General features: G+C 42.5%; 47 protein-coding genes and 1 pseudogene. 26 read left to right on the forward strand and 22 right to left on the reverse strand.

Annotation, left to right across the window (positions count from 1 at the left end; translation table 11 throughout):
- The first annotated feature begins 675 nt into the window (after window positions 1-675).
- The 5 genes from BP549_RS01475 to BP549_RS01495 all read left to right on the forward strand — a co-directional run bounded on the left by BP549_RS01475 (window position 676) and on the right by BP549_RS01495 (window position 8,487).
- A complete protein-coding gene (locus BP549_RS01475; protein ID WP_292377779.1) occupies window positions 676-1,788 on the forward strand; it encodes a DUF1646 family protein in 1,113 nt (370 codons plus the stop codon).
- 465 nt (window positions 1,789-2,253) lie between these two features.
- The gene (rbcL, locus tag BP549_RS01480; RefSeq protein ID WP_292377567.1) at window positions 2,254-3,540 is read left to right on the forward strand and encodes a type III ribulose-bisphosphate carboxylase; all 1,287 of its coding nucleotides are present in this window, start codon (window positions 2,254-2,256) and stop codon (window positions 3,538-3,540) included.
- A 64-nt stretch (window positions 3,541-3,604) separates the two neighbouring features.
- Window positions 3,605-4,708: an L-threonylcarbamoyladenylate synthase gene (locus BP549_RS01485; RefSeq protein WP_292376965.1), complete on the forward strand. Its 1,104-nt coding sequence runs from the start codon at window positions 3,605-3,607 to the stop codon at window positions 4,706-4,708.
- Between the two features lie 67 nt (window positions 4,709-4,775).
- Complete coding sequence (locus tag BP549_RS01490; RefSeq protein WP_292376964.1) at window positions 4,776-5,015, forward strand: hypothetical protein; 240 nt, start codon at window positions 4,776-4,778, stop codon at window positions 5,013-5,015.
- 31 nt (window positions 5,016-5,046) lie between these two features.
- Window positions 5,047-8,487, forward strand: coding sequence for a DNA polymerase II large subunit (locus tag BP549_RS01495; RefSeq protein WP_292377569.1), 3,441 nt, complete (start codon window positions 5,047-5,049; stop codon window positions 8,485-8,487).
- Between the two features lie 372 nt (window positions 8,488-8,859).
- Here BP549_RS01495 and mmp10 read toward each other — a convergent pair whose 3' ends face one another.
- Entirely contained in the window at window positions 8,860-10,095 is a 1,236-nt protein-coding gene (gene mmp10 / locus BP549_RS01500) for a methyl coenzyme M reductase-arginine methyltransferase Mmp10 (RefSeq protein WP_292377571.1), read from the reverse strand.
- A 419-nt stretch (window positions 10,096-10,514) separates the two neighbouring features.
- Between mmp10 and mcrB the strand changes: the two genes are divergently transcribed.
- From mcrB to mcrA, 5 genes are read left to right on the forward strand one after another with little or no spacing between them, the layout of a single operon-like run.
- On the forward strand, window positions 10,515-11,819 hold the full coding sequence (gene mcrB / locus BP549_RS01505) for a coenzyme-B sulfoethylthiotransferase subunit beta (RefSeq protein WP_292376960.1): 1,305 nt from the start codon (window positions 10,515-10,517) through the stop codon (window positions 11,817-11,819).
- Window positions 11,820-11,843: 24 nt separating this feature from the next.
- Window positions 11,844-12,359 (forward strand): methyl-coenzyme M reductase operon protein D, encoded by a 516-nt coding sequence (mcrD, locus tag BP549_RS01510; protein ID WP_292377572.1) that lies wholly within the window; start codon window positions 11,844-11,846, stop codon window positions 12,357-12,359.
- A gap of 6 nt (window positions 12,360-12,365) precedes the next feature.
- Window positions 12,366-12,986 carry a methyl-coenzyme M reductase I operon protein C gene (mcrC, locus tag BP549_RS01515; RefSeq protein ID WP_292377574.1) on the forward strand — a complete coding sequence of 207 codons (621 nt, stop codon included), beginning with the start codon at window positions 12,366-12,368 and terminating at the stop codon, window positions 12,984-12,986.
- Between the two features lies 1 nt (window position 12,987).
- On the forward strand, window positions 12,988-13,740 hold the full coding sequence (gene mcrG, locus BP549_RS01520; protein WP_292377024.1) for a coenzyme-B sulfoethylthiotransferase subunit gamma: 753 nt from the start codon (window positions 12,988-12,990) through the stop codon (window positions 13,738-13,740).
- 5 nt (window positions 13,741-13,745) lie between these two features.
- The gene (gene mcrA / locus BP549_RS01525; RefSeq protein ID WP_292376957.1) at window positions 13,746-15,458 is read left to right on the forward strand and encodes a coenzyme-B sulfoethylthiotransferase subunit alpha; all 1,713 of its coding nucleotides are present in this window, start codon (window positions 13,746-13,748) and stop codon (window positions 15,456-15,458) included.
- A 201-nt stretch (window positions 15,459-15,659) separates the two neighbouring features.
- On the opposite strand, the gene BP549_RS01530 is transcribed toward mcrA, so the two are convergent.
- The 8 genes and pseudogenes from BP549_RS01530 to BP549_RS01565 all read right to left on the reverse strand — a co-directional run bounded on the left by BP549_RS01530 (window position 15,660) and on the right by BP549_RS01565 (window position 27,206).
- Window positions 15,660-16,946, reverse strand: coding sequence for a nitrogenase component 1 (locus BP549_RS01530; RefSeq protein ID WP_292377576.1), 1,287 nt, complete (start codon window positions 16,944-16,946; stop codon window positions 15,660-15,662).
- Window positions 16,946-19,207: a nitrogenase component 1 gene (locus tag BP549_RS01535; RefSeq protein ID WP_292377578.1), complete on the reverse strand. Its 2,262-nt coding sequence runs from the start codon at window positions 19,205-19,207 to the stop codon at window positions 16,946-16,948. Before BP549_RS01535 ends, BP549_RS01530 begins: the two co-directional genes overlap by 1 nt.
- Window positions 19,208-20,017: 810 nt before the next feature.
- Window positions 20,018-20,825, reverse strand: a pseudogene (locus BP549_RS01540) (IS1634 family transposase); the annotation flags it as partial.
- Between the two features lie 657 nt (window positions 20,826-21,482).
- The gene (locus BP549_RS01545) at window positions 21,483-22,469 is read right to left on the reverse strand and encodes a 50S ribosomal protein L11 methyltransferase (RefSeq protein ID WP_292377580.1); all 987 of its coding nucleotides are present in this window, start codon (window positions 22,467-22,469) and stop codon (window positions 21,483-21,485) included.
- Window positions 22,470-22,700: 231 nt separating this feature from the next.
- Window positions 22,701-23,993, reverse strand: coding sequence for a 3-phosphoshikimate 1-carboxyvinyltransferase (aroA, locus tag BP549_RS01550; RefSeq protein ID WP_292376953.1), 1,293 nt, complete (start codon window positions 23,991-23,993; stop codon window positions 22,701-22,703).
- Window positions 23,994-24,166: 173 nt separating this feature from the next.
- The gene (locus tag BP549_RS01555) at window positions 24,167-24,820 is read right to left on the reverse strand and encodes a thymidylate synthase (protein ID WP_292376952.1); all 654 of its coding nucleotides are present in this window, start codon (window positions 24,818-24,820) and stop codon (window positions 24,167-24,169) included.
- Between the two features lie 468 nt (window positions 24,821-25,288).
- Entirely contained in the window at window positions 25,289-26,152 is an 864-nt protein-coding gene (htpX, locus tag BP549_RS01560; RefSeq protein ID WP_292376951.1) for a zinc metalloprotease HtpX, read from the reverse strand.
- A gap of 499 nt (window positions 26,153-26,651) precedes the next feature.
- Window positions 26,652-27,206: a dihydrofolate reductase family protein gene (locus tag BP549_RS01565; protein WP_292376950.1), complete on the reverse strand. Its 555-nt coding sequence runs from the start codon at window positions 27,204-27,206 to the stop codon at window positions 26,652-26,654.
- A 338-nt stretch (window positions 27,207-27,544) separates the two neighbouring features.
- Here BP549_RS01565 and BP549_RS01570 point away from each other — a divergent pair, with 338 nt between their 5' ends.
- From BP549_RS01570 to BP549_RS01610, 9 genes are all read left to right on the forward strand, one after another.
- Entirely contained in the window at window positions 27,545-28,531 is a 987-nt protein-coding gene (locus BP549_RS01570) for a hypothetical protein (protein WP_292377581.1), read from the forward strand.
- Between the two features lie 341 nt (window positions 28,532-28,872).
- Entirely contained in the window at window positions 28,873-29,985 is a 1,113-nt protein-coding gene (locus BP549_RS01575) for an iron ABC transporter substrate-binding protein (RefSeq protein ID WP_292377582.1), read from the forward strand.
- A 2-nt stretch (window positions 29,986-29,987) separates the two neighbouring features.
- Window positions 29,988-30,611 (forward strand): class I SAM-dependent methyltransferase, encoded by a 624-nt coding sequence (locus BP549_RS01580; RefSeq protein ID WP_292376947.1) that lies wholly within the window; start codon window positions 29,988-29,990, stop codon window positions 30,609-30,611.
- A gap of 3 nt (window positions 30,612-30,614) precedes the next feature.
- Window positions 30,615-32,381, forward strand: a complete 1,767-nt coding sequence (locus tag BP549_RS01585; RefSeq protein ID WP_292377583.1) for a radical SAM protein — start codon at window positions 30,615-30,617, stop codon at window positions 32,379-32,381.
- The gene (locus tag BP549_RS01590) at window positions 32,374-33,393 is read left to right on the forward strand and encodes a FecCD family ABC transporter permease (protein WP_292377585.1); all 1,020 of its coding nucleotides are present in this window, start codon (window positions 32,374-32,376) and stop codon (window positions 33,391-33,393) included. Before BP549_RS01585 ends, BP549_RS01590 begins: the two co-directional genes overlap by 8 nt.
- Window positions 33,384-34,166 carry an ABC transporter ATP-binding protein gene (locus BP549_RS01595; RefSeq protein WP_292377586.1) on the forward strand — a complete coding sequence of 261 codons (783 nt, stop codon included), beginning with the start codon at window positions 33,384-33,386 and terminating at the stop codon, window positions 34,164-34,166. Before BP549_RS01590 ends, BP549_RS01595 begins: the two co-directional genes overlap by 10 nt.
- A gap of 114 nt (window positions 34,167-34,280) precedes the next feature.
- Window positions 34,281-35,549, forward strand: coding sequence for an S-layer protein domain-containing protein (locus tag BP549_RS01600; protein ID WP_292377587.1), 1,269 nt, complete (start codon window positions 34,281-34,283; stop codon window positions 35,547-35,549).
- A 325-nt stretch (window positions 35,550-35,874) separates the two neighbouring features.
- Entirely contained in the window at window positions 35,875-36,024 is a 150-nt protein-coding gene (locus tag BP549_RS01605; protein WP_292377588.1) for a hypothetical protein, read from the forward strand.
- Window positions 36,025-36,506: 482 nt separating this feature from the next.
- Window positions 36,507-37,307, forward strand: coding sequence for a carbon-nitrogen hydrolase family protein (locus BP549_RS01610; RefSeq protein WP_292377781.1), 801 nt, complete (start codon window positions 36,507-36,509; stop codon window positions 37,305-37,307).
- A gap of 179 nt (window positions 37,308-37,486) precedes the next feature.
- Here BP549_RS01610 and gatB read toward each other — a convergent pair whose 3' ends face one another.
- The 8 genes from gatB to BP549_RS01650 all read right to left on the reverse strand — a co-directional run bounded on the left by gatB (window position 37,487) and on the right by BP549_RS01650 (window position 45,144).
- The gene (gene gatB, locus BP549_RS01615; protein ID WP_292377590.1) at window positions 37,487-38,974 is read right to left on the reverse strand and encodes an Asp-tRNA(Asn)/Glu-tRNA(Gln) amidotransferase subunit GatB; all 1,488 of its coding nucleotides are present in this window, start codon (window positions 38,972-38,974) and stop codon (window positions 37,487-37,489) included.
- Window positions 38,975-40,402 (reverse strand): Asp-tRNA(Asn)/Glu-tRNA(Gln) amidotransferase subunit GatA, encoded by a 1,428-nt coding sequence (gene gatA / locus BP549_RS01620; RefSeq protein WP_292377591.1) that lies wholly within the window; start codon window positions 40,400-40,402, stop codon window positions 38,975-38,977. It abuts the gene before it with no gap.
- A gap of 12 nt (window positions 40,403-40,414) precedes the next feature.
- Entirely contained in the window at window positions 40,415-40,696 is a 282-nt protein-coding gene (gene gatC, locus BP549_RS01625; RefSeq protein ID WP_292377592.1) for an Asp-tRNA(Asn)/Glu-tRNA(Gln) amidotransferase subunit GatC, read from the reverse strand.
- 232 nt (window positions 40,697-40,928) lie between these two features.
- Complete coding sequence (locus tag BP549_RS01630; RefSeq protein ID WP_292377594.1) at window positions 40,929-42,092, reverse strand: Coenzyme F420 hydrogenase/dehydrogenase, beta subunit C-terminal domain; 1,164 nt, start codon at window positions 42,090-42,092, stop codon at window positions 40,929-40,931.
- A 187-nt stretch (window positions 42,093-42,279) separates the two neighbouring features.
- Window positions 42,280-43,452, reverse strand: a complete 1,173-nt coding sequence (priL, locus tag BP549_RS01635) for a DNA primase regulatory subunit PriL (RefSeq protein ID WP_394339055.1) — start codon at window positions 43,450-43,452, stop codon at window positions 42,280-42,282.
- Window positions 43,403-44,140: a DNA polymerase sliding clamp gene (locus tag BP549_RS01640; RefSeq protein ID WP_292377596.1), complete on the reverse strand. Its 738-nt coding sequence runs from the start codon at window positions 44,138-44,140 to the stop codon at window positions 43,403-43,405. Before BP549_RS01640 ends, priL begins: the two co-directional genes overlap by 50 nt.
- 295 nt (window positions 44,141-44,435) lie before the next feature.
- Entirely contained in the window at window positions 44,436-44,750 is a 315-nt protein-coding gene (locus tag BP549_RS01645; protein WP_292376936.1) for a transcription factor S, read from the reverse strand.
- Window positions 44,728-45,144, reverse strand: coding sequence for an NUDIX hydrolase (locus tag BP549_RS01650; protein ID WP_292376935.1), 417 nt, complete (start codon window positions 45,142-45,144; stop codon window positions 44,728-44,730). The genes BP549_RS01645 and BP549_RS01650 overlap by 23 nt, the downstream gene beginning before the upstream one ends.
- A 613-nt stretch (window positions 45,145-45,757) precedes the next feature.
- Between BP549_RS01650 and artA the strand changes: the two genes are divergently transcribed.
- Genes artA through BP549_RS01670 form a run of 4 tightly spaced genes read left to right on the forward strand, consistent with a single transcriptional unit; the run spans window position 45,758 to window position 48,467 of the window.
- Window positions 45,758-46,624: an archaeosortase A gene (gene artA / locus BP549_RS01655; RefSeq protein ID WP_292376934.1), complete on the forward strand. Its 867-nt coding sequence runs from the start codon at window positions 45,758-45,760 to the stop codon at window positions 46,622-46,624.
- A 5-nt stretch (window positions 46,625-46,629) separates the two neighbouring features.
- Entirely contained in the window at window positions 46,630-47,253 is a 624-nt protein-coding gene (locus tag BP549_RS01660) for a phosphatidylserine decarboxylase (RefSeq protein ID WP_292376933.1), read from the forward strand.
- Between the two features lie 2 nt (window positions 47,254-47,255).
- Window positions 47,256-48,044, forward strand: a complete 789-nt coding sequence (locus tag BP549_RS01665; RefSeq protein WP_292376932.1) for an archaetidylserine synthase — start codon at window positions 47,256-47,258, stop codon at window positions 48,042-48,044.
- A 54-nt stretch (window positions 48,045-48,098) separates the two neighbouring features.
- A complete protein-coding gene (locus BP549_RS01670) occupies window positions 48,099-48,467 on the forward strand; it encodes a dihydroneopterin aldolase family protein (protein WP_292376931.1) in 369 nt (122 codons plus the stop codon).
- A gap of 204 nt (window positions 48,468-48,671) precedes the next feature.
- Here BP549_RS01670 and hisC read toward each other — a convergent pair whose 3' ends face one another.
- The 4 genes from hisC to BP549_RS01690 form a co-directional block, all read right to left on the reverse strand.
- Window positions 48,672-49,772 (reverse strand): histidinol-phosphate transaminase, encoded by a 1,101-nt coding sequence (hisC, locus tag BP549_RS01675; protein WP_292377598.1) that lies wholly within the window; start codon window positions 49,770-49,772, stop codon window positions 48,672-48,674.
- Window positions 49,753-50,964, reverse strand: coding sequence for an acetylornithine transaminase (locus BP549_RS01680; RefSeq protein WP_292377600.1), 1,212 nt, complete (start codon window positions 50,962-50,964; stop codon window positions 49,753-49,755). The genes hisC and BP549_RS01680 overlap by 20 nt, the downstream gene beginning before the upstream one ends.
- A 462-nt stretch (window positions 50,965-51,426) precedes the next feature.
- Entirely contained in the window at window positions 51,427-52,590 is a 1,164-nt protein-coding gene (locus BP549_RS01685) for a hypothetical protein (RefSeq protein ID WP_292377602.1), read from the reverse strand.
- 328 nt (window positions 52,591-52,918) lie between these two features.
- Window positions 52,919-53,401: a PUA domain-containing protein gene (locus BP549_RS01690; protein WP_292377603.1), complete on the reverse strand. Its 483-nt coding sequence runs from the start codon at window positions 53,399-53,401 to the stop codon at window positions 52,919-52,921.
- A 510-nt stretch (window positions 53,402-53,911) separates the two neighbouring features.
- On the opposite strand from BP549_RS01690, the gene BP549_RS01695 reads away from it, so the two are divergent.
- The 3 genes from BP549_RS01695 to BP549_RS01705 all read left to right on the forward strand — a co-directional run bounded on the left by BP549_RS01695 (window position 53,912) and on the right by BP549_RS01705 (window position 57,054).
- Complete coding sequence (locus BP549_RS01695) at window positions 53,912-54,964, forward strand: hypothetical protein (RefSeq protein WP_292377605.1); 1,053 nt, start codon at window positions 53,912-53,914, stop codon at window positions 54,962-54,964.
- Between the two features lie 344 nt (window positions 54,965-55,308).
- Window positions 55,309-56,403, forward strand: coding sequence for a hypothetical protein (locus BP549_RS01700; RefSeq protein ID WP_292376925.1), 1,095 nt, complete (start codon window positions 55,309-55,311; stop codon window positions 56,401-56,403).
- 84 nt (window positions 56,404-56,487) lie between these two features.
- Window positions 56,488-57,054, forward strand: coding sequence for a hypothetical protein (locus BP549_RS01705; RefSeq protein ID WP_292377606.1), 567 nt, complete (start codon window positions 56,488-56,490; stop codon window positions 57,052-57,054).
- Window positions 57,055-57,141: 87 nt separating this feature from the next.
- On the opposite strand, the gene BP549_RS01710 is transcribed toward BP549_RS01705, so the two are convergent.
- The gene (locus tag BP549_RS01710; protein WP_292376923.1) at window positions 57,142-57,444 is read right to left on the reverse strand and encodes a DUF1894 domain-containing protein; all 303 of its coding nucleotides are present in this window, start codon (window positions 57,442-57,444) and stop codon (window positions 57,142-57,144) included.
- Window positions 57,445-57,671 lie beyond the last annotated feature (227 nt).

Here is a 57,671-nt window from a genome sequence, read left to right on the forward strand (position 1 = left end):
CTGTCAAACTAAGGTTATAATAAGGTGCTCAACATTTAAGCTTTAATTATAAAGTTGTAAATCCCCTACATCCATCCCTAAGTTTATTACGCCTTTTCTATAATCGTTACTCTGATTTCTAATGCTCTGCTTTTAAGTCTCGCATAGTCTCGAACAAGGAAAAGGCTGAAACCCTTTTGGTTGAATTGACAATTGAGTGATTCTCCAGAATCTGGTTATTATCTTCCAATCCTTTATACAGACTGAGAAAACTAGTTTACTTGAATCTGACAAATGCATAGACAGAACCAGCCTGCTCCAGATCAAGCGCCATACGTTCTGCGTGAAAAGTGCTGTTAGGATATTAATTGAAATGGTTCTGGAAAGCTTGCTTGTATTGTATATATGTAAAGTTTGCAATGTCGATCTAAATAATAAAAGTAGTTTCTGCAAGCTCTAGTAACAGATTTTCTTTTAACCCCCCAGTGTAAATTAAATTTAAGCTCTTTTTGGACAACCAGGACATTAAATTGAATATAAACGGAATTAATATATTATTAGATCCTATATTGTAGGCTAATATATGACAAAGTAGGTCATCTTAATGACCAGATACTTGAGACTTTGTAGTATTCATCAGTATATAAGTCTCCCCAGGCAATCTATAATCCAGAAATTACCAGAGGAGGAAAAATGATGGCTCTTGATCTAGGAGTTTTAATAGGATTTCTTGTGATATTCCTGGCCGTGTTGCTAGGACCTTTTAAAATACATGTTATTGAAGAGAATCTGGAAGTATTCCTTTTCATATGCGGAGTGCTTGCAATGACTCTTTCAGGTTTTGCGAAGATTCCAGGCGTAGATACGGGTTGGAGTTTGGAGATAATCAAAGAATCACTAACTGCACCACTACATGTTGGAGATATAGCCGGCATACCAATAGGTATATTTCAGATTGTGTTAGTTGTCGGCTTGATTATCTATAAATGGCATGCTCCGATTCATAAAGCAATCAGAAAATTGACTGATATGCTTTCAGTCAGGGTTCTGGCTTTTGTTCTCATTGTTGTCCTTGGCTTATCTTCAAGCGTGATGTCGGCTATTCTTGCGGCAATTATTCTTGTTGAGGTGGTTAATGCGATGCCTCTCTCAAGAAAAGCCAAGGTAGACCTGACAATCATTGCATGTTTCTCAATCGGGCTTGGCGCTGCTCTTACCCCTCTTGGCGAACCTCTTTCGACAATCGCTATCTCAAAACTTTCAGGTGCGCCTTACCATGCTGATTTCATGTTCTTATTTAATATGCTTGGTAAATATATTCTTCCAGGCATCCTTGCTTATGGTATTATTGGAATATTCTTCCTTGGAAAAGCCGATGCAAGTGAGCATGAAATGGAAGCTGCAGACTATAACGAGACTGTAAAAGACGTCATAATGAGGGCTGTCAAGGTCTATGTGTTTATTGCAGCACTCGTATTGCTTGGGGAAGGATTCAAGCCTATTATCTTCGAGTATTTTATTCAGGTCCCGTCTATGGCTCTTTACTGGATTAACATGGTCTCAGCCGTTCTTGATAACGCTACTTTAGCAGCTGCTGAGATCGGGCCTATCCTCAGCGAATTCCAGATAAAAAGCATACTAATGGGACTTCTAATATCAGGTGGAATGCTGATCCCAGGAAATATCCCGAATATTATCTCTGCAAGCAAATTGGGTATAACCAGTAAAGAGTGGGCAAGGCTTGGATTACCTCTTGGACTTGTCTCGATGACCGTATATTTCGTTATACTGTTTGTATTCAATATCTGACACTTAAAATGTGCCCCTTTAATTTAGTACAACAGTTAAACCAAGTAATAGTTTCGAGTGAATGAGAAAAAGCCTAAGAGACATGGAAAGTTTATGTATTAGCTAAATTCGAAAAATAAACTCAAAATACCACTACATCCCCAAAGTGAAGAGTAAAAATTTACCTTAAATTTGAAGGAAAATATCTTTTGCTCTTCACTATTTTAAGTGGATAACTCAAAATCTTAAATTTACTTTTTATTATATTTTTGAGATTTGTTATCCACAACCTTTTTTATATTTAAGGAAATGCTTTATTTTTATTTTCTTCGTGCATTTTTCTGTTTTTCAATCCAGATTCGCTCCTTCAAGTAAATAAGTTTTTATTTACGTTCAGCTACTTCCTTCAATCAGGAATATAATTCTGTTTAGCATATTTCAATGTATTTTATTTGGAGATTAACCTATTCAGTTAGGAGGAAGACAATGCGAAGGGACTATATAGATACGGGTTATGGCCCAAAGGATACCGATCTGATATGTGAATTCCATATCGAACCGACAGCAGGAGTTAATTTTGAGGAGGCTGCAACCCATATGGCAGGGGAAAGCTCTATAGATTCCTGGACTGAAATTGCCACACTCAGTCCCGAACTTGCAGCCAAGCTAAAACCTCATGTTTTTTATGTAGACGAGGACACACAGACTGTAAAGGTAGCTTATTCGGAAGATCTCTTTGAACTTGGTTCGGTCCCGCAGGTGCTCAGTGCGATCGCAGGAAATATCCTGAGCATGAAAGTTGTTGACAATCTAAGGCTGCAGGATATTGCTTTTCCTAAGTCGATGATCCGTGAGTTTAGAGGTCCTGAATTCGGGTTGCCGGGAATCAGGGAACTTACAGGTGTGCAGGACAGGCCTCTAATAGGAACTATTGTCAAGCCGAAAGTTGGATTGACTTCTGAAAAGCATGCTGAAGTGGCTTATAATTCCTTTGTAGGCGGCTGCGACCTTGTTAAAGATGATGAGAATCTCACGGATCAGAAATTTAACCGCTTTGAAAAAAGAGCCGAACTCACCCTGAAGCTTGCAGAAAAGGCAGAATCTGAAACCGGAGAGCGTAAAATGTATCTCTGCAACGTTACTGCCCCCACCTGTAAGGAAATGATCCGCCGTATGAACTTCCTCAAAGACCTTGGTGCCAGCTATGCAATGATAGATATCGTACCTGCAGGCTGGACTGCACTTCAGACCCTTAGGGAAGAAGCCGGAGATGTGGGAATTGCTCTCCATGCCCACCGATGCATGCATTCGGCCTATACCCGTAACCCACGCCACGGGATAAGCATGCTTGTCGTTGCCAAGCTCTGTAGACTGATAGGGCTTGACCAGCTTCACATAGGTACAGTTGTCGGGAAGATGCACGGAGAAAAACACGAAGTTCTATCTCTCAGGGATGAGTGTGTGCTCGACAGTGTGCCTGCAGATGAAAGCCAGCACGTCCTTGCCCAGGATTGGGGAGGGTTGAAGCCCATGTTCCCGGTTGCATCAGGAGGGCTTGCCCCTACTATGATTCCTGACCTGTACACTATCTTCGGAAGGGATGTTATTATGCAGTTCGGCGGTGGAATTCATGCACATCCTATGGGTACGGCAGCCGGAGCCACTGCCTGCAGGCAGGCACTTGAAGCAGCCCTTGAGGGTGTTACCCTGCAGGAATATGCGAAAAATCACAAGGAACTCGAGGTTGCTCTTGATAAGTGGCTGAAGAAGTAATCCGGCAAACGAATAGCAGGAATAGTTATCACAGGAATAACAATTGAAAAGGAGTTTATCCCCTGTGCAAGCAGAAAACGGAAATAAAGTAAAGACCCTGGTTTTTCGGGTTTCCGAAGAAAATTTTGATGCCGTCCTTGACAGGGCGGCAGTGATCATCAAAAATGGCGGGACTGTAGCCTTTCCCACGGAAACGGTTTACGGGCTTGGAGCTGACGGCCTTAATCCAGAAGCAGTCCTGAAGATTTTTGAGGCAAAAAAGCGCCCTCCTGCAAATCCCCTTAGCTTGCTTGTTCACTCAAGGGAAGATGTTGAAAGGGTGGCAAGAAACATTCCGAAAAGTGCTTTCAGGCTAATGGATGATTTCTGGCCTGGTCCTCTTACGATTATCCTGGAAAAAAACGAGATTGTTCCCGATATTACCTCCGGAAAACTAAAATCAATAGGAGTACGCATGCCTGATCATAGAATTCCTCTGGAACTCATACAGAGAGCAGGTACTCCTCTTGCGGCTCCTAGTGCCAATCTGTCAGGAAAGCCAAGTCCCAGCCTTGCAGCCCATGTCATATCGGATCTTACAGGCAGGATTGATGTGATTCTTGATGGAGGAGAAGCTTCCATAGGGCTTGAATCAACTGTAATTGATATGACTGTCGAGCCGCCTGTTGTGCTCAGGCCTGGAGCCATAAGTGTTGATGAGCTTGAAAGCGTTATAGGAAAAGTGAGGTCTGGATACAAAAGCGGCGAAGCTGGTGACGAATCTAATCTGCCGGAAAAGAAGGCAGGTCGGAAATACGGGCATTACACTCCTGATACAGAGGTCGTGCTTGTGGAAGGAGAAGGAAAATCTGTTTCAGAAAAGCTTATCAAATTACTTGATAGTTACAGAAACGAAAGTCAGAAAGTAGGGCTCCTTCTCAGTGAGGAAACCAGTGAAGAAATCGCAGTTTTCCTTGCTTCGGAAAATCTGGGTTCAGCTGAGTGCTTTTTACTGGGATCGAGAAAAGAGCCGGAAGTGGCTGCCAAGAAACTCTTTGAAGGGCTCAGAAAGCTTGATAAGAAAGGGCTTGATGTAATCGTAGCCGATGGGTCTTTCAGCCGTTCTGGGCTTGGGGAAGCTCTCATCAACCGACTGAGGGAAGCGTCCTCCATAAAGATTATTGTTTAAGCTCAATTGTGATGCAGAAATGCAGAATTAATGCAGAATTGCAGATTTAATTAAATGTTTGAGAGGGATGGTTTTGAAAGCAGAAAAAAAGGAAAATCTGGTGAAATTGCGGGCTTACAAAAAAGTCGTAGATCAGAACAAAAAAATAAATAAGATTAACCTGGTAGTGCTGGCTGCAGGCCTGCTTTTAACAGTTCTGGGCATGGAGAAGGTAGGAAATTATATTATCTGGGTAGGCATTTTTGTCCTTTTTGTAACCTCAATTTCAAGCATTCTTGCATCCGGATCTCTTCGCAGGCCGAGATAATACCAATTTTTCTTTTTAAAGGGGCTTTTAAATGGGCGAAACAATTGCAAGTAAGGAAATGCATGAATACTTCGACGAACTTGAAGTAAGGCTCAAAGAAGCGATCAAGATCGCGAATACAGCTCGAGCTCGTGGAGGAGACCCAAAGCCCATTGTGGAAATTCCCCTTGCCAAAGATCTTGCGGATAGGGTTGAGAACCTTATAGGGGTAGAAGGAGTCGCTGTAAAGATCCGAGAACTTGAAGAAAAAATGTCAAGGGAAGAATCTGCTCTCGAAATCGGGCGTCAGGTAGCAGAAGGAGAAGTGGGGAACTTTGCAACAAAAAAGGATGCAGTTGAAGCTGCGATCCGGGTTTCCATGGCTGTCATCACAGAAGGAGTGGTTGCAGCCCCGATTGAAGGGATTAATAAGGTAGAACTGGGAAAGAATGACGATGGTTCCGAGTATATCCGGATTTTTTATTCCGGGCCTATCCGGAGTGCAGGCGGGACAGCCCAGGCCCTTTCCGTGCTCGTTGGTGATTACGTAAGGCGTGGGATAGGAATTGACCGCTACAAGCCAAGGCCTGAGGAAGTAGAGCGTTATGTAGAAGAGATCGTTCTTTACAAGAGAGTCGCAAGCCTGCAATACATGCCTTCGGAAGACGAGATCCGCCTGATAGTCGAGAATTGCCCTGTCTGTATTGACGGAGACCCAACCGAAGAAGCTGAGGTTGAAGGGCACAGAGATCTTGAGAGAATAGGGACAAACCGCATCAGAGGGGGAATGTGCCTTGTGCTTGCCGAAGGGCTCGCCCTTAAGGCCCCCAAAGTCAAGAAACACGTTAACAAGTTGAACATGGACGGATGGGACTGGCTGGATGTCCTCATAGGGGGTGCAAAAACCGGAGGCAATGAAGAAGATGAGCAGAAAAACAAGATCAAGCCGAAGGATAAGTACATAAGAGACCTTATTGCAGGCAGGCCGGTTTTTTCCCATCCTTCAAGGCCAGGAGGGTTCAGGCTCCGCTACGGACGTTCCAGAAACACTTCTTTTGCAGCTGCAGGAATTAATCCATCTAGTATGGTTCTGCTTGACGATTTTGTTACTAACGGAACTCAGCTCAAGGTTGAAAGGCCTGGAAAAGCTGCAGCCATGTCTGCCGTAGACTCGATAGAAGGGCCAACTGTGCGCCTTCGTTCCGGAGACCTTGTCCGGGTAGACGATATAAAAGAAGCTTATGAGCTTCGCTCACAGGTTGAGGTAATAGTAGATATCGGGGAGATCCTGATTAATTACGGGGACTTCCTGGAAAACAATCATCCTCTCATGCCTTCACCTTACGTTTTCGAATGGTGGCATTACGACTATGAAGCAGCCTGCCATGAAACAATACCTGAAGCCGAACTGAAAGACCCCTCAGCAGCTCTGGTTCTCAGGCTTGCAGAGGAATATGATGTCCCTCTCCATCCGAAGTTTACGTACCTCTGGCACGATATAAACCGAAGTGAATTTGAAGTTTTAAGGAAGTTTGTGGCCGAAAATGGAGACCTTTCAGTTGAAAATGGCATTCTCAGGCTGCCCCTGAAAACCTGCGTGGAAACAGGTATCAAACTCGTACTTGAAAAGCTCCTTGTACTTCACAGGGTAAAAGCTGACACAATCATGATCGAAGAAGCTCTTCCTTTTATTTTCTGCCTTGGGCTTGACTGCGACCTGAAAGAGAAAGCCCAGATGCCTGATACCGACAATATGGTGGATGCTGCAGCTCTTTTAAGCGGGTTTAAAGTTTTCCCTAGAGCTCCTTCGAGAATAGGGGCAAGGATGGGAAGACCGGAAAAATCCGACCTGCGAAAGATGTCTCCTGCAGCTCAGGTTCTCTTTCCCATAGGTAACGCCGGAGGAATTACTCGAAATCTCGTATCTGCTTCAGCTTATTCGGCTTCCATGAATGGAAAAATTGGCGAAATTGAAGTAGAAATGGGAATCAGGGAATGTCCTGCTTGTGGCAAAGAGACTTATTTCTGGCGCTGTGACTGCGGAGAATATACTAATCCCAAGTTCTCCTGCCCGCGTTGTAAAATTGATGTTAGGGGAGCTGAAACCTGTCCAAAATGTGGTAGAAAGCTAACTTCCGTTGCAAATGTTAAACTGGATTTTCGTTCAATTTATAAGCAGGCCTTTGAGAATGTAGGAGAAAGGGAAAAAATGGACCTCATCAAAGGCGTAAAACGGCTTATGAACGGGCAGATGACCCCTGAACCTTTGGAAAAGGGAATTTTGCGGGCAAAACATGATGTCTATATTTTTAAAGACGGAACTGTCCGTTATGATATGTCGGATATTCCACTTACACATATCAGGGCTGACGAAATCGGGATAACAGCAGCTAGGCTACGGGAACTCGGTTATCTTGAGGATATTTACGGAAATCCCCTTGAAAGAGATGATCAGGTTGTCTGCCTGAAGGTCCAGGATCTTGTTATCTCTTATGACGGGGGCAAGTATATGCTGCGTACCGCACAATACGTGGATGACCTACTTGTGAAATACTATGGGGTTGAACCCTATTACAATGCCGAAACAATCCAGGATCTTGTAGGCGTACTACTTATCGGGCTTGCTCCGCACACCTCTGCAGGCGTGCTAGGGCGTTTAATAGGATTTACGAAAGCTTCAGTCGGTTATGCTCATCCTTTCTTTCATGCTTCAAAACGTAGGAACTGTGATGGGGATGAAGATTGCGTAATGCTTCTCATGGATGGGATACTTAACTTCTCAAGATCTTATCTTCCTGATAAAAGGGGTGGGAAAATGGATGCTCCTCTTGTACTTACTACCAGAATCGATCCCAAAGAAGTAGACAAAGAGGCGCATAATATAGATGTGATTGCAAGATATCCTCTAGAGTTCTACAAGGCTACTCAGGAAATCAAAAATCCCACAGAACTTGAAGGTATTATGGACTTGGTGAGTGGTCGACTTGGAACCCCAGAGCAATACGAGCATTTAATGTTTACACATGATACTACGGATATTGCTGCAGGCCCGCTTAATTCTTCGTATAAGACTCTTGGAAGTATGATTGAAAAAATGGAGGCTCAACTTTCTCTTGCTAATAAAATAAGGGCAGTGGATGCTCCCGATGTGGCTGAAAGAGTACTCAAATCTCATTTTCTTCCCGATCTTCTCGGAAATCTCCGTTCTTTTTCTAGGCAGCGGATGCGCTGTATAAAATGCGGAGAGAAGTTCAGGCGCCCTCCGCTAACCGGGGCCTGCCCTAAATGCGGAGGTAATGTAGTGCTGACCGTACACGAAGGAGCTGTTCGTAAATATCTGGAGATCTCAAAAGAAATTGGGGAGCGATATGGAGTTTCCAGTTACACCCGACAGAGAATTGAACTTCTGGATAAAGACATATGTTCTCTTTTCGAGAATCATAGGGTTAAACAACTAGGGCTTTTGGATTTCATGTCCGGGTCTGCGCGCTGAGAATGAAATAAAAGAATTATAAATAATTATAAAAAATTAAAAAAATTAATCTGCTGAATTGAAAGGAGGCAGGGCAGTTTAAGAGCCCAAAAGTACAGTAGTATTTACTGATTAGTTCTCTAATTTTACTGTCCACATTACTGTTCTTCTTCTGGGAGTGATTCTTTTCAGGTTTCGATTGCACCCTTATAGGAAAAAATCCACTCTCCCAAACTTGAAAACTTTTCCTATCTACTTTTTGTGTAATTATATAATTACAGCGCTATTTATATAGTATCTGTTTGATTATCTGTATCTTTGACGGAATTTATTTTTTTATACTTTTCACTCTCTTTTCTCAGATTCGGACTGGGATTTTAATTATAGCCTTATTCATGCCACAGGTAACCCAAGGGAATTAATTTGCCCTATAAGCTCATTAAAGCTTTTAATTTCCAATTCCAGAACTTCTTCTCTTTTCATTCCTATTGACATTTCGCCGTCTACAGAAAGAAGCTCCGGTCCCCTGCGAACAAGCCTATCAACACCGTCTCTTTTAAAGGCCTCTTTAACTTCCATATCATGAGCAAAAGCCCTTCCTGGGATAAAAACAGTCTCGCTTACTTCTGAGAGATCCATATTTTTGAGATCCTCAATAGTTATGAGGCATCCGATGTCTTTTTTTGGGGAAACAACATTCACTGAGCCTCCAAGAGCTTCAAAGATTTCCCTCAGCCTTGGAGCTGCTATCTGGCCTGTAATGACAGTGGCTCTTCTTGTAATTCTCGGAAGTTTTTCTAGGGCTTCGGGAACATTTCGGATAGCAAAAGGAGAACCAATTAAGGGATCTTCAAGAGGGGTTCCTGTAATCCTCATGGAAGGGTGCTTTGCTGCAGAATTCCGTACCAATTCTGTGAATTCGTGGATACCGTGTGGGATTATACCCGGAATGATAGGGGCGTTATTCAGGATAAGCCCATTTTCCGGAAAATTTGCAAACCTCATTAGAATAGCTCCTTTTGCACCCATAGCTTCAAGGTCACTGAGGGTCTTATCAAGGATCTCTCCATCGTTTACTCCCGGAATGAGTACAATAGCCCCATATACGTCACAATGAGCACAGAAATCTCTAAGAACTTGTATAGAAGCTTCAGGCTCCGGGTCTTTCATGTACTCAGCTCTTAGAGCCGGATCGGTCGCAAAGACTGTAAAACTTACCTCTGTGACCCCGTGGTCTATGTAGAAAAGAGCGTCTTCAGGCTTGTTGAAGCCTTTTCCGCTTGTGTATCCCAGGTGTATGGGAGTCTTGAATTGAGACAGGAAAGAAACAAGATTCTTCAGTTCGGGGTAACAGCTTAAATCCCCTCCTCCACTGATACTGAATTTTTTTATCTCTCCACTTGCGAAATAGAGTTTTCTTGCAGTTTCTTCCAGTACCATCTGAAGGGGTTTGAAACCCGAATATGATTCTTTTACACTACGTGTGCAATAGTCACACCCTTTCTTGAAAGGAAGACAATACTTGCAGCCCAAGGGCTGAACGTCTTTGACCTTTTTAAAATAACAATACTTACAGAAGCCTCTACAGTCTACCCCTGGATTTCCGCCTACATCGACAACTACTTCCATATTAAACTTTCGTATTACTAGGTATTACTAAATCTTTTTGGTATGACTCTCTGGAAGCAAAATAACATATGAAATAATTTAGTGCAAATTCTCAATCAATTAAGAAAAAAAATTCATTAAGTATCTTGACATATTCTCTTCGGTCTTTAAGTATTATTAAAACATAATTTTTCCGTTGATATCGTTTTCTTATATATTTTCACAAAAATAGATTCTATATTAATAAAATATATTTTAAAAAAATGGATGAATTCATTCATCGGAGAACACAAAAGATTTAAGTACCTTCTAAACGAATGAGCTTTCATTGGGAAAGTGGACACTTAAAAACAGAGCGGTACTTGATTTATTGAGTGCAAAAGCACTCGAGTAGGTGACCAGTCCCAAAATGATTTTAATAAATTAAGGAGGAAATTAAAGTGTCTGACACAGTAGACATCTACGACGACAGAGGAAAACTGCTCGAGAGCAATGTCGACATTATGAGCCTTGCTCCAACAAGAAACGCAGCAATTAAAAAGATCATCATGGACACCAAGAGGTCCGTTGCAGTCAACCTCGCAGGTATCCAGGGTGCACTTGCCAGCGGCAAGATGGGCGGAAAGGGCCGTCAGATCTTAGGCCGTGGACTTAACTATGACCTTGTAGGCAATGCTGATGCAATTGCAGAAAATGTTAAAAAATTCGTCCAGGTTGATGAAGGCGACGACACCAACATCATCAAAGTCAAGGGTGGAAAGAGCCTTCTGATCCAGTCTCCACAGTCCAGGATGATTGCAGGTGCCGACTTCATGTCCGCAACCACAGTTGGTGCAGCAGCTGTCACCCAGACTATTCTGGACATGTTTGGAACCGACCCATATGATGCTCCTATCGTAAAGGCTGCCGTCTGGGGAAGCTACCCACAGACAATGGATCTCATGGGAGGACAGGTTCAGGGTATTCTCAGTATCCCCCAGAACAACGAAGGTCTTGGCTTCTCCCTCAGAAATATCATGGCCAACCACGTTGCAGCAATTTCCAACAGGAATGCAATGAACGCATCAGCTCTCTCTTCAATCTACGAGCAGGCTGGTATCTTCGAGATGGGCGGAGCAGTAGGCATGTTCGAGAGACATCAGCTCCTCGGTCTTGCATACCAGGGTCTTAACGGTAACAACCTCTTATATGACATTGTAAAGGAAAACGGTAAAGACGGTACCATTGGAACCGTTATCGAGTCCGTTGTTCGCAGGGCACTTGAAGACGGTATTATCTCTGTTGACAAGACTGCTCCTTCTGGATACAACTTCTACAAAGCAAACGACGTTCCAATGTGGAATGCCTGTGCAGCAGTCGGTACTCTTGCAGCTACTCTCGTGAACTGTGGTGCAGGCCGTGCAGCTCAGAACGTTTCCTCAACACTTCTCTACTTCAACGATATCCTTGAAAAGGAAACCGGTCTTCCAGGATGCGACTACGGTAAAGTAGAGGGTACCGCAGTAGGGTTCTCATTCTTCAGCCACTCCATTTATGGTGGCGGTGGGCCTGGTGTCTTCAACGGTAACCACGTCGTTACTAGGCACTCCAGAGGATTCGCAATCCCCTGTGTATGCGCAGCAGTAGCACTGGATGCAGGCACTCAGATGTTCACAATCGAATCAACATCCGGCCTGATTGGTGACGTGTTTGGTTCAATACCAGAATTCCGCGAGCCGATTAAGGCAGTTGCAGGAGCGCTCTAAGCATATAGTTCAAAAGGTCTAACGATGTCAGACTCTGCTTCAAATATAGAAGATTCTATTCAAATCGAAATCTTTCCCAGTAGAATCCTATCCCCTGAGACAGCTCAGAAGATTATAGCTGAGATTTACAAAGTGGATGGGGTGATCCGCGTTATGGTGCAAGGCAACAGACTGCCTGATAAGGTGTCTGCTGGCCCCGGCACCGGGGAAAAAGTGGAACATCCACTGAGAAAGCCCATTCAGATTGGAGATCAGGTTATTGAATTGAAGATCTGTGTGGGCAGGATCAGAGTTGAACTTTCAAACGCCGAAGCTAAAGAACAGATCAGGGAAGTATGCGAAAAATTGCTCCCATTCCCCTTTGAATTCAGGGAAGGACATTTCCTCAGGAAAAAGCCTACTGTAACTGACTATGCTAAACTTGGTCCTGAAGCAGACCCCAGGTTGCTTGGTATGGTAGATCCTAAAGCCAAGACAGACCAGCTCATCTTTATTGAGAAACAAGAGAAGCAAGAAGAGAAAAAAAACAAAGATGAGTGAAAAAGTATGATGATCGATCGGGAAACACAGGTAGTCGATTGCCGATGCGGCGCAGGACTTGGTAAAGGAGGAGGGCTTGCTCAGCGAGGTACTCTCTCAGAAGCCGGCCGTGCTGAGGTAGTAGCTATTGCTATGAGTCCCGGCCAGAGACATATCACAAAACCGGTATGTGAGATCACATATGGAATGAGGAAAGAAAACATTCAGGTAAGTGTGTTGGTACTCTACTCAGGTTCCGGAATTCCTGAATCAGGTATGAGAACAGGATCTTTTGTACTGAGTCCGGTAGAAGTCGCACAGATTGAAATGCACAAACTGGCTGTTATTCACCTCGGAAATATCAAGGACCATGTGATTAGAAAGGCAAGGGAAATCCTGAGCCAGGCTAATATTCCGGCGATTGTAGTCAGCCAGATCCCAGTAGATTTTGAGGATTTTGCAGAGGCAGGAGTAAAGACAAGATTAGTGATGCCAAGGGATGAAAATATTCGTACAAAGGGAATTGTGATGGATATGGTGAGCGGAGTTACACGTGGTGATTCCTGTCCCAGGGACAAGCTAAATCTGATCATTAAATACGTCAAGACTACATTAGACCAGTTAGAAGATCATAAAGGAGTTGCATGAGATGGCTTACGAAAGACAATTTTATCCAGGCGCAACATCAGTTGCCGCTAACAGAAGAAAACACATGTCTGGAAAACTTGAGAAACTCAGAGAAATTTCAGACGAAGATTTAACTGCAGTTCTCGGACACCGTGCCCCAGGGAGCGACTACCCAAGCACCCACCCACCACTTGCAGAAATGGGAGAGCCTGCCTGCTCGACCCGCGAGAATGTTGATGCTACCCCCGGTGCAAAGGCCGGTGACAGAGTCAGGTACGTCCAGTTTTCTGACTCAATGTACAACGCGCCTGCAACCCCATACTTCAGATCATACTTCGCAGCAATCAACTTCAGAGGTGTAGACCCAGGTACTCTTTCCGGCCGTCAGATTGTTGAAGCCCGTGAAAGAGATATGGAACAGTGCGCAAAGGTTCAGATGGAAACCGAAATTACTGACCATGCACTCGCAGGTATGCGTGGTGCAACTGTGCACGGTCACTCTGTCCGTCTCCAGGAAGACGGTGTAATGTTCGACATGCTCGACAGGAGAAGACTTGAGAACGGCACCATCATAATGGATAAAGATCAGGTTGCAATTCCACTCGACAGGAAAGTAGACCTCGGCAAACCCATGTCCAGTGAAGAAGCCGCAAAGAGAACCACCATTTACCGTGTGGACAATGTAGCCTTCAGGGACGATGCAGAAGTCATTGAATGGGTACACAGGATATTCGATAAGAGAACAATATACGGATTCCAGCCGAAGGTGAGGTGATCACAATGGCAGCAGACATTTTCTCAAAATTTAAAAACTCAATGGAAGTCAAATTCGCACAGGAATTTGGTTCAAACAAGCAGGTTGGCGGGGATATCACCGGCAAGACTGAAAAGTTCCTGAGGTTAGGCCCTGAGCAGGACCCCAGAAAGGTCGAAATGATTAAAGCCGGTAAGGAAATCGCAGAGAAGAGAGGCATTGCATTCTACAACCCAATGATGCACTCCGGTGCTCCTCTCGGTCAGCGTGCAATCACTCCTTACACCATTTCCGGCACCGACATTGTTGCAGAACCTGATGACCTCCATTACGTCAACAACGCTGCAATGCAGCAGATGTGGGATGATATCAGGAGAACCTGCGTTGTCGGTCTTGACATGGCTCACGAGACCCTCGAGAAGAGGCTGGGTAAGGAAGTTACTCCTGAAACCATCAACCACTACCTTGAAGTCCTTAACCATGCCATGCCCGGTGCAGCAGTGGTTCAGGAAATGATGGTTGAAACTCACCCTGCCCTTGTTGACGACTGTTACGTGAAAGTTTTCACAGGCGATGACGCCCTTGCAGACGAAATCGACAAGCAATATCTTATTGACATCAACAAGGAGTTCTCTGAAGAACAGGCAGCCCAGATTAAGGCATCCATCGGCAAGACTTCCTGGCAGGCAATCCACATCCCAACAATTGTTTCCAGAACAACTGATGGTGCTCAGACCACCAGGTGGGCAGCTATGCAGATTGGTATGTCCTTCATCTCTGCATACGCAATGTGCGCTGGTGAAGCAGCTGTCGCTGACCTGTCATTCGCTGCAAAACACGCAGCTGCAGTTTCCATGGGTGAAATGCTCCCAGCAAGGCGTGCACGTGGACCAAACGAGCCCGGTGGACTTTCCTTCGGTCACCTCTCAGACATTATCCAGACAAGCCGTATCTCTGAAGACCCAGCAAAGATCGCCCTTGAAGTCGTCGGTGCAGGCTGTATGCTCTACGACCAGATCTGGCTCGGCTCCTACATGTCCGGTGGTGTCGGATTCACACAGTATGCAACAGCTGCATACACTGATGACATCCTCGACAACAACGTGTACTATGACGTTGACTACATCAACGACAAATACAACGGTGCTGCAAACGTCGGCAAGGACAACAAGATAAAGGCAACTCTCGACGTCGTAAAGGACATCGCAACTGAGTCTACACTATACGGTATCGAGACCTACGAGAAGTTCCCGACTGCCCTTGAAGACCACTTTGGTGGTTCCCAGAGAGCAACCGTGCTCGCAGCCGCAGCCGGTGTCGCAACTGCACTTGCAACAGCAAACGCAAACGCTGGTCTTTCTGGCTGGTACCTCTCCATGTATCTGCACAAGGAAGCATGGGGCCGTCTCGGATTCTTCGGATACGACCTGCAGGACCAGTGTGGTGCCGCAAACGTTCTGTCCTACCAGGGCGACGAAGGTCTTCCAGACGAACTCCGTGGTCCAAACTACCCCAACTACGCAATGAACGTCGGTCACCAGGGTGGATACGCAGGTATCGCTCAGGCTGCTCACTCAGGCCGTGGAGACGCATTCACCGTCAACCCACTCATTAAGGTCTGCTTCGCTGACGACCTCCTGCCCTTCAACTTCGCTGAGCCCAGGAGAGAGTTCGGTCGCGGCGCCATGAGAGAGTTCGTGCCTGCTGGTGAGAGATCCCTCGTCATTCCAGCAAAATAAACTCAATAACTGAATATTCTAAAACAGAGTAGGCCTTCTGGCCTACTTTTTGTCTCTTTTTCTATCTGTTTTTTCGTATGATTTTTCCAGAAACCCTTAGAGCCTATTCAAAAAATCCTGTTGCTCTAAATGCTATTTCTCTGTTATTTTCTCAGCACTTCAATAGTTTTCTTCTCTTTCCTGCCCTTCAAATATAGATTTTCATTTGGAGCGCAGTCCGTTAATGATTTCTTCTATAAGAAGAAGTGCACCTGAAACTCCCAAATATGTCTTCGGGATTATATGGATGTAGCCTTCTTCCGGAAGGGTTATTTCGATACAAGCTTTGCAACATCCCTTTGCTTTTAAAAGCTGAAGGGTGGGGCTGTCAGCAAAAGCAATATCAACTGATTCAAGGGAAGGATCTCTATCCCAGGCTTCGCAAAATCCTTTTTCCTCCAGAAACGCCTTGAGAGATCCTGTTATTTCAGGATCGCTTCCGGGAAGCAGTTTTACTGCAAAGGGAGCCATTCCCAGGTAGGAGTAAAGCCATTGTGTAAGAGGGTAGGCAAGGGAGCTTTCGGCACGGATTGAAAAGCTGGCTCCTTTGGGGAGACCCGAGTAAGAGTAGAAACGCGAAATCTGCCGGTAACTGGCTTTTCTGGCTTTCTGGATTTCTGCAAGGGCAGGTGCAGGGTCGATATTCAGGACAGTTGCAACTTCTCTCAGCAGGCTTTCACTCGCATCAAACCCTATGGGAGCTCCAAGAGGAGAAAAAACAGCAGAGGTCCCAAAGCTCTCTCTGTACCATTCTGCAATCCTTCTGCCGTATTCGGGGAAAAGAACGATATTACAGGCTGCATCGCCTGACTCCCGAATTTCTTCAAGGGAAGTTCCGGCAAGGAAAACTGCCCCCACTTCCAGGCCTAGGAAAGCAAGGAGCCGCTTCATTTCTGCAACCGACCCTTCCCAATGCTTGTGGAGCAGGGAAAGTCCTATCAGATTCACTTTTTTAGGGTTTCTTGGGCGATGGATGGACCGGAGTTTCATGTTCTCGAGGAGAGCAAGAGCGACATTTTCAAATCCCCTGGCTGCTGGAAGGGAAAAACCCGGGTTTTCCACCACAAAGCAGCGGTTCTGCATTCCTGCTTTTTTGATTACACTCTCCAAGTCGTCTCCCACAAGGCTTGCTCCAGGGGAATTTAGCACCATAAGCAAGCCTTTTTCTTTTGCTGCTATTGTCGTAAGCGCCCTTTCAAATTTTTCAAGGGAACCCCGAATGTAGTCTTCCCCGTCCAGGCCAGTGCAGGGGACTCTAGGCTGACCGAAATAGAACTCGTCCTGAAACGCCAGGGGGTCATGGGAACCTTCCCTGGGAAACTGCCTATCCGAGAGAAAACTGTGGTATAACTTACATCCTATAGGGCCATTAAGGATAACAGCCGCGTCCTTGATTCCTTCTACCGCTAGGATAGAACCCGTAAAGGCGTCAGGGGAAAAAATCAACATTATTCACCTCCATCGTATTTCCACCCTTCCACAACCGGTAGCCTTAAAAGCGTACTCCAGCGTTTTGCAAGTTCAAGCCCGCTCAGAAACCCTACCTGAGGGGAGAAAGGAATGGTATCGTAATGCACTCCTTCTTCATGGACCGAAGGGGCATAATTCGAAAGGACCAGGTTCGGCATCAGGGTCCTGACATCCTTTGCCCTTTTTTCATCCGTATAGTCTTTCTCCATCGAGAAGTCTTCATGAGACCGGAGCCCAGGGCTTACCCTTCCGAAAAATGAAACTGAAATCCCAACTTTGATAATTTCCATTCCCAGATCCCGGATCGTATCCAGAATCCAGTCAATCTCCTCGGTGTAACTCACCACGAGTACGCGCTTTCCCAATAAATAGTGGGTATATTTTGCAATCTCTGCCCTGTAAAGTTCTTCCTGTTCCTGTAGCAGTGGGGAGACATCCTTTCCGGGAAGCAGGCGTTCTGCGAGTGTTTTTACCCAGATGGAACTTTCCCGGAAACCCACAGGAAAAGGAAGCTCAAAAAACTCAAGCTTGAAACGCCCGGAAAGATATGCTTGCAGAGTTCGTGTTTCGGGGTCACCGAAAGCCAGCAGGTTTATCTCCGCTTTTTTAAAAGAGCGAAGGGAAAAGGTGTCTGTCCCCTTTAAAAACCTGCAGTTGACTCTGTACCCCAGCTTTTTGAGCAGCCCTTCTATAGTACGGAAGTGTTCCTCTTCCCGCAGGGAAAACCCCCTTTCTCCTATAATATTGACCAGGCCTTTTTCGAGCTTTACGGAAGGGTCAATCAGGTCAGCAACTCTTTTGTATCCTTCAAGTAGCCCTGTAGAAAAGTCTCCCGTAAGGACTCCTTCCACAGGGAGGGGGATGACCATCGCTCCAGGAAAATGGGCTTCAGCTCTTGAGGCTGCCTCCCTTATATCGTCTCCTATGATTCCTCCGGGGCAGGTGTTTACCACAAAGACCGTTTGCCAGCCGGCTGACAGGGCTTCTTCGATTTTACTCTCAAGCTTTTGAAGCCCTCCGAAGATGATTTCCTCTTCCTTCATATCTGTAGGCAGGATACCTGGAACCTTCTCAACCCCACCTGCATTTATTCCACCTCCTCTTAAAAACGAGCAGGCAAGGGCATCGGCCGTGATATGAGTACAGCTCCTTGGCCCGTGAAGGACTGTAGCGGCATCTCTAACCTGAAAAGTCGCAGTCGCAGCTCCTGAAAACGCACAGCCGTAAAGAGGCGGTCTGAAGGGATATGCTGTCGGGAACGGTGTGGACATTTCTTCAGGAGTTTCTGCAGGCTTTGTTTCGTGAATTCCGGAGGAGATTTCTGTGGAATGACTGTTTTCCTGTCTGGAGGAATAAAGCTCAGTACCGGTTTTTTTATCGGGAGCAGGATCTGTACCTAATGGCTTTATGCAGGGCCTTTCCCGTCTTCCCAGCACCAGAGCTTCAAGCTCAAGGTCATCAAGTGGGTTGGCAGGGTGGAGCAGGCTCCTGTCTTTTTCCAGGGTTTCAACATACTTTGCCAGCTCTCTGAATATACTTGCAGGAGTAGAGGAAGGAAAAGCTTCTGCCAGGGTTTTTCCGGCTTTTTCAGCCTGGGAAAAGACTTCATCCCTGGGGATGGAGGCAAGAACTGGCAACCCTACCGCCCGGGCAAAGGCAAAGACTCTTTCCTCCTCAGCAAAAAGTCCTCGCCTATTGAAGATGATGCCTGCAACCCTAGGGGCTGCATCCTCAAAATTCATGATCCCCCGGAGGATGTTGTTTGCTGCGTACAGGGCCATATATTCCCCGGAAGTCACCAGAAAAATCGCATCTGCATATTCTTTCCTGAGGGGAACTGCAAACCCGCCGCAGACCACGTCCCCAAGCACGCCATAGAGAACGACGTCAAAGGAAGAAGCCCTGAGTCCCAGGCGTTTTAAGACCTCAAAACTGCTCAGGATCCCGCGGCCAGCACAGCCAATCCCGGGTTTTGGGCCTCCTGCTTCCACGCAGGCAGTACCTCCGTAGCCTTCAAATACCAGGGCTTCAAGTTGCTGAGCTTCCTGGGGAGTTTCGCGCATATAATCAAGCACTGTTGGGATAACAGCCCCGCTAAGTAGCAGGCGGGTGGAATCGTGTTTCGGGTCGCAGCCGATCTGCAAGATCCTTTTTTTCAAATCAGCAAGGGCAGCCGAGAGATTTGCAGAGACTGTAGACTTGCCTATGCCTCCCTTCCCGTAGAGAGCAATCTGGATCACGTTTTTTCCCCCGATAATTTATTGAACTTAAAAGGGCAAAAACGTGGGAACAGAGAATTAATTATTTTTCCTGCTTTGACGGACATACCTGAATTCTGAAGGATCTGTAATAGTTTTTTAAAAGGAACGATGTTATAACAGATGCGCTGTTCATCTAATTTTTCTGTAAGTTCAAAGATATTCTTATTTTCTAAGATTAGAACTTTCTTTATTTGGGAATTATTTGTAATAAACCAAACCATTTTATCCTGAAACATTTTACAACCCACTATACTCAAAACAGTCATTTTTTACCTACTTTAAGGACAGTGGTACTATAATATATATTTAGAGGTTAGAAAAATATACATGGTACTTTTGCAGTATAAAACAATGACATTTAGAATCTAGCAAAGATCGGCTCTATCGGAAACTTATGAAACCTGACTTTGACAGTATCCACTAATTGGTACTGACTATTTCCCTTCTTTTTTATCCCAAATTGACTTGACAATTTGTTTAAATTTATAAAAATTTGTTATATTTTCTATGTAATTCCACTCTTTTTTACTACCATCAAGCTATATTGATTCGATCAAAATTCGCAAAAATATAATTTTTGACTCCATTTATCTTGAACTTAACTGTAAGTGTCAAATTGGTCGTGCACTATTAGTTAGTTGATGTTATTTCCAAAACAATTTTAGTGGCACATCATACCTTTTTTGTAATTCAGTAAGGTTAATAACATGCTTGACGCACGAAACATAAGGCATTTCTAGTACTGGAAAATTAATCTTGAAGACATCAACCGTATAATGATGGATGATCACCTTTTTTGGAATCGATCAATTCTGCTCTTTCCAGATCAAAGTTTTCAATTATTTTATCATCACTCTTATTCAGTTTCATGGAAGTGAGATAGTCCATTTCAGCATCCTGTATAAGGTTGAGATTATCTTTGGTATTAGCTCCTTTATCAAAAACAATAAGAGAGCCTTTTTTAAACCTACTTTTAACCTGGTTAAAAGTATCAGAAAAGTGCTCAAGATCAAGAACGTTTCCTTTATTCACTGTAATTCCAATAGAGAACGTTTCCTTTATTCACTGTAATTCCAATAGGTATGTTTATGGGGTCAGCTAACTCACTAACTGCAACTGTTATCTGCAACTTGTCAGGCCTATGATCTCTGCTATATCCGAATTTACCAAGGTTAGATTTAGTCCCATAAAAGACTATACTCGTCCAATCCAGGTTTATATTCGTATCTTCAAAACCATAAGTAGAAAATAGAGAGTCCAGAATATCACACAGAATTTCCTCTTTGTTACGTCCCAAAAGCTCAAGAGTTCTGTAAAGAACTCTTTCGTGAAACCTTTCAAGGTTTAAGATATCTAGAATCTCGTTCTGATTTAACCATTTGCCAGATTCTTTGATGCTAAAATTATCAGTTAATTTGTAGTTTAACAAACCGATTAGTAAACTATTGAGATCAAGACCCTTGCTTTTATTTTTACTAAAAATATCACCGAAATTAAGCTTTTCATAAAAATATTGGACAGCAAGAATAGATCCGATAGGAACACATATATTCTTGTTAGGAATTGTAGGGAAGGCTCTCTGTTTTGTGATGTTCATTGGACCGAATTATACAAAACAGAGAGCACTTATTTTTATGTAACTGTCAAAGTCAGGATGAAACTAATATCCTCTACCCAAAAAAGCTATATTATATACAGTATCAAGGAATATATTAAAATAATACATTAGTTCGCTAAAGTATGTTCTCAACCTTTACTTTACCTCTATTTACCTACTCATACGCTACACTGCTGTTCTTACTGAGCCTATCCCAAAAGCCACTTCACTCTTAATAGTTGAGAATTCTCAGAATTGTTTTCAAAGATTATGAGCTTGATTAATTTCCAAAATACAAGGTTCAAGAGGCTAATTTCAGGTTTTGGGATGAACTCACTCTTAATTTTCGTCTGATCCATTCCTGAATGGGGAGTAGAAATATCTCAAATCTGAACTTATCCTATCTATAACTTGAGGCCCTCTCATGACGATTGAAAGTGTTTTTTCTGAAGGTATAGGCATATATTTTTAGTATGAAAGATACCAGTGCGTAAAAGCATCGGTGCTCAATTGATATCTAGTTGACATTTATGCATAGTTCTGAAACTCTTATATGTGCAAATAAGATCAGTTTTATATGTACAAATAAGATCGGTTTTGGGATAGGTTCAATGATAAGAACCTTCAACATTCTTCTCCATTCTGATCTCACGTAATTTACTTCAAAATAACGACAACTTCTTTGCCTAATTTGCCTGCGGATTCCACAAATTCTGCTGTATCTACATCAGGAAATGCGTCTATAATACAAATATCAAACTTTTCATCTAAACAATTCGCTAATTTTCTTATATCCATATTATAAACTTCAAATTTGTCTCCAGATGCTACTAATTTTTCTTCACTGCCTGAAAGTTTAACTGGAAATCCATTAACTTCTAAATTAATCAAAGTAGTTTCTATTGCAGGACTCCATATATCATTAAAAACAACTTTTCGAGCACCGGCTTTAAGGCATGTGATTCCTAAAGTCCCAGGACCACATGTACAATCAAGAACAGTAGGCTTATCGTAAGCTTCCAAAGCATTTTTAAGTATCTCTATTTTGGGCGGCTTTAGCTTTGGAAACTCTATGTGAATTTCATGCTGATATTTGTATATTCCTAAAATCCCATAAGGAGTTTGTATTATATCACATCTCAAATCGCATCCAGCAAGAAGTTCATATACATGAGGATTAGAATCAGAATCTTTTATACCCACAGTTTTTCTTACATCCCCCTTTAAAACTCCTTTAACTTCCTTAACTTCCTTTACAATTATTTCAGCACATTTTTTATCTACTTTATTAGATAATATTACTAAAGAATCCTTTGGCAAATAGAGAATAGAATTAGTTGGATAGCCAGGAGTTACAAGAGGGACACATGCATTCCTTAAATTAGCTTTTTTGTCTTTTATTCCTTCATCCATCATTATTTTTAGCACGTGAGATATTACAGCATCAAGATGCCTCTTTCCGCATTTACAACTTCCAAAATTGTTATCTATTTCATCTAAATTAATCTGTTCTGCTAGAGGAGAGAATTTCTTTATTTTTTCTGTTTTGCAATCGTTGCACGGTTTGTAGAATAATTCAATGTCTTTTATTGCTGTTGAAATAGGCTTTATGCATGTATCTCCACACTTACACCTAATTTCCATATATTTAAATATGGAATTTTTGTATAAGTACTATGTTATTTTTTATTGCCCCTAAATTTTTTCAGACTCTCTTAGAAGGTAAATGATTTCTTTGACCGATTGGAGCTTAATTCTAAAAAAGAAAATACTGAAAGTTTGAGGATTCCTTTCATTATTAATTATCAAATTTAAACAAAATCTGCATCTAATCTGATTTAATTTACACTTAGAAATCTGTATTGGATTCTCAACTTATTCTTCTAAGATTTCTTCAATTTTTGCTCCAAGATTGCGCATATCTTTAAAGAAGTTCGGATAAGAAATTGATACAGATTCAGTCGAGTCAATTGTTGTATTTCCTGCAACCATTCCTGCCAGTGCAAGAGCCATAACAATTCTATGGTCATCCCAGCCATGCACTGAAGCTCCATGTAATTTTCCACCTGTAATGATCAGGCTGTCCCTTTCCTCTTTAAGATTTACCCCAAGTTTAGGAAGTTCGGTTGCAAGGGCGCTCAGGCGGTCTGTCTCCTTATATCGAATATGTTCGGCATTTTCAATCCTGCTTGTCCCTTCGGCAGCTGCAGCCAAGACAGCGACTGTCGGGACAAGGTCAGGAGTTGCTCCGGCGTCGAAGGTTATTGCTTTTAATTTCCTTCCTCCCCTGACGGTTACATTACCTGCTTCTTTATCCCATGTTATATTTGCTCCCATCTGTTTCAGGATTTCAATAATTACTTTATCCCCTTGTCTTGAGGGGAAGAGGTTTTTGACTGTAACTTCAGACCCATCAGTAAGGGCTGCGGCTGCAAGGAGATAGGATGCAGAGGAAAAGTCTCCGGGAACGGTATAGTCTTTGAAATCATATTTCTGTTTTCCCGGGATTATGAATCTGGTACCGTTACTGTCATCGGTTTGAATTTTAACGCCTGCCAGTTCAAGCATCTCAAGGGTTACATCCACGTAAGGCCTTGACTTAAGTTTTCCTTTTATGGAAAGAATGGTACTGTTTTCAGCAAGCGGACAGGTTATTAGAAGAGCCGAGATAAACTGGGAACTGATAGAGCCATCAATACTTACATCCTGTCCCTTAAGTCCGCCTTTGACAACAAGCGGAGCTCTCTCGTTTCCTCGAGTGGAGCAAGCTTTTACTCCCAATTGACTTAGAACTTCAAGAAGAGGCCCGTTTGGCCGGGTACGAAGGGAGGCATCTCCGGTAAGCACTGTAATCCCATCAGTGAGCGCTGCTACTGCGGTCATGAAACGAAGGGTTGTCCCGGAGTTTGCAGCATCGATAACATCATCCGGGATATTGGGTTTACCCTTGACTCCGTGGATAATAAGCTTGTCTTTTTCCCTTTCAACGGAGGCCCCAAACATCTCGGAAGCCTTGACTGTAGCAAGAGTATCGGCTGAAATAAGGGGACGCCTGACGATTGATTCTTTTGAGAGAGCTGCAAGGGTTACAGCCCTGTGAGTGTAACTCTTTGAGGGTGGGGCAAAGACTTCCCCTTTGATTGAGGATTTGTCGATAGAAACACGCATGTGTACCAGATCTCTTCGATTTCATATTTTTGATTTTTCATGAGACTCAGGTGCTTACTTCTAGCCTTCTGAATACTCTTTTTGTAATGCTGCTAATTATTTGATCAGAGTGAAAATACTTTAAATGTACTTTTAACTCAGTTAAGAGCTCGAATTGGAACCCGGTTTAGAAATCAGTTTACGCCTTTTACGATATTTTCTACCATATCCCAGTCATGGTCATAGACGTGTGCTGAGATACTAATAGTTGTGATCGTTCCGGGTTCTGTTCCCACTCTGTCAGCTACGTACTCGAGAAGTTTTGAGAGCCCGTAAAGATTTGCAGGATAGGCTCCCCCAAAATCATGACTTCTGAAGAGAGTTGTGAGGTGTATCTTTCCATCTCTTATTTTAAAATCGTCGAGCATCATGCAGGGGACTTCATTAATTTTCATATCCACTGGAGGGATCCAGGTAATCGCTATTGCTCGCCTGGAAGTAGGACTTTCCTGCAGCTTTTCAATCACATATTCTATCTGGTCTACTTTCCCATGCCAGTTTCGAAGGCGTTGCCCGTATGTATACTCAAAGTCCTGTATGTTTTCTCCCGAGATCAGTTGTTTTGCATACTCTTCAAGCCTTTCTTCATTCCAGGCAGTCTCGTGCGGGATCCTGTTAGTATAGGGATCTTCAATTACTATCATCAAATCCATAAATTCCCTGATCTGACTTCCTCTTTCATCCGTAATAACTTGCCCGTGATTTTGGATAATGTTAAGCCCGCGGTACCATGCATCAGAAATAGTTTTTGCCCTGACGATCCTGCCAATTCCAAATTTATCTTTCATTGAAAACTCCCCGATAAAATCCGGATATGCACAATTAATATCGTTATCCGGTAAAAATATCTCAAATCTGCTATTTTGATTAATATCTCTAATTTTTAGGATTTTTTGGACACACTTTCCCATAGCTAAATATGGTATAATATTCTACACAGGTAGAGTTATTTATCCTATTTTCTTTATTCAGCACTTTCTTTTATAAGTGCTTTCTCTCAGATATAACTTAAATTTCACCATGACTATTGATAGCATATAGCATGCCCAACTTAAAAAAATTTCGGGTAAAAAAGAAAAATGGAATTCCGGACAAAAAAATACGGAAAAGAGATCAAATCAAATTTAAAGAATAATAAGCAGTTGAATCTAAACTGAATTAAATCTGGATAAAAATATCAAATTAAAAACTTGAAAAAACTAAAGAAAAAAGCCTGAATAGAAGAAAAGAATTTAATAAAGGTCTGAGAAAGGTTCTCAGACTCTCATTGCTCTAAGGCGCCTTATCCTCTCTTCTGTTTCTGGGTGAGTGCTGAAGAGAGACTGAATCGTTCCTCCTTTTAATGGGTTAACAATAAACATATGAGCGCTGCTTTCCGTTGCCTGCACATCTGAGGCTCTTGGGTTGTAGTGAGAGTTCCCATATTCAAGTTTTTGAAGGGCATTGGCAAGAGCCCATGGTTTTTTACACATTCCCGCCCCTTCTGCATCGGCTGCATATTCTCTTGACCTTGAGATTGCAAGCTGAATCAAAGTTGCAGCAATAGGTGCCAGAATGGCCATCGCGATAAGGCCTATGATTCCACCGTTTTCGTCATCATCTCTGCCGCCAAAGCCGCCGAAAATTGCAGCCCACTGTGCCCAGTTGGCAAGCATTGTGACGACACCTGCAAGGGTTGCAGCTATGGCACTTATCAGGGTATCCCTGTTCTTCACATGTGCAAGTTCGTGTGCCAGCACACCTTCCATTTCCTCATAAGAGAGCAGTTCAAGAATTCCGGTTGTAGCAGCCACAGCCGCATGCTCTGGATTTCTTCCAGTTGCAAAGGCATTCGGCATTGAAGATTCTACGATATATACTTTGGGTTTTGGCATTCCAGCTTTGAGAGCCAATCCCTCGACAATCCTGTGCAGGTTCGGAGCTTCTGCAGGGGAAACTTCTTTTGCTCTATACATCTTGAGTACTATTTTGTCACTGTACCAGTAAGTTCCGAAATTCATAATTACTGCAAACAGGAGAGCAATAATCATTCCGCCTGTACCCCCCAGGTAGTTTCCTATCAGGACCATGAGACCTGTAAGGGAGGCAAGCAAAATTGTAGTTTTAAGCATGTTCTTCATGACTTCTCACACGACGTCCTCCCAGGCTAATGTCTGGGTTTTCGGTCTTTGATTCTTGTTTCTGGACTTATTTTTATAAATTAGGCAGATTAGAATCAATTGTATATATCTTGAATACAGATATATATTTTTTCTCCCGCAAAACGCGGTTAGCACAATTGTGTTATTTAATTTCCTTATTTGTCTGAAATCAATTTAAAATCCTATTAAAACGGAAATTTTGTTCTCAAATAGGGATTTCATTCAAGAAGTTTTATTTTGCTCCTTTGGAATATTCCTTATTTAATCCCAAATTATTAACTAATATTTCTTTTTTGGTATATTTACATTTGTGCGTTTTAGGTGTGATTTAGTTTGATTTCAAACTATTATTACAACTTCAAGTATATGTATTTATTGAAAAAATTTTCTTATTGAGCTGGTTTATCGGTAAAGTAGACAGATGACTAGGAGTATTGGTTATATTGCTCCATCTTCAAGATAATCCGTATTAATTTTCTCAACTTTGTCTCTTTTTGACTTGATACTCTACTTTCACCAGCCCAATTTCATATTTTTCAACCTTGCCAGTTGTTAGCCTGATCTCTTTTCCTATACGGTCAAACAGTGGAATTCCATCCCCAAGAATGATTGGAACAATAAAAATGATCATATCCTCAATCAGGTCTTCTTCAAAAAATGCCTTAATAAGCTGTGATCCACCCATAAGCCAGATATCTTCATCAGTATTTTCCTTCAGCCTGCGTGTAAACTCTCCGATGTCCCCTGAAACAAATTCTACATTTTTTTCTCGGCGCAGCGGTTTGTTTTGTCCTGTAAAAACGTATATTTTCTTCTCCGCATAAGGCCAGTCTCCGAAGCCCAGAACCTGTTCGTATGTTTTTCTGCCCATAAGGACTCTGCCGATTGATGCATAAAAATCTGAATAGCCGTAGTCGGTTTGGGAATTATTGTCATACTCTGTTAACCAGTCTATGCTTCCGTCTTTTCTAGCGATAAAGCCGTCAAGGCTGCAGGCGATATAGAGTTTAATTCTAGGATTATTTTCTTTCATTGCCCCTTCCCCTTTTAGTTTTATTACTACTTTTTATACAATTTTGCTTCTTATTTATCATTTCATTTCATTTCATTTCAGTTTTATGTTTCAGGCCGTTCGCAAGCGAACGGGACGGGACGGACAGAGATCCAATATTCGCACATCCTGGGTGAAGTTTTTGTTCTATTATTTCTTCTATTTTTCGCCGAATTAAATCAGAAAACGCAGGATTCTTTCATGTAGTCTCATATAGAAGACCATAATAAGACAAAATTGGGCTCTCATACAAGATTGTTTTCCAGTCTAATTCCAAGAAATCATAACCTTTTTACCTTTCCTTTCCCAAAAGCTCCTCCATGTCTCCCCTTAATTCCGGCATCCCCCTAAAAACAGAACATTCTACAAAAGACCGTCTCTACTGGAACTTCCTCAATATGATCCCTTTCCTTATCGGTTCTATTGCAATCGCCAAGGATTCGCTCAAATGGGTAGCAGTTTACATCGGAATAGCCCTTTTTTTCTTCCTGATTATCGAATTCAGGTTCGTATGCACCCACTGTCTTTACTATATCCGGGGCAAGGGATGCGTAAAATGTATGATGCTTCCGGGAGTACCAAAAATCTTTAAAGCCCGCCCCGGCCCTCACAGCCCTTTTGAGAAGGTTGTTACTGTTCTTGGAGCTCTTCCTATGTTTCTTTTTCCTATATACTGGCTTATCAGGGACCCTTTGCTTCTGGGAGCCTACATTGTCTCCTGGGAACTGTTCTTTCTGACAGCCCGAAGATACGAGTGCGTCCGCTGCATTAACTTTGAATGTCCTATGAATCGGGTGCCTGCAGAAATGAAAGAAGAATTTGAGAAAATGGACAGGCTTTCCGAGAATATTGAGTTTTCTGAAAAAGAATTTCAGGCAGAAGGTTCAAGCAAGTGTGCCTCTCTCAGAGTAGAACACAAATTTAAAGATTTCCTTTACTGGAACTTTGTAACGCTGACCATTCTTTTTTCTGCGGGGCTTGCGATCGGTATCAGTTCAACAGGGTGGCTTCTTGCATACATTTTCACAGTTATCTTCCATTTCGGTATTCTGGAACAGCGCTTTTTCTGTACTCACTGCCCTTATTTTGTTAGGGGAGAAAAGTGTTTGAGGTGTATGATGAACTGGGGCTGGCCAAGGCATTTTAAACCAATACCGTGCCCTCCAAGCAAATTTGATCTTGCTGTTACATCTCTGGGATTCAATCATAATCCTATTTCCTCTTCCCTAGCTTTCAAAAACACCATTCCTGCTTGGAGCTTACCTGACTTCCATATTGATTTTCTTATTGACAATATGGAGGTATGAGTGTGCCCGCTGTATCTATTTTGGATGCCCTTTTAACAGGGTGCCGGCTGAAGTGAGGAAAGAATACGAAGAGAAAAATAGAGCTGAATAAGGTCAGGGTGACAGGCTACTATATTTCCTGTATTATACTCTGAATAATATCCTCTGAAATTCTCCAGCACAATCGATTGATACTGCATATTTATTGGAAAACTATCAGTATGCCTTAAAAGCGCAGAAACTCTCTAAAAAACATAATCGGGAGCGTTTTCCTTCCTCTCCGTGATTGAGATATACTTTTATACCATTATGTTTATCCGAACATATCGACTAAATCATCAAAAGTCTGTGTAGGGATTTCTATGCGTGGAAAAATAGGTACGATATTTATAATTTCTTTATTGGTTCTGGCTGTCGCGTCCTGTGGATGTGCAGAAAATACGGGGCAGCAGGCCGTTCCTAATTCAAGTACTGAACTTCAGAATTCAGGTACTGTGCAGATCACCGATATGCTGGGCAGGCAGCTAACTGTACCGGGTGAAATATCCTCGGTAGTAGCCACTTCTCCCCCGTCAACTATCCTCGTTTATATGCTTGCGCCGGACAAACTTGCAGGCTGGAATTTCAAAAATAATTTCACCCAGCCTTTCATGGAAGAAAATTGCACAAAGCTGCCTGAAATAGGGGGCTGGTTCGGGACACGGACCGGGAACTATGAAACTATAATCAACATGCATCCTGACATTGTTGTTGAAGGGTACACCACGGATGGAGAAATCCATGAAGCCATAGAACGCAGGCAGGAAAGTTTCGGCAGCATTCCAGTGGTTGCTGTTGATGACTCCATTATCTTTGTGACACAATCTGACCCTACTATCGAATACGTGGGTAAGCTACTTGACTGTGAAGCTCAGGCTGAAAAATTGATTGAGTTCCGCAGTTCAATTCTCAATGAGATCAACAGCACTGTAAAAGATATCCCCGAAGACGAAAAAGTGCGTGTTTATTATGCCGAAGGCCCCAAAGGGCTGATGACCGACCCCTCAGGCTCTCAGCACTCTCAGGTTATTGATATCTGCGGCGGCATCAATGTTGCAGACTGCCAGCTTACACCAGGGAAAGGCATGACACAGGTTTCAATAGAGCAGGTAATGACCTGGAACCCCGAGGTAATTATCACATCAGATCCGCAGTTCTATTCAACGGTGTATTCCGATCCTCTCTGGGCAAGCGTGGATGCTGTGCAGAACAAACGGGTATACCTTGCTCCTCAGAATCCTTTCTGTTGGATTGACAGGCCCCAGGGCCCTCATCTCATTATCGGGACTGCCTGGACTGCAAAAACGCTGTATCCGGACCTTTTCACAAACATGGATCTTCCCCAGTTAACCCGGGAGTTCTATTCAGAGTTTTTCCACTATGAACTCACCGATAAAGAACTGAATACGCTACTTAACCCTGCAGCAGAGGCCTGAAAGTGAGCGAGAAGGGCAAATCTCCGGGTTTTCCCTATATTGCTGAGCATATCTTTGCTCCCATCTACCCTGTAATAGCAGCTCAAATTATCGAACAGAGCGAAAGAAAACAGGGCATATGTCTGGACCTGGGATGCGGTATTGCATCCCTGGGAATAGCTGTTGCGGAAATCACAGATATGCAGGTCTATGGTGTTGATTTTTCAGCGGAGATGTGCAGGCTTTCAAAAGACAAAGCTTACCGCCACTGCCTTTCAGGCAAAGTTGTTCCTTTGCAGGCTGATGTGCACCTGCTTCCTTTCAGGAATAACTGCGCAGACCTCATAGTAAGCCGCGGTTCAGTATTTTTCTGGAAAGATCTGCCTGTGGCTTTCACGGAAATTTCCCGCGTCCTTGCTCCTGGCGGACAGGCATGGATAGGGGGCGGTTTCGGCACAAAGGAGTTGAAAGCACAGATAGCTGAAAAAATAGTTGAGATAGACCCGGACTGGCATGACAGTTCGAAAGAACGCCTCAGTCCGGAAAACATCCAGGCTATACAGGAAGCTGGAAGGCAGACCGAAATTCTCTCCCGCGTAGTCCAGGACGGGTCGGGTTTCTGGGTGGTATTAAGCAAAAGAGGTTAAAAAATGAAGTGCAATGTGTGCGAATTCGGGTGTGAAATCAATGAATACAGCAGGGGCAGATGCGGCACTTACGCCTGTGCCGGTGATACTATAGTCCAGGATCCTGATATGGGATACATGGGGGCATACCCTGTTTCCATAGAATCAATTCCTTTGCTCCATTATTATCCCTCAGGTAAGTTCCTTCAGGTCTTCAGTGCCGGCTGCAATTTCCAGTGTTCCGGGTGTGTGGCTCGCTTGCTGGCATCAGGTAAATCTCTTCCCCGTTCCTCTCTCACCCCCTCTCAGGTAGTGGAAAGGGCTCTGCAGCAGAAATGTCTGGGTGTAGTTTCCACACTCAATGAGCCTGCTGCAAATTATTATCTTTTCAGGGACCTTGCAGTGAAGGCAAAAGAAATAGGTTTGCTCGCAGGCTGCTCCACCAACTGCTATTTCACAGCCGAGGCTTTAGAAGAACTTGGGCAGTTTGTGGATTTCGTAAATATCGGAATTAAAGGTTATTCTGATAAGAGTTATATAAATTGCGGAGTTCCGTCCTCCGCTCCTGTTTTCCGCAATATTTCCCAACTTTTTGATATGGGTGTACATGTTGAAACTTCAGTCGTTTATTCGAGGGGAAATGAGGAAGAAGTGATAAAGGTTGCAGAAGCGGTGTCTGATATATCCACCACTATTCCGGTCCAGGTCATGAGATTCATTCCTTTCGGGGATGCCCCAATCGAACTTGAACCCTCAATAGGAGAGGCTGAGAGCCTGTGTGCTTCTCTGCGTAAGCACGTAGACTATGTCTATCTCTTCAATTCTCCTGGTACGGAATTCTTGAATACATACTGTCCTGAATGTGGCAGCCTCCTGAGTGATCGGGAATTTCACGGGCCCATGGGATCCAGGCCTGTAAAACTCTGGATAAGTTATACATGTAATTGCGGTAACAGTGTTCCAGTTAAAGGGCTAACTGCAACTGAAAGTTTCAGTGAGGCAGGTTTCATTGGCGGTTACAGGATAAGCCGGGCTTTCGGGATGGTTCATGCAGTGCTTACATGTTTGGGAATACTGGACGATTCAAGGTTAATAGAGACCTGGGAGAAGATCTCCGATACTGAGACCCTTATGCAAATACATCATATGATACAGCAGCCGTATTCTTATCTTGAATTTATCAAGCTTATTGCTGAAAAGGCAAATGTGCCGGAAAAAGGAGAAGAGCTTATTTCCTTTATCCGTACACGCCTGGAGCTTGTCCAGTCTCTTGCAGCAGAAAACAGCGGTCATAAGGTGTATTACTGCATGGGTTCTCCTCTCTTTGCCCTGAACGCCGGGAGAATGGAAAATAACCTTGTGGCATTTTCCGGAGGTGTGAGCATCAATAAACAGCTTCAAAAGGAGGGCAAGCCGGGTATAAATGTCTCTCCTTCATTCATCAATGAGCATAATCCTGACACTATTTTCATCTCCGGTTTCCTTTCCCGCCCACTTGATGAATTCTACGACCTATGCCGGCAATACGGAATAGAAGCGGAGGCTGTAAAACAGCAGCGTGTCTATGCTATCCCACCATCCTGGGATTTTGGAAACCCCCGCTGGATACTGGGGCTCATGTACATAGCAGACAGGCTGTACCCGGGAAATTCAGGAATTGATCTGAAAAAGGAAGCAGATGAGTTCTACCAGCAGTTTTATGGCATGTCGTTTGAAGAAGCCACGCCTAACAGGTCTTTTCACAGGCCTTCCTCCGGGATCTGGCCCAGGCTGAGGTGTACTCATGCCTGATTGCAGGTATTCCCGCGCTGCTTTGGTGTACGTGCTGCCCGTTGCCTTACTCATAGTCTCCCTTTTTGTAGGGAGGTATCAGACTCCTGTCTCGGTGGTTGTAGACGAGAGTATGAAAGCTTTTTCATCTCTCTTTTTTGGCACTCCTGCTTCGGTTTCCACCCATCACACCGTACTATTCAACGTAAGGCTGCCCAGGATACTTGCAGCTTTACTGGTAGGAGCTGCGCTTTCAACAGCAGGTGCCTCTTTTCAGGGGATTTTCAGGAATCCCCTTGTCTCTTCCTATATTCTGGGAGTGGGCGCAGGTGCGGGTTTTGGAGCATGCCTGGCAATACTGCTGTGGAATAATTATCTGTTTATACAACTGATGGCTTTTGCTTTCGGACTGCTGGCGATGTTTCTTGCCATAAGTATGGGTAAAGCCAGTAAAGGTACGGGAACTCTGGTGTTCGTGCTTTCCGGCATGATAGTCGGTTCTGTTTTCACGGCTCTTACCTCACTGGTAAAATATGTGGCAGATCCTTATGATGAACTTCCTGCAATAGTATTCTGGCTTATGGGAAGCCTTGCTACTGTCAGGTATGCCGATCTGCTCTACATATTACTGCCCATGTTTATTGGGGCTCTAGTGCTATTTCTTCTCAGATGGCGGATCAATATCCTGTCCCTCGGAGACGAGGAAGCTAAAGCTCTCGGGATAAACGTGGAAAAAATGCGCCTGATTATCATCGTTTGTGCAACCCTTATGACTTCAGCCGCAGTCAGCATCAGCGGCGTTATTGGCTGGGTCGGACTGGTTGTGCCCCATATCTCAAGGATGATTGTTGGTCCCAACTACAGCCGCCTCCTGCCCATGAGCATGGTTCTCGGGGCATCGTTTATGCTGCTTGTAGATGACCTGTCAAGGACTATTGCAGCTACGGAAATTCCCCTGGGAATCCTCACGTCTCTGGTAGGCGCTCCTTTGTTTGCATATCTTCTCAGAAGGGGGCGCATGGGATGGAATTGATGCTGGAAGTAAAGTCACTTGACTTTTCCTATGGAAACGTGCCGGTCTTTGAGAATGTATCTTTCTCACTAAAAAAGGGCGAGGTTATGTGCATACTGGGCCCGAACGGGGCTGGAAAGTCCACATTGATCAAGTGCATTGCAGGGATTCTCAAACCTGCCGCCGGTTCTATCCGAATTATGGGAGAAGATACAGCTTCTCTCGGGGCAAGGGGCATTGCCCGGCTTATAGGTTATGTGCCCCAGCAGAATGAGGTTGTGTTTCCTTTTTCCGTACTGGATTTTGTTATAATGGGCCGTGCACCTCATCTTTCCATGTTTGCATCCCCTAGTGCAGAGGATATGGAGATTGCAAGGGAGTCGCTTGCAGTGGTTGGACTTTCTGACCTTGCGGAAAGGCCAGTTTCCAGTCTCAGCGGTGGACAGAGCCAGATGGTGCTGATTGCCCGGGCTCTAGTCCAGAAGCCGTCTCTGCTCCTGCTGGACGAGCCGACTTCTCACCTTGACTTTGGCAACCAGATCCTTGTGCTGGAAACTGTGCAGAGACTGGCATCTATGGGAATATCCATCGTGATGAACACACATATGCCGGACCATGCATTCTTGGTGGGCAACAGAGCTGCAGCTCTGACCGGAGGCAAGCTGGTTGCTTTGGGAGAGGTTGAAACGGTTGTAACCAGCAAAATGATGTCTTCGGTCTATGGTGTAAAAGTAGCTGTCAGGGAAATTGAAGATATGAAAAGGAAAGTGTGTCTGCCCCTGCAGAGGAAGTAAAAGAACTGAATATATTTTGAATAACAGAAAAAGGGCATAATAGCCTGAATTTCGCTTTCACGATAAAAGGCTGAATATAGAAAAACAAAAACTACTAACTAGTGGAGAATTTTTATGAACTTAAAAACATTTAATTCTTTAGCTCTGGCTATCTTTGTGCTAACGCTTATTCTGGCGCTAGCAGGAACGTGTGCAGCTATGTCGGTTGAAATAAGAGGTACACCCTTTGATACAGGAAGTACGGATGCGCAGAATATTTCGTGGGATTTCAGAAACTTCGGAGCCTTTTTCTTTGGTGCAAATAAGTACAGTAGTCTCATGAATGGGTCTGGAGAGCATCTTTATTTTGAGGACAAAGGAGACAGTCCTTCTCTTGGGAAAGATAATCCTTCAGCCAATATAATCGATGAGGGTGAACTCATTTATACTGTCAAACAGCTCCCTTCGAAATATAGGGTATTTTCTGAAGAAGAAAATGTGACAAAGGTGTCTTTCTTTTATTCACTGCCGCTCTTTGGTAAACCATATTGTGCTATTGATAATGATGCAACACAGCTCACTAAGATATTGTTCCAGCAGGATGAAAACGAAAAGATAACACTCAAGGAAGGAGAGAGTTGGGATATTGCCGGCGGATACAGCCTTACTCTGAACGGGATTGACATTGACGGTAATAAATGCTATTTTTCGCTTTACAGGAATAATACGGAGTTAGATACTGCTTTAGTCTCTGTGGACGGCACTATAGATGATAGGATATTTACTGCAGAAGATGAATTCGGGGATAACTCCTCACATATTTATTTCATTACCTTTGTAGATTTCATCTTTTCAGGTGCAGATGCAAATTTTGCAGTGTTCAAATATACCTGGCTGATAGATAAAGACAAGCCTCTTTCCATTAAGTCCGGGGATAAGTTTGGCAGTTTTGAAGTGGACCAGGCTCTTGAAAATCTGATAGTAATGTCAAATGCCAATTCCATAAAAATTAATCTTAATGCTGACAGCATGACTAACATTACGGATGAGTGGTATTTTAAGACCTCTGATGAGGGAAAAGGAAGTAATGGAGGATATGTAATCTATCCTGCAAAGACAATCGTTGTCGAAGAACAGCAGCCTGGTACTGCAGGAATGAATGCTACACTGAACACATCCGGCAGCGTTCAAATGGAAGGGAAAAATAATACGCAGCCAGCTGTAGCGGTAGAAAACACCAGCAAGAAAAACAGAGAGACCTCTAATGAAATTTACAGATCCTCCTCTGAAACCCCGGATGAAGCAGAAACACCTGTAACTGTTATCAATAAAGGTCCAGCAAGCTCTGGTTTTGGAGGATTTCTGGATACCATTCTCCCAATCCAGTATGGTTCATTATTTTAAAAGGAGTTGAATTTTAAGGAGTGCATTAAACTTTAAAACCCTCATAAAGTTCCTACTTTTTTAATTTTTAAGTCAGTTTTTAAGTCGAATACGATTCTCTGTAGAGGTGAAACCTCTTCATTTCTGCCTGTAATTCGGAATTTTGAATTTTTTCGAGCTTATTTTCGGAGTTTGAATGGTTTTGGTCTACGTTTAATGAGTATTTGTCAGATTCGCCCAAATATCTCTTTCAAGGAATGTTTATTTATACGGAAATACGGTAATAAGATTCCGTATATCTATGTGAGCCTGAGGAACTGCAAAATCAGAAAAGGAGGTCCAGAAGATGAAAGAAATAATACTGAGAAAGACAATGCTGAGAAAGACTCCTGAACCCGTTTTGCATGGGGTTTTCTTAAGCAATGGCAAGTTCATCACTCCCGCAGAAATGGAAATCATGAAAAGCCTCGGGGTTATCCGGGCAACAAAAACTTGAACTCCAGAAATAAACCGGAAAAGGATAGGTTCCTAGACAGATTAAAGAACTTCTAGGATGCGATCTGCAATAACGCCTCAAAGATATCAATCCGTTAATTATCTTTCAAAAATATCCTCTTCTAACTGGACTCAAAAAAATTCTACAAAAGATCTTCGCTCAAAGTAGCCGTGAAAGCCAAACCAATGAAATCGAGAAATAAAGATTGAATTATTTATTAAGAGTACCTTATTGACCTGTTATCTCGTGTTCTTGCTGTATTTAAGTTGTAGTTTCCATTTTTTAGCGGACTATTCCGAATATAAGGGCCATCGCCTAAAGATAAAGTTCACATGCCCTGCATGTATTTTACCTGTAAAAATTTGTTTTGCTTTTTTTCCGAGTTACTTATTGCCTGAATCGGGATTCTGACCTAAACTCTGAAATAGAGTAACTTTATGAAGTAAGGTAACTATACTTCGTGCAAGGAAAAAGTGACAACCATGAAAGCTGCCTGCATCCAGATGAATATCTCCCTTTGCTCAAAACAGGAAAACCTTGAGCGTGCCCTCTCTCTGGCAGAAGAAGCAGTCTCGAAAGAAGCTGAACTGCTCGTATTTCCGGAAGTTTTCTCAACCGGGTTTTGCTATGACCGCATAGCTGAGGTGGCTGAGTCTGTTTCCGGTCCCACTCTGGAAGCTTTATGTGATTTTTCAAAGGAACATGGATGTATTCTTGCAGGTTCAATGATAGAACAGAGAAAAAGGCAATTAATAGGTGCAGAAAAGCCATCTCCCTCTCAGTTCAACCTGGGTTTCTGCATCGAATGCGGAAAGCTAGCTGGCATCCACCGAAAAACCCAGCTTTACGGTCCTGAGAAAGAATATTTTGCATTTGGAGACCAGATACATCCTATTCAGCTTCAAAAATATGGGCTTTCCATAGGGCTCATGGTTTGTAACGAAATCAGGTATCCGGAAGTTGCACGAAAACTTGCCCTTGAAGGAGCAGACCTGCTGGTTTCAGCTGCCGACATTCCTGATTTTTATCTATATCCCTGGCGCATTATGTCCCTTTCTAGAGCAGTTGAAAACCAGCTACTACATATCGCCTGTAACAGAGTGGGAAATGATAAATACTCAACTTATCCAGGTGGCTCTCTTATTGCCGACGGATGGGGAAGGGTTCTGGCAGAAGCCGGAAAGGAAGAGTGTGCCCTCATTGCGGAAATTGATCTCGAGGAGGCAAAAGAGATCAGACAAACAGGTTCCATACTCGAAGATCGTAGACCTGACCTTTATTAATTTAATATTGAATTTACCATATATTTGACAAAAAAGTCTATAATAATGGATTAATCTAAAATCAAAGTTGAAAAATAAACCTAAATTACAAAAACAATCGTTTAAATAGTAAAAAATAACCAAATCAATAATTAAAATGACCAAATCATTTGAAAAATTAAAAGGTGAACCCTGCAGGGTTACCCTTTCAGCTCTTTAATTATCAGTTCTCGTGTCGTTTTTGCATCTGCCGTACCTTTTGTCTTTTTCATGACCTGTCCTACAAGGAAGTTCAGGGATTTTTCCGTGCCTCCAAGATAGTCCTGCACTGCCGCTTCATTCTCGGCGATTGTTTCGGCAATAGCTTTAGTCACCAGATCGTCTTCGGCTTTGAAAAGGCCTTTTTCTTCAATAATGTGGGATGGAGTCTTTTCCTCCGTAGTGTCCAGCATGGTTCGAATTACTTCAACGGCAGCCCTGTCACTGATTTTACCTTCGGCAAAGAGGTTAACCAGTTCTACCATATCTGAAACTTTAAAGGAGTTCTTTATCTTCGGATCTTTTGCATGGATGAAACTTATCTTCTTCCCGTCATAAGAAGAGATTGCAAGGTCACGGTAATTTAATTCCCCAAGGAAAACATCAGCCGTCCATGTTGCTGCAATCTTTGGGTCCACGCCCTCTGCACAGACGTCTTCATAGAAATCGGCAAGCATAATCTTTGATGTCAGAGATTTTGCATGCATGTCCGTAATTCCGTACTGCTCTATGAAACGGGAACGTTTTGCGTCCGGAAGTTCAGGCAGAGTCTCCTTAATTGCAGGAATCCAATCGGTAACTTGCATAGGCATGAGGTCGGGTTCGCGGAAGTAGCGGTAGTCTTCAGCTTCTTCTTTTGTCCTCATTGAGAGTGTTACGCCCCGACCTTCGTCGTAATGGCGAGTCTCCTGTGAGACTTTTCCTCCGCGTCGGATCACATTCTTCTGGCGCATGATCTCATAGAGAAGAGCTCTTTCAACTCCTTTATGAGAGGAAATGTTTTTGATCTCAACACGGGTACCCCAGTGGACCGAAACGTTTGCATCCACACGCATTGCTCCTTCCAGGTTTCCGTCAAAAACGTCCAGATACTCAAGGATGTTCCTGAACTTATCAAGGAACCTTCTTGCCTCTTTGGGGCTGCGCATATCGGGCTCTGTAACGGTCTCAATCAGAGGCATTCCCGATCTGTTGTAATCGATAAGAACACCTTTTGATTTCCCTATACTTCCGATGTGCACGAGTTTACCAGGATCTTCTTCCATATGGGCTCTTGTAATCCCTACCGCATGTTCCCCATCTTCTCCTTCAATTACGACTTTTCCATTGCTCACGATTGGGAAATCGTACTGGGTGATCTGGAAACCTTTAGGAAGGTCAGGGTAGAAATAGTTCTTTCTGTGGAACTGCGTCTCTTCTGCAATCTCTCCCTCAAGGGCAAGCCCCACCTTAATTGCGGCTTCCACTGCTTTTTTGTTCAGCACAGGCAGTGTTCCCGGAAGGCCCAGGCAAACCGGACAGGTGTGAGTATTGGGAGCGGCATTGTGATAATCCGTAGAGCAGCCGCAGAACATCTTGGTTTTAAGTTTGTTTAGCTGGATATGGATTTCAAGCCCGATCCTTACCCCGTCAGGGTTTTCATAGACCATTTATGCCACCTCCAGAGGTCTCTTTGTGTGATAATCGGTATTCTGTTCGAAAGTGTACGCTGCACGCAGTACAGCAGGCTCGTCAAAGGGTTTGCCAATTATCTGAAGCCCTATCGGAAGACCGTCCGTAAAGCCGCAAGGCACGGAAATTGAGGGTACACCTGCAAGGTTAATCGGGCAGGTATTTACGTCCGAGAGATAGAGAGTAAGCGGATCTTCAATTTTTTCTCCTATTTTGAAAGCAGGGTTCGGCATAGTTGGAGCCATAAGGAGGTCAACTTTTGAAAGGGCCTTATCAAAGTCCTGCTTCACAAGAGTCCTGACCTTCAGGGCTTTTAAATAATACTTGTCATGGTATCCTGCTGAAAGAGCATAGGTTCCAAGGAGAATTCTTCTTTTCGCTTCTGTCCCGAAGCCCTCAGCTCTTGTCTTCGAAACCATGGCATGCCAGTTTTCGCCGTTCTCTCTAAGTCCGTAACGTGTTCCGTCGAAACGGGCAAGGTTTGAAGAAGCTTCACTCATTGCAATGATATAATATGAAGCAAGGGCATACTTTATGTGAGGCATAGAAACCTCTTCCCAGGTTGCTCCAAGGTCTTCATATTTGTGTATGGCATTCCATACGGCTTTCTCAACGTCTGGATGTGTGCCTTCTCCGAAAAACTCTTTCGGGACACCAATTTTGAGTCCTTTTACATCTTCGACAAGGGCTTTCTGGTATTCGGTTTTACTGTCAATTGAAGTGGAATCTCTGCGGTCGTAGCCGGCTATAACATCCATCAGCACTGCAATGTCTCTTACATTGTTTGCAAGAGGTCCTACCTGTTCAAGAGAGTTTGCATAAGCCACTACTCCATACCTTGAAATTGCTCCATATGTTGGTTTAAGCCCGACTACTCCGCAGAAAGCTGCAGGGCAGCGTACGGATCCCCCTGTATCCGAGCCGAGAGAAAAAGGAGCTTCTCCTGCTGCAACAACTGCTGCACTGCCTCCGGAAGACCCGCCAGGTACTCTTTCAAGGTCCCAGGGGTTTGCAGTCGGCCCAAAATAGCTGGTTTCCGTAGAAGAGCCCATAGCAAACTCATCCATATTGGTTTTTCCTAGGATTACAGCACCTGCAGCAAGAAGTTTTTCGATAACATGAGCATTGAATGGTGGAGCATAGCCCTCCAGAATTTTCGAACCACAGCTGCTTGGCAGTCCGACTACGGAAATATTATCCTTTATTGCAATTGGCACGCCTGCAAGAGGGCCGTCATGTTCCTCAGCATCAATTTTCTTTGCCTGCTCAAGGGCTTTTTCAGAGACTTTTATATAACCGTTAATTTTGCTTTTTTTTATAACTTCGAGGTAGTGAGCTGTTACTTCTTCGGCTGAACTTTCTTCTATTTTCTCTTTTACCTGTGCAACACTCATCCATTTTGCCATCAAAAATCCTCCTCAGCCGATTTTCGGAACCCTGAAAGTTCCATCCTGTTTGTGTTCGGTGTTTGCAAGAACGACTTCCTGTGGGAGGGATTCTTCCACCACATCCTCCCTGAATACGTTATAAATCTCAGCCACGTGATAAGTGGGAGCTACGTCTTCGGTCGGCAATTCATCAAGCTGTCCGAAGTATCCCAGTACTGAATTAAGTTTTTCCATGTATTCGACGGTTTCCTGTTCGCTGATATCAATGCGAGCAAGCCAGCCGATGTGTTCTACATCTTCTTTTGTGATCATGAAAGTTCCTCAAAAATAGAATGATCCCGAATAGAATGCTATTGGTTGCTTCATAATAGAAACAGGTTAATGGGATAAATATATATTCATCTCCCCCTGCATCCGTTTCCGTTCCCAATTGTTACCCAAGCTCCATCTTGGGAGGACGGTACATTTTCTTTTTGCTAAAGAATGTTGATTTATGGGTAACTTTAATTTGGATGTGATGGCAGCAGTGCATTAGCAATTGTTATTACTTTTTCTGTCTTCTATTAAGATCGTACATCTGGACTTTTTTCATTTTTGCGAGATTGAGTACTTTTTCAAGTTCATTGTCGGCAAGATCTCTAGCCTCTATGTAGCCACTGTCTACGGCTTCGTTGAATATTTCGTATCCCAGGGCTGAGCGAGCAAGGACTGTAGTCCAGCCTCTGGGGCTGCCAACTCCACCAAAGGAGATATCCGAATTTTCGGCGGTAAGATCCATACAAAAACGACAGGAAGAACTTCTATATTCGTCAAACTCACTGAGTTCAAAAATTTGTTGTTTTCCGTCCTTTAGAGTAACCTCAAACTTTCCTTTCCGAATTTTCATGGCATCTACGTTTTCCAGCGTGATTCCATAACTTTCAAGTACTGATTTAATTCCCTCATAGGAGAAGGTGTCCATGCAAAAGAGCCCAAGTTTGAGAACCTTTGCTCTCATGAAAAGATGTAGAAATCCATAGGAACTTTTCTGCATTTTAGTGACTGCATCAATATTGCAGCTCGTCCCTACGAAGGCAATGCTGTTCATTCCCTGCTTAATTGCACTCATAAGAGCTTCAAGCGTCATTGAGTGGGAATAAATACTGCCGCTACTCTCAAGGATCTCTTCCCTTGTCTTCGCAACTATCGGTACAGGTTTCCAGGTTTCCTCTTTTGAGTGGGTGGTGACCACGGCAGCGTCAATCAATCCCTCATCAAGGGCGTACAAAAGCAAGGATGTCACAACTCCACCATCCTGTCCTTTTATTTCGGGAATAGCAGATCTTGCTGCATATGCGAAGCGAAAACTTCCTATAAGTCCCTCTTCTGTGGTGATGGTTCTCGGGCACTGGTAGTAACAGACCCCACAGGCTTTACAAGGCCCTACCAGCTTTGGTGCGCCATCCTCTATTGTTATATACTCGCAACTTGCTGCACAGGCTCCACAGAGAGTACATATGCCTGGTTTTATAATGTCCTTTTTTAATTTTCCAAAAGAAATTCTCTCTTTCTCGCTAAGATTTCGCTTGAGCCGGATTACACTTTTTTCTAGAGCATCGAATTTCTGTTTACATTCGGGACTGCAGAAATAATAGCTCTTTCCCCCATAGTACGAAAAATATTCGGTATTCTCAGATATTATTTTCTTGCAGATAGGATCAAGTGGCATTAAAAGCCTCCGAAGAAGATTACGCAAAAAATTTTAGAAACAACATACATGCCATCAAATGCGTGACTCCCACACGAATTTGACGCTATCCTTAAAGGAGATTGATCTTGTATCAATCAAGTCAATAATTAATATTAAAAGAATATAATTAATATAAATCTTTTTTATAATTATAAAATATCTGATTTTATGCCTTTTCTTTTCCCTTTACTTTTCTTCTTGTTTTTCCTTTCCTTTTTTCTTCTTGTTTTTCCTTTCCTCTTTCCTCTTCTTCCTGTTTTTCCTTTCCTTTTTCCTTTTCTCTATTTTTTAGATATAATTTTTTCTCGTAATACGCTAGAGGATGATTGATTTTCTCACACAATCTGTCTCTTCCTATGCAGTTGCCATAGGTTCTCATCGTATCACACGCAGGAGGCTTGTATATATTCCCTGTTGCGCCTGCAATATGTTCTATTTGATAAAGGGTAGTTTCCGCATCAAAATCAGGAGAGACATTGAAGAGGTTAAGAATTTCATCCACTGACATTCCTACACTGAGCAAGAAGGAAGTCATGGCAAAACGCATAGAATGGGCAAGGTTCACTCCACCCTGTACGTTTGCAAGGGCATGGGATATACAGGGGGGAAAGAGTTCTGGTTCCACTGCGCCAAAGTCCGTTGCTCCGAATTTTTTCTTGTGTATCTCAAAATGGTCTTTTATTTCAGCAACATAAGGAGCGCAGAAACTTGAGATTTCAGAAGGGATTTTAGGAGCAGGAAACGATTTTTCTATTCTTTCTTTGATCGCTTCTTGAAGAAGTCTTACGAAGTCCTTTTTCGTAACTACGACCATTCCGGATTTAAGTTGTCTATTTGTTAATTTCCATATGGGTTCCCTTATTGAAGAAGAGAAGCGTATATAATCTGCAAAATGCATACTGAAATGTAATTCTTCAGCTTCTGCTTGAATCCCAAAATCTTCCCCAAATTCAAGCAAAAAATCAGTACTTTCTTTTTCGAGCCATTTTAAGGCTGCTTCTGCCTCTTTAAGGGCATATCGCTTGGTAAATAACTGATCATCTATGCAAGCGACCAGAATTTGAGCAAAAGGATAAGAGAGAGTTTCGGAAAGAAGCCAGCTTTCATCTTTTGTCAGCGATTTTTCAATCTCTCCCTCGATGGATTGCATTACTCTTTCCATCCCGCGAGCTCGAGATCTCCGAAAGGCTGGAGAGTTAAGTAAACTCTCTAACGAAACTCCAAGGCTTTCTACATAAGCAGATACTTCTGAAGCAAATGGGTAAAGAGCGATGTGTTCCTCGTCCATCTCAGTCCGACTCAATTCTTGGAGCCAGGAGGTAAGAAATCCTTCCTGCACCGTTTGCAATTTCGAAATCTATGAGTATTGGGAAGTCTTTTCCAAGGGAGAGAGTAACCTCATTTACTTTGTTTGTGGGCTTGACTATATCGGTCAGATAGTCCAGAGAGAAAAGAGAACAGGCTTCACCTGCCTTAAGATCAATTAGCTGGTCTCTGCCCATCTCCAAACGAACCTGGTCGGTATCGCCTTTTGCTTCCATGTAAAAAGTATCGTCAGAAACTCCCATAAGCATATGGTCGCTTATCTTTTCTGCAGCTTTCACAGCACGTCTGAGATCTGCACCGTTCAGGACGACTTTGGCAGGCAACTCGAGCTGGGGAACTCTTGGTTCTGCCCTAATAGTAGAAGGATCGAGAAGAGAAAGTGTATAAGACAGCCCTCCGACATCAATCAGGAGTTTATGATTCCCTTCTTCAAGTTCCATCTGGACTGTGTCGTTCTTATCTGCAATTCCCAGCAGGTCCGTAATCTTGTTCAGGTCGACTCCGATTTCACATTCATCAGCATCATATTCATCGAAAGCTGATGATCCAAGCTCAAAAATTCCCATTGCAACATTGGCAGGATCAACGGCTTTTACCGAAATACCTTCAGGTTTTATCTTGAATCTAACCTCATCTACAATTACAGCCAGTGCGGCAACCGCATCTTTCAGAAGCTCTGCATTAATTGCTGCCTTGAACATAATTCTTCTCCAATAAATAAATTTAAGTCTTAGACTCTTTATTACTCTTGAGATATAAATTCCTTTACAGATTCGGAAATTCTCACTCTATTTGAAGAGTAAGCTCTCCGAATAAGGTTAAATGGGTTTCTGGAATCGGAAAAATCATTAGATTCAAACTCCCGGCAACTATATAAATCTTGGTCAGAAAACAGGATGGCTTCAGGCTCTGCTTGAGGCAGAAAGGAAGCTGTAGCCTGATAAATCTACTTTTCCGGGAAATGTGTGCTTTTCAAGAGTTGATAGAAGAGCAATTTCAGTCGTATTCTCTCCAAGTAAATCCGCATTTCGTACATTTAAAGAAGCGAGTTTCGGATTCGTCAGCAGACCTAAGCTGTCTGAGCCACCAGGCTGCGGTATTATTTCCGCACTCTGGGCATTTTGCATTTGTTGTCGGTAGACCTGAAGTCTGTTCCCCTTCCAGAACTACGATTTCACGGTCATCAATCTTAGCTTTAGAAACAAAACTTTTTTCATCATTTTTTATTGGTATTATGTTTCCGCATTTTCTACACTCAAAATTACCGTTTTTAGGAAACATCATACTTTTACATTTGGGACAGAATTGCATTAATATCACTTTTTGCATCGTTTATAATTTTATTATGGTCAAAAGCCAGTTCAGGAATAGAATCAAGCTCAAAAAGATCAACGGACTCCGCATCAGATCCTGATTTTAGCTCTCCGAATCCCTTTGCGAGATAGCATACAGAAACTGTATGTCCTCTGGGGTCGCGGTGAGGATCGGAATAAACCCCTGCAAGTTTGATAAGCTCTACAGAAAGGCCTGTTTCTTCAAAAGCTTCCCTAGCTGCTGCTTTTTCGGTACTTTCTCCGATCTCTACAAAACCGCCAGGAAGTGCAAATTTTCCCTGATATGGGGGATTCTTTCTCTTCACGAGTACAAGCCTGTTTTTAAAGAGGATTATGGTATCAACGGTTAAACTAGGAGTTTGAGGTTTCATAAAACGCCTTCGCATTTCCTTTCCGGGAGATCTTTTTTCCGCCACCAATCCCTTTTGAATTAGCTTTTTTGGCAAGAACGCCAGAATAGAATAATATTAGTATTGTGCATAACGTAGAAATTCTTCATCTTATTTCAATTTTGACATTGTAAGTCTAGTTTCTATCACGCAGAAAAATCCCTTATGCGGTTGCTTCTATTAAATGTTTCCCTTTTATAGAAACAGGAGTTTATTTCCTATTTCTGAAATCTCTCAATCTTTACTTTTATATATATTAGAACATTTTGTAACGTTCTGTTTGTGACGTTATTCTTCTATAATAGGAATCTATTATCTTATTTACAGGCTTAACCACTCTCTATCAATATCTTAACGGAGGTAATATTTTTATATCTCATTAATATGGGAAGTAAAATCCATAACCTTTGAGTTCCTAAATACTAGACTATGAACTAACGAACTTACTAGATTTATATGAAAATCTATTAATTATTTAGATAATTTCATTCGTCACTTTCCAGAAACTTCATAACTTGCCAGAGACTTTCTTAGCTTTCAGAAACAGGATAATCTTCAGAACTAAACTTTACTCTGGCAAAAGAGGTCGTGAAAAATGATAGAAAGTATACTATGGCTCGCAGTCGGGTTAATGGTTACGTCATCCGTCATCCCCAGAACTCTCAGGGTTCGTAAACTTGTCGGAGGGATTGGATGGGGCGTATTTTCCATCCACTGGAGCTATCAGCCTCTCCATTATCTCAAAATCATGGACTATGCCAATGTGCTCCTAACAATAGTAGTAACCCTATTTTGTCTACTTGTAGCGTACATCATGTTTCTGGAGTACAGAAAAGGCCCAATAAAAATAAGAAATAATAGAGAGGTACTGCATTCAACATCAGCCCAGGGTGAGGCTGATTCTCTTGACGTAACCTCGATGCTTACAAGTGCCAGTGCACTAGGAGCTCTTGTCTATTTCCCGTTTGCGAATATTGACTCTCTAAACACTTGGATTATAGGAGGAGTTACTTCTCAGGTTTTCTGGGTTCTCCAATATTTCGACGTCCCTGCATACATGAAAGCCTGGAATATGATTACACTTAACGGATATACAGTTGAGATTATTCTTGCCTGTACGGCAATTGAAAGCATTGCTCTCTTTATGGGTCTTATAGGTGCAGTAAGAGCTCCCCTTAACCGCCTGGCTATGGCTTTTATCGTGTCAGTGCCAGTGATCTATATACTTAATCTTATCAGGGACATTTTCGTGGTAGTTGCTTATGGAGAGCAATGGTTTGGGGCTGATAGCTTTATAATTGCGCATAATTATATTGCAAAGGCAGGTTCAGGTATTGCCCTCTTTATAATTTCATATGTAGTACTCCAGATTCTGCCTGAATTGTTTGAAATGATTGATGGCCTTTGGGTCATATTTTCTAAAGAATTGAGATCCCTTCTGCGCAAGTCTGGAGGAGACTGAGGTCAATGCTTGCAAAAGGATCGGAACCCTGGCTTTTTACCGCTGCGCTTGTTACTGCACTGTTTGCCATCCTTTCCAAGGCAATGAACAGCTCCAATTTAAACTACGCTGCTTACATAGCAATGGCAATGACTTTCTTTATGGTTCTTTTTTTCAGAGATCCTGAAAGAAAGGTAGAAGTTTCGGACACTTATATGATTTCACCGGCCGATGGTACTGTCATAGACATTCGAGGCCGGAAAGTCTGTATTTTCATGTTTCTCCAGAATGTACATGTAAATAGAGCTCCGATTTCGGGAACGATCAGGGAAATAACTTACAAGAAAGGCGGATATCTTCCTGCTTACTGGAAAGACTCTGAAAGAAACGAAAGGAACGAGTTTATTATTCACAGCAAGTATGGGGATGTCAGTGTCATACAGATTGCAGGCACAATTGCCAGACGAATCGTCTCCTATCCTCAAGTAAACGATAGTATCGAGCAGGGACAGCGTATCGGAATGATTCGCTTCGGGTCAAGAGTTGACGTAACAATCCCTCACAACTTCGAAATTATAGTACGGAAAGGAGAGCGGGTACTTGCAGGCAAAACCGTTATAGCGACAATAAAAAATGACAGGGATTTTTGAACATGAACGTATTTCAAATGTTAAGACTCCCGGACCTGGTCTCTCTTTTGAACCTTATCTGTGGAATTAGCTCAATTGCGGTAGCTGCTCAGGCTACAGTCCAGGTTGCCACATTCCAAACGGCGGCAGCCCAGGATGGTTTTGCCCTTGCTTTGATCTTACTTCTTATCGCAGCAATTGCAGATGGGGCGGATGGGTACATAGCCAGGCGATTTAAAGGAGGAGAACTCGGGGAACAACTTGATTCCCTGGCAGATGCGGTTTCTTTTGGGGTGGCTCCGGCTCTTCTCGTATACCTGCAGTTCGGACAAATAAATCCTCTTGTCGGAGAACAAGACCCTCTTATTGCGGTATTTCCGGCTTTTTATGCTATCTGCGGAGTACTCAGGCTTGCACGCTTCAATTCCATGGCTTCCAGTAAAACGGGATTTGAAGGTCTTCCAATAACTGCAGGATGCGTTATGCTTGTTACATACATGTTACTGAGCGAAAACCTTGTCAAAATAGACTTCCTCTTAGCGTTGACCCTTGGTCTTTCTATTCTTATGGTGAGTTCAGTAAATTATCCGAAGATCAGGAATGCCAGGGTTCTCGCTTTTATAGCCTCCATTTTCGGGATAACAATGCTTCTCTACCTGTATAATGTCGAATATATGCGGATTTTCTCGATCCTACCTTTTATCCTCATGTTGACGTACATTTTCTCTCCCTTTTTCAAGGTCCCTCTATTAAGCAACCTGGGTAGTAAGGAATATCGAAATAAAGGACTGAGAGCAGGGAAAGAAAAGTAATAAAACCAGTTTATCTGAGACATACACTATGAGTTCCCGAAGGGAGTGATTTATTTGGTTCAAGAAAAAGTAACTGACAGAGATAACGCACTTTTTGAGGCAGGAATAAAACTAGGAGCTCTTTATCACCAATTTACGGGCTCTCCTGTAAATTTGAACACTGTTTCAAGCCTTGAGCAGGCTATCCAGGAAAGCATTTCAGTCCAGCCTTATGTGGAAGATATTTCCGTAAAAATCGACAGGGATATGTTGAGAAGCAAGCTGAACGACGAATTCGGTTATTCTGAACTTCAGGGGCCTATGCTTAAAGTAAAAATCACTGTAAGATACGACTCTTCAAGGATAAAAGTCGGAATGGAATACGACCCGGAACTGAGTTATCCGCTGATGAAAATTATAGAAATCGAAGAGGTAAACGTTTAAGATAAATAGCCTCTAAAATAAAGACCAAAGTGTTAAAATATGGAAAAATATGGATCAAATTGGACAATATAGTAAAGTAGGAAACAGAGCTTAATACAAAAAGTAGAATTTAATAAAAAGTATAATTCAATAAAAAGTAGAATTTAATATAAAAAATGGAACTTAATGTAAAAAGTAGAACTTAAAGTAAAGAAATAGAGGTTTTTAAACCTCACACTTTACTGTTTCAAAAGCCCTAATAACTTTTTCATTTTGATCCGGAGTCCCGACCGTTACCCTGATAAGAGTATCTCCAGCTTCCCTGAATGAGTCACAGGAACGTACAATGATTCCTTTTTTCATGAGGCTCTGTGTAACGGTTTTTGCTTTCAAGGGGGCAACATCCAAAAGTACGAAGTTTGCCTGGGAAGGATAAACCTTAAAAGAAATTTTTTCTCTAAGATACTCTCTGCCCTGTCTTGCGATTTCTATACTCTTTCTCAGGTGTTCAGCATCCGAAAGGGCGGCTACTCCTGCTTTTAAAGCCGGAAGACTTACTGAAAACGGAGTTGCTGCCCTTATATACTCTTTTGCCAGCCACTCAGGCATGATCCCGTAACCCAGGCGCAGGCCTGCAAGCCCGAATACCTTAGAAAAGGTTCGGCCCACAACAAGGTTATCATATTCCCTTACAAGCCCTGCAAGGTTCCTGTCAGCAAATTCAACATATGCCTCGTCAACGAATACAAGAGCCCTGGTATTTTCAAGGATTTTCCTCAGATCAGCTTCGGGAAGGAGGTTGCCTGAAGGGTTATTAGGAGAGCATAGGAAGATTATTTTTGTCCTGCTGGACTCGGCTTCCAGAAGCTTTTCAGGATCAATCGAGAAATCCTGGTTTCTTCTTACAAAGACCGGCTTTCCTCCGCATGCTCGTGCCGGAAGCTCGTAATAGGCAAAAGTCGGAGTAGGGACAATGACTTCGTCTCCTTTTTCAATAATCAGCCTGCAAAGCCCATCTAGAAGCCCGTCCATTCCTGGTCCTGAGGCTATGAGGTTTGAAATCGGGAAGCCTGTGTATTTTGAGAGAGCCTCCTTGAGTTCTATCGCGTCTGCTGAAGGGTAAATATTTGCACAGGGAGCGGTGTCCACCAGGGCCTGAACAGCCTTTGAAGAGGGTCCGAGAGGGTTTTCGTTTGAGCCGAGTTTGATGATTGAAGCCGGATCAAGCCCGTAGGCAGAAGCTATTTCCTCTATGGATTTCCCTGGAACGTACTCTGCGATATCAAAGATTTCTTTTTTTATCAGTTCAGGCCTGCTCAAGAACATCAACTACCGTATCGATCTGTTCTTTCGTAATCACAAGTGGAGGAACCAGACGGAGCACCGAGTCAGAAGTACAATTTACGAGTACTCCATATTCCCTTGCAAAATCCACAAATTTGCTGCAGGGATATTTTATCTCAACTCCTATCATGAGCCCTTTCCCGCGGACCTCTACAACATCTTCCCTGTCCATGTTCCTGAGCTTTCCCATGAAATAAGCCCCATTTTCTTTTGAGCGCTTAAGGAGGCCCTCTTCCTTAATTGCCTCAATCGAAGCGAGTGCAGCTGCGCAGGCAAGTGGCCCGCCTCCGAAAGTAGAAGCGTGCTGTCCACGCCCAAAGCTGAGCCCGTCCCTAGCCGCGATAGCACCCATTGGAACGCCTCCACCTATTGCTTTTGCCATACTCATGATATCGGGTTCCACACCGAACTGTTCTTTACAGAACCATGTGCCTGTCCTTCCAAAGCCTGTCTGCACCTCGTCAAAGATAAGGAAAGTTCCAGTTTCATCACAGATTTCCCTGACTTCTTTGAGGTATTCAGGATCCGGGATATTAACCCCGCCTTCTCCCTGAATGGGCTCAAGGATCACGGCAGCCGTGTTTTCCGAAATAGCCTGCTTGATAGCATCAGCATCGGAGTACGGGACAAAAGTAGTCTCGGAACTCACAGGCGGCATGAAAGGGTCCCTGTACATGCTCTTGTGGGTTACGCTGAGCGACCCTATTGTCCTGCCGTGAAAGGAGTGTTCAGCAGCTATAAAGGCGCTTTTTCCGGAGGCCAGACGGGCTAGTTTCATTGCAGCCTCCACGGCTTCAGCCCCGGAATTACAGAAAAAAACGCGTTCCATACCTGTAACTGAGACCAGTGCTTCTGCGAGTTCGGCCTGAATTTCAGTATAATAGAGGTTAGAAACGTGCAGCAATTTCTCAGCCTGGGCCTGGATTGCCCTGACAACTGTTGGGTGGCAGTGCCCAACATTGTTTACTGCAATTCCTGCTACACAGTCAATGTATTCTTTTCCGTAAATATCCTTGACAATTGCTCCCTTTCCTTCTGAGAGTACAAGGGGCTGACGCCCATAGGTCTGCATTACATATTTTGAATCTTTTTCTACAATTGAATCGTATTTCGCCTGCAGATTCTCAGGCTCTGTAGCCTGTAAATTTTCAGGCTCTATAACATTCTCTGTCAATTGGATCCCTTCATGAAATTTGCTACTTTAAACTGATTGGAATGTTTAACGAATTAAAGGATGAATATTTTTGAATTCAAGTTTGGTTTTGAGTTTCAAGTTTGGTTTTGAGTTATATCTAAATCTGGAGGCCGTATCGTTCTAAATGAATGTATTGTTTAAATTTTTGAAAGTCTTTTACTTTGAGGATCTGAAGAGTGGCAGTTGAATTACACAGTTGAATTCTGCTATGTCCTCTACGAAATTCAGATAATTCCCTGATTCCCTATGAATGTTACTGCTTCTTCTCAAAAAAGAAATTTTCCGCAATTCTTTCCCTGAGAAATTAGCTCACACCGTGCAGGATAAAATTCGCCAGATCTTGAATGAAAATTCAGAAGTGTTATGGTCAGGGGAAATTACGGAGTTTCCTGGGAATCAAAGGAATAAGAACGGACTCGAGCCGGATTAATCACTTTCAAATTACTCTCCGGACTTCTGTTCCTTTCTATAAGTTCTGGACCCTGTGAAACGTCTGGTTCTTTCCAGGGCCCGAGTTCTGGCAGTTTTTCTTTTTCTACCAGGCACAAAAATATTACTTGCTTTCACAATCTGCTTGACAGGTGAATCTATTTCCACCATATCAAGGGGTTTTACGGGTTTATCCTTAGGCTCATTTTCTGTTGCATCCTTAGGCTCATTCTCGGGCAATTCATTAGTTTCGCGCATAATTAATTTCCCTAAAGCATTGACTTCTGCAAGAACAGGTTTTTCTGCAGCATCACGTAAGAAAGATACTCCTGAAGGTGCTTTTATTGTACCATCTACCCTTGCGTTTTCATATAGTAAGACCGAGTTAGCGTTTACTCCACCGAAAACTCTACTGTTCCTGCCAATCTGAACATCTCCTTTTGAATAGAGATTGCCATAGACAGTGCTATTTTCACCAACGAAGATCTTGCCCTCTGAGTAAATGCTTCCCTTGATGGTCAGTTTTTCCCCTGTATCGACAGTCTGTGCCCTAATATTCCCTATTATCAGACAGTTGTCCCCAATAACGGCTTCCCCGGTAACCTCAATAGTTTCAGAGGAAAACTTTGCGCTGGCAGGTATTATCATTACATTTTCACTGGGTTCTTTTCCTTCAAGGCCTTGCGTGTCCTCGGAATCATCAAAAAGTTCTTCCACGGCTTTTTCAATTTCCTCTCCTTTGCCGAGACGCATCATTTCCCTTATATAAAGAAATAGAAAAATAATTACAGGGACCGGATTCCTTACCACTATCCATCCCTTGGCTTCGAATCCTCCCCGGATTTTAACTTCTTTTCCTACATCCAAGTCTCCCTGTACGAGCAGCTTCCCGTCAATGGTTACAAATTCTCCCAGGTAGGCATTTCTCCCGACCTCTACCCTGTTCCCCAGTTTCGACCACATGTCAATCCTGATATCGTTACTTGCCTCGATATCTCCGGAGACAGTTACTCCTTCTCCCATAATAACAGAATCGCCGATTATGCTATAGTCAATATTAGAGTGATCGCCGACAATAACGTCTCCCTTGACTGTAATCATGTTTGCTTCGATTCTGGTATCATCTGGAACCAGGAAGTATTTTAGAATCTGTTCTGGCTCTGGAATAGTGCTCACTCTCCGGGAAACTGTTAATTTTTGGAACTTTATTTCTTGAAACTTGTATTTTTTAATGTTTGGATTTCAGATTGAAACTGAGCTTTTAAAAACCCATTTTTTCGAATAGCATTCATTCAAAAATTACTATCTATGATATATTCTTATTCATTTTATCCGTTCATTATAAGAATATTTCAACAATATAAGCAGCAATTTATATCATATTTAACTATATGTAAATTTGCGTAAAAATTAAAAAGCTGTAATTTTTAGCATAAAATTTAACACTTATTCACCTTTTGATGTGTCTTTTTTATATTTCCATAAGTTTTCTGAAGCTTTAGATTCACTTTTCTTTTTTCGAAGCCACTCCTACTCTTACATCCACGGCTGCGCCACTATTAAGAGCCATTATCTCTGCTGGAGATAGAAGCAGTTGCCCTGTTGCAAGCAGTCTGTCAGTCTCATCTGTCACGAGCACTTCTTCTCCAGCTCTCAATTCAGAATCAATTTCAATTACATGTTTTATAAAAGCGGTTTTACCTTTTTCCACAAAAGGAGCAGCTTCCTCTGAGACAACGACCCTGAGCTTTTTTCCTGGCAAAAGCCTGTGGACGATGGAAGCTCCTTCAATACTGAGGGTAAAAAAGCCATCTTTTGCTCTTGCTGTGGCTATACGTTTTCCAGAGTGTAAGACCTGGCGTACTCGTTTTGTCCTGGATAACTGGAACGTTGAGTCATCTGGGAAAAGTTCTTTTCCAGTGCCTTTTCCAAACTGGTAGTCTGCTATCATGCGGACTCTGGCAAGTCTTTCAGTGTCATAATTCATAGCAGTACGTAATATATGCAGACCTTAAAGCCATTCCGGTTATCTAGATTTCCTGGGGCCTTACTGCAGGAAATTTATATCAATTTGTATCTTTCGAGGGAGACAATAAAATATTTATATTAAAACATTTTAAGCAAAATCGATAAGCTAATCTCCTGAGTGAACGGGTTTTTAAAAACAAATTGAGGGTGTGTTGATTCGAAAAATATTTCCCTTGATGAAACCCATCTTCAGATGCTTCACCCTCTTCTGGAAATTCCAGTGTTTTTGAAGCTGGCTGGCATAAGTTTAGCCTAAGTTAGGTATCGAAACTTATAATTTTTGATTTTTCTTCTCGTGGAGATTGTACGAAGAAACTGAAAAATTTCTTCAGATATGGCGCTGAAATTAAAATAACAATTTATATATAAGGGTGGATCTACTAAATCTCTATATACTTTTAAGCTCAGCCGCGTCTCCTTTACTGTGAGGCTGTTTTCAAAATTAATTTAAAAAAGGCGGGAACAATTTTTGGTTCGTAAAAATGTATCCATGGAGGATACACACCTTAAAAAACTTCGGCCCTTCTTGGATAAAAATAATGGAAATCTAAGTGCTGCAATCCGGGATGCAATCGAGCTTGCAGATGCAGCTCTTGAGGGACATGAGTCTGTAGAGGATGCACTGGAATATTTCACAGAGGATTCTGCAAAGTATCCTGAAATGCGAAATAATTTGATTGAAAATGGCGAATGTATACTTATAAGTCAGCTTTCCTTCAGATGGTTTATTGAAAATACGAATGGGATTCTAGTTGCTGACGAACTCGTAAGTGAACTTTTTAACCCCTATCGAATAAAAAGCCTTCCAGAACTTCTGGAATATATGAATAAACGCAGTACGAACCACGGCTGGGGAATTGAAGCCTCTCTAATCAATTGGGAGGAAGACAAGACTGAAGTAATAATGCTTGAGCATGGAGAGCCCAGTTTAAGAGCCTTTATTGCTGAAGCACTCTCTATTTTTCTTGGCCGTTACTTGAGTTTTGATGTTTCTTTTGTCCAACGCAAATCTAACTCTATCCTGATTTTTCTTAAGGATTATAAATCTGATACTGAAATTCCTCCTGGGATCAGGAAAAATTTTGGAACTCTAGATTATACGTTTAAAGAGATCAAAAGCAGGCCCGACTTCTGGATAACTCTTGTGGAAAGGTATATGCTACACAGATATGAGAGAATAAACCTTAATAAAGATGCATTTGAAGTTTTCCTCTCAGGTGGAGTTCCGGATATAACAAGCTTTTTTGAAACCTTTACAGGTAAAGCTATTTGGGAAATCCCTCTCTCCGAGCTGTTTGTTATCTGTGATGAAGTAATCTCAGTCACCCAGCTCGCAAGTGAGATTGAAAGGACCAGTGAAGGCGGGAATATGTATTTAAAAATAAGACATCAGTTTTCCGATGAAAAGGTTATTCTCAAATTGGTTGAGCTTTTCTCAAAAGTATTCCGGGCCGCAGGCTACGCATTCGAGGTCAAAACAATATCAAATCTCATTATTTTTGAGTTTGCAGGGGCGTCTTAATACTGTTTCCTCTCTATTACTCAATGTTCTCCTGAATATCTTTGGTTTCAAGATTTTTCTACATTTTAAATTTATCTACATAATCTGAATTATTATTCTGTTATCTTTACTTTTTACTTCTTGATTTTTCTATTCATTTTCATTTTTCGTTCTAATGCAACTACTTTTTTTCCGAAATTTTTAAAGTTTTTTAGTTCAACATGCATTTTTTGGCTTTCAATTCTAGCAAAAATATTAAGAAGTAGAAGCAACAATCTATTATCGGGTTTACGAAAATGAAAATGTGCTTATATCAAGAATTTTGAGCTGCTCACAGTCTCAAGAAGACAGGAGAGGGAATCCGCTTGATAATCCGAAAAAATATTTCTATTGATCAGTGTTATGTGGATAAATTAAAGCCCTTTCTGGAGAAAAATAATGGAAACTTAAGTGCGGCAATAAGAGATGCTATCGAAACTGCCTCTCTCGCTCTGGCTGGAAGGACCTGTGATAAAGGAGAAAAAGACTCAAGTAAGGTTTCACAGGATGCAGAATTTCGTAATAAATTAATTCAGGAAGACGAATTCCTGCTTGTTCATCATACTCTGCTTGAATGGCTTATTAAAAGGACTTCAGGGTTATCGATCGACGAAGCAACTGTATATGAAATAATAAATCCTTATAAAATTAAACGAATCCCTGATCTTGTCAGTTATATAAATTCGCTCAACGAGAAAATGGGCTGGAACATTAAGGTTGATGCGGAGTACAGTCAGGACATAGAGCCGGAAACTGCAAGCCTTACTCTATCAAACGGGAATTCCTGTTTCAGGGGAATTATGGCTCATAGCTTGGCTCTTTATCTTGCAAAACAGATGAAACTGGATGTTCAGGGTTTATTCTGCAGATCAAACGTAACAAAGGTCTACTTTAAAAGGTTTGAGTTCCTTAATTTTCAAAAGGTTCCTAAAGGGCTTGAGGAGCACTTCGGATTTATGGAGAGTACTTTCCAAGAACTTCAAAAAAAGCCGAAATTCTGGAAAAATCTTATCAAAGCCTACAGGCAGCAGAATTACCAACGGCTCAGCATGCAAAGAAAGACTTTCGAGGCTTTTGTTTCAGGGAATCTCCCATCCGTGGCTGAAGTGACAAGAAATTTTGAGTTAATTACAGGCAGGCCTCCTACAGCCTTTACCCTTGCTGAGCATATCATGATTTTCAAAGAAATTTACCTGACGGACAGTATAGGAAGTGATATCGAAATTTGCACTGAAAAGAGCAGAGAATATGTGAAACTTATTCATGATTATTCTGACAAAAAAGTATGTGAATCTATTACAAAATATTATTCTAATATTCTCAAGTCAATTGACTACTCTTTTACAGTCACAACTAGCCCCCATATGATCCTGTTCGAATTCGGGAAAAACCTTGGTTCAACCGATGTTTCTGTGGAATAATGAATCTTGAATCCTCACTTTCTTGATTACTTAATATTCATTATGATGGATAAATTCATATGTGGGAGTCTCCTATCCTTTTCCATGAGTGACGTAATTTTGCTATGGGATTGCCCTCTTCTTTTTGAAAAATTGTTTGTGGAATACGGGCTTCAATGTACTCGTGCGCTCTCAACTTCCCTTGGTACTCCCTATCTTCCTGCTTGCAAGATTATGATCCTGCCGACAGGTTTTGCAAATAAACAGTATACGAAAACAGGTGTGGGACTTGAACGTGGCAAACGTTCACTTGAAAAGTTTGTGACAAAAGGGGGGACTCTTCTTGTTTTTAGTCCTCTTGTCCCGGAATATGATTATGAGTGGCTTCCTTTTTCTTTGAAATATGTAATGGAAGAAAACCCGTGTACTCCTCAGCCTGTGGGTAAGCATGATGCCCAGAAACTTGTGGAAAATATTACCCTCCCTGCAGGATGTGACGGTTACTTCACGGAAACCGATGCTGATGTGGTACTAAAGGATGACAGGGGCAGGCCTATAATGGTCGTAAAAGAAATCGGAGAAGGTATAATCGTTGCGACTACGGTACACGAACTTCCTTCAGCCGGATTCTTTGAGTGCAGAGCTGCATGTACAAAAAAGGTAAAAGCCTGAGATAAAATTAAAGCAAAAAACTGGAAATAAGCATAAAAAAATTTTAAGGAAAAATAAGCAGCTACAGGTACAATTTTCTATTACCCTTCATTTAATCTTTTTTACATTTTTGTCCTTTTTATACTGGTCCCTTAGTTTCTTTATTTCTTCTACTTCGTTTTTCAGTTTGATTACAAAGAAACCGAAACAGGGTTTTGTAAACTGGAATACAATATCGTCTCCTGAAAAACCTACAGGAGCAGTTATACCAAGCAAGATGATACCTTTTACTTTATACCCCCCAGGTACTAAGTATACTTCCTCAGAACACCTCTTTATGCAGTCCTCGCACTCCTTGAGAGTTATGTTTTTCAGGAGAATCTCATACCTGTATTCTCGTAAGCACGCCATTTTCGTACCTTTTATGCTTTTTCTTTTATCAGCTCCAAAGTACCCTTGTAATCGTTACTTCTTAATCGACTACTAATTAAATTTATACATTAAAATATAAAGGAATGATATATTAGGCATTTCATTCTGAAAAAACAACAAAAGACTCTCTAGAATTCTTTTTAACTTTATTTCCAATATTTCTGTACTCTTATTGTTTCTTTTGTCTGGAACACATGAACTGAATA

It is taken from the genome of Methanosarcina sp. UBA289 (assembly GCA_002496565.1).
Taxonomy (GTDB): domain Archaea; phylum Halobacteriota; class Methanosarcinia; order Methanosarcinales; family Methanosarcinaceae; genus Methanosarcina.

Coding starts and splice junctions, on each gene's coding strand:
- BP549_RS01475 (WP_292377779.1), top strand. CDS start 676: ATGGCTCTTGATCTAGGAGTTTTAATAGGATTTCTTGTGATATTCCTG.
- rbcL (WP_292377567.1), top strand. CDS start 2,254: ATGCGAAGGGACTATATAGATACGGGTTATGGCCCAAAGGATACCGAT.
- BP549_RS01490 (WP_292376964.1), top strand. CDS start 4,776: ATGGTTTTGAAAGCAGAAAAAAAGGAAAATCTGGTGAAATTGCGGGCT.
- BP549_RS01495 (WP_292377569.1), top strand. CDS start 5,047: ATGGGCGAAACAATTGCAAGTAAGGAAATGCATGAATACTTCGACGAA.
- mmp10 (WP_292377571.1), bottom strand. CDS start 10,095: ATGGAAGTAGTTGTCGATGTAGGCGGAAATCCAGGGGTAGACTGTAGA.
- mcrD (WP_292377572.1), top strand. CDS start 11,844: ATGTCAGACTCTGCTTCAAATATAGAAGATTCTATTCAAATCGAAATC.
- mcrC (WP_292377574.1), top strand. CDS start 12,366: ATGATGATCGATCGGGAAACACAGGTAGTCGATTGCCGATGCGGCGCA.
- mcrG (WP_292377024.1), top strand. CDS start 12,988: ATGGCTTACGAAAGACAATTTTATCCAGGCGCAACATCAGTTGCCGCT.
- mcrA (WP_292376957.1), top strand. CDS start 13,746: ATGGCAGCAGACATTTTCTCAAAATTTAAAAACTCAATGGAAGTCAAA.
- BP549_RS01530 (WP_292377576.1), bottom strand. CDS start 16,946: ATGTTGATTTTTTCCCCTGACGCCTTTACGGGTTCTATCCTAGCGGTA.
- BP549_RS01545 (WP_292377580.1), bottom strand. CDS start 22,469: ATGGAAATTAGGTGTAAGTGTGGAGATACATGCATAAAGCCTATTTCA.
- aroA (WP_292376953.1), bottom strand. CDS start 23,993: ATGCGTGTTTCTATCGACAAATCCTCAATCAAAGGGGAAGTCTTTGCC.
- BP549_RS01555 (WP_292376952.1), bottom strand. CDS start 24,820: ATGAAAGATAAATTTGGAATTGGCAGGATCGTCAGGGCAAAAACTATT.
- htpX (WP_292376951.1), bottom strand. CDS start 26,152: ATGAAGAACATGCTTAAAACTACAATTTTGCTTGCCTCCCTTACAGGT.
- BP549_RS01565 (WP_292376950.1), bottom strand. CDS start 27,206: ATGAAAGAAAATAATCCTAGAATTAAACTCTATATCGCCTGCAGCCTT.
- BP549_RS01570 (WP_292377581.1), top strand. CDS start 27,545: ATGTCTCCCCTTAATTCCGGCATCCCCCTAAAAACAGAACATTCTACA.
- BP549_RS01575 (WP_292377582.1), top strand. CDS start 28,873: ATGCGTGGAAAAATAGGTACGATATTTATAATTTCTTTATTGGTTCTG.
- BP549_RS01585 (WP_292377583.1), top strand. CDS start 30,615: ATGAAGTGCAATGTGTGCGAATTCGGGTGTGAAATCAATGAATACAGC.
- BP549_RS01590 (WP_292377585.1), top strand. CDS start 32,374: ATGCCTGATTGCAGGTATTCCCGCGCTGCTTTGGTGTACGTGCTGCCC.
- BP549_RS01595 (WP_292377586.1), top strand. CDS start 33,384: ATGGAATTGATGCTGGAAGTAAAGTCACTTGACTTTTCCTATGGAAAC.
- BP549_RS01600 (WP_292377587.1), top strand. CDS start 34,281: ATGAACTTAAAAACATTTAATTCTTTAGCTCTGGCTATCTTTGTGCTA.
- BP549_RS01605 (WP_292377588.1), top strand. CDS start 35,875: ATGAAAGAAATAATACTGAGAAAGACAATGCTGAGAAAGACTCCTGAA.
- BP549_RS01610 (WP_292377781.1), top strand. CDS start 36,507: ATGAAAGCTGCCTGCATCCAGATGAATATCTCCCTTTGCTCAAAACAG.
- gatB (WP_292377590.1), bottom strand. CDS start 38,974: ATGGTCTATGAAAACCCTGACGGGGTAAGGATCGGGCTTGAAATCCAT.
- gatA (WP_292377591.1), bottom strand. CDS start 40,402: ATGGCAAAATGGATGAGTGTTGCACAGGTAAAAGAGAAAATAGAAGAA.
- gatC (WP_292377592.1), bottom strand. CDS start 40,696: ATGATCACAAAAGAAGATGTAGAACACATCGGCTGGCTTGCTCGCATT.
- BP549_RS01630 (WP_292377594.1), bottom strand. CDS start 42,092: ATGCCACTTGATCCTATCTGCAAGAAAATAATATCTGAGAATACCGAA.
- BP549_RS01640 (WP_292377596.1), bottom strand. CDS start 44,140: ATGTTCAAGGCAGCAATTAATGCAGAGCTTCTGAAAGATGCGGTTGCC.
- BP549_RS01645 (WP_292376936.1), bottom strand. CDS start 44,750: ATGCAATTCTGTCCCAAATGTAAAAGTATGATGTTTCCTAAAAACGGT.
- BP549_RS01650 (WP_292376935.1), bottom strand. CDS start 45,144: ATGAAACCTCAAACTCCTAGTTTAACCGTTGATACCATAATCCTCTTT.
- artA (WP_292376934.1), top strand. CDS start 45,758: ATGATAGAAAGTATACTATGGCTCGCAGTCGGGTTAATGGTTACGTCA.
- BP549_RS01660 (WP_292376933.1), top strand. CDS start 46,630: ATGCTTGCAAAAGGATCGGAACCCTGGCTTTTTACCGCTGCGCTTGTT.
- BP549_RS01665 (WP_292376932.1), top strand. CDS start 47,256: ATGAACGTATTTCAAATGTTAAGACTCCCGGACCTGGTCTCTCTTTTG.
- hisC (WP_292377598.1), bottom strand. CDS start 49,772: ATGTTCTTGAGCAGGCCTGAACTGATAAAAAAAGAAATCTTTGATATC.
- BP549_RS01690 (WP_292377603.1), bottom strand. CDS start 53,401: ATGAATTATGACACTGAAAGACTTGCCAGAGTCCGCATGATAGCAGAC.
- BP549_RS01705 (WP_292377606.1), top strand. CDS start 56,488: ATGAGTGACGTAATTTTGCTATGGGATTGCCCTCTTCTTTTTGAAAAA.
- BP549_RS01710 (WP_292376923.1), bottom strand. CDS start 57,444: ATGGCGTGCTTACGAGAATACAGGTATGAGATTCTCCTGAAAAACATA.